Here is a 57,671-nt window from a genome sequence, read left to right as displayed (position 1 = left end):
CTGTGAACAACCGATTATTTTCCCATTAAGTAATCCATCTAAGCAGGTTGAAGCACACCCAGCTGATGTTATTAAATGGACTGAAGGTAAAGCACTTGTAGCAACGGGTAGCCCATTTGAGCCAGTAGAATTTAATGGTGAAGTGTTCCCAATTCCACAGTGTAACAACAGTTATATTTTCCCAGGTATTGGCCTAGGTGTGATTGCAGCAAAAGCAACACGCATTACCGATGCAATGCTGAGTATGTCGAGCGAAATGCTTGCTGAGTCATCACCCCGTGCAAACACCGGTAAAGGCAGCTTATTACCTGCACTGACTGAAATTGAAACGTTAAGTAAGCGTATTGCATTTGCAGTGGCTAAAAAAGCAATTGAAGAGGGCGTAGCTCTTGAGATTAGCGACGATGCACTGTGGGCTGCTATTGATAGAAATTACTGGTTACCTAAATACCGTAACTACAAACGTTGCAGCATTTAATTACGCTGAGTAACGTAAAGTAAATAAGGCTGTACATTGCGTTACAGCCAGTTACAAAAAACAGGCAATTGCCTGTTTTTTTGTGCTTGTTCATTTATTGTTAACCACGTAGGCTCTTTAATGGTGACAACAAAAATACAATGGATAATGCAATGAAAACACACATTCTTTTATTAAGTAGCGCAATTGCCTTAAGTACCTTGAGCCTTGATGCGCATGCAAACTCAACACCTAACGCTCCTCATATTTATGTTAAAGGTGAAGCAACCGTAACCACTATGCCTGACTACGTACAATTAAGCGTAGGCATTGTAGAAATAGATAAAGACCTAATTGATGCTAAAAACAAAGCCGATAAAACCATGGCTAAAGCGATCAAATTAGTAAAAGAGCTTGGCATTAAAGACGGTAATATTAATGCAGGGCATATTTCTATAAATCGCGAAAGCCAATACAACAGAAGCTCTGGCGAGCAAGAATTTAAAGGCTTTAGAGTGTCGCGCACGTTAAGCGTTAAACTCTCACAAATCGAAAAATACCCTCAGCTGTTACAAAACCTAGTAAATAACGGCATTAACCAAATAAACCAAACGCAATTTTTAGCGAGCAACTATGAAGAGCTGCACAAACAGGCGCAAAAATTGGCCATTCAAGATGCCCGTAAAGCCGCCAAAGAATTAAGTGCCGATTACGGCGTTGAGCTAAAAGGGTTATATACGGCGTCGCTAAGCCCGATGAACGTACCTGCGCAGCCTTATGCACGCTCAGAAAAAACCATGATGGTGGCAGATAACGCACCCGGTAACTTTGTTCCTGATGCGTATCATGCTGGAGAAATTAAAGTAACAGCGTCTAGCTATGCGGTTTACTTTATTGACTAGTATGTTGGCAGGTAAAACGAGCCACTAGTTTATCCCCTTGTGGCTTGCTAATGCGGGCAATCGCGTTAAGCATGTTGGTAATTTCTTGTCTGTCGTATTCGTTACTTACATGCTCGTTTATGTCATCTACAATGGCATTTAAGTAATTAAATAGGCTGTTTCGGGCTGCATCATTGCCATGCGCTACAAACAATATATTTTTAAATGCCTCTAAAACGTTCGTCATTACATACGCATCGCCTTTTGCGTAATTACGCAGTGGCGTAAAGTTATCGTGCAGTAACTCATCAAAACTGGTTTCATGTATAAAGAGTAACGGGGCGTTGTCGCTGTGTTTAAACGAATAATTTGTATCGTTAAGCGACAGGCGCTCAATTAATAAAATACTCAGCATATCTATCGATTTAACCGCTGTACCAGGGTCATTAATACCTGGGCTCATTGCTTTAACGGCAATTTCTGAAATTTGCGTTAATCCATAACGGTAATGATCGCTAATGTACTCTTCTATATAAAAAATAAAGCAGTCTAAAATTTTTGCAATAAGTTCTTCGTTGTTAGAAATGTCTTTATCGCATTTTAAAAACGGATAGCCTTTTACGGTAAAGTAACCTTGGTTTACCGAGATATACACCCGAATATTTTCCTCGGCTAATATGGCGCATAACTTATCTGTATGCACCCCTTTGTAATAACCCTCGGTAGTGCTATTAACTGAGTGCCACTGTGTAAAATCAGGAAAGTCAGTGAATGGTTTTTCTGATTGCCTGTCGACAATGGCTTTAATTTCGCGTTTAGTTTGGCTAAATAAACCGTTAAGTACATTATCTACTTGAATGGCTTTAGATATTGAATGAATAAAAAATACAAACAAGCCAAGCGATACTAAGCCAAACACCAATGACAGCAGCACCCCAAGCGATGGAATAGCGGTATCGCCACCTTCAAGCTTATTAATATTAATGAGCATAATAATTGAGTAAATTATGCTGCCTAAATAAAAGCCCAATACCATTTGATGCGACTTACGGGTAATAAGCCCAGGTACAACCCGCGGAGATAAACTGGCGCTGGCCGAATTTAAAACTACCATCACCATAGAAAAACTAAACACCGTAAGCGATATAATACTGCCTGCTAGGGTGCTTAAAATGGTGCGGGCATTTTCGGCGCTATCTACCAGCACAACAGATATAAACGCCTTGAGCTGCTCTACAGGTGCTATGTATTCAAGCGACATGGTAATTACAGCAAAAAGTAAAAAACCAACCGAAAGTACAGAAGGGTAAAAGCCAATGCTGTTGATCATTTCACGATAGCGGTCGGCTACTTTGCGAGGGACAAACATAAATTCCTTTCATTGCGTTATAAAATTCAACTAATACACACTGTAGCATAGTTACTAAGTAAACTTATGATTGTGCAAAACTATGTTATTATTGCCAAAAATAAAACAGGACAACACCGTGATAGTTTCTACGTATGCTGCGCTTTTAGCGTTTTATTATATTTACTTAAGTTTTAATGTGATCAATGTGCGCCGCAGTGAGCAAGTGTCGCTTGGCGATAACGGCAACCCTAAATTACAACGTGCTGTGCGTGCCCATGCTAATTTTATGGAATACGTACCCTTTGCGATTATTTTGCTTTTTTTAGCCGAATACCAAGGCCTTGCCAGCCATTATTGTAATATTTTAGGTGGCGCATTATTAATAGGGCGCGTTTTTCACAATTTAGGCATTGTTGAAAACAACCTTAAGTATCGCCAAATTGGTACCATTGCCACCTTTTTAGTGATGGTTATTAGTGCCTTTTTGTTGCTTGTAACACGCAATAGTTAGTAATAGATGTTATGAGTAAAATATTTATAATAGGGCTTCCGCGTACTGGCACCACCAGTGTATGCCACGCATTTTTAGAGTTTGGCATTGCCACGGCGCACACTGCGTACACCTCGTATTGTTTTGAAAACGCCACAGCCATAGCCGATACCCCTGTATTTAATGACTACCGAGCATTAGATAGCCATTACCCCGGCGCTAAATTTATATATTTAGCGCGCGAAAAAACACCCTGGATTGCCTCAATTAGGCAATTGCTGCTGCGAATGCATACTAATTTAACGCGCCCAGACGGTGGTTTTAATATTCATATAAAACGGTGTTACTTAACGACCTTTACTGACTTATCTATTGATAATATTAACCAAGATGATTATTTAACAAAGTGCTACAACACACATTTAGCCAACGCGCGTGAGTATTTTAAGCACCGCAGTAACGACTACTTAGAAATTGATATAGCAAAGCCACAAAGTTTTGCCCAGCTTACTGCTTTTTTGGGCATTAAAAGCGAGCGTACCGACTTTGAAAAAATGAACATAGGCGGCAAAGTGACCGCATGGAACGATATTAAACACCCGTTAAAAATTGACTCAACAGCAAAAGGGCGCATAGATAAGCATTTACCTTATATGCGTTAATTTTGCTCTTCGCTGCAAGATTTTTACTATTAAATACGCTAAAATCCCCGCATTATTTTTTAAGTAGTACAAAAAATGTTTGAATTAAAATACAACACCCCCTTTGAATGGACCGAAGCGGTTTTAGCCGACTTTAATACGTTTTTACAAGACCACGCTGCCGCTGAAAAAAAGGCATCGGGCATGGCTATTTCTATGCTGTCTCATTACCCAGACAAACGTAAACTGGTAAAAGCCATGACCGATTTAGCGCTTGAGGAGTTAATCCACTTTAAACAAGTGCTTAAACTGCTTATTGAACGCGATACTAATTTAGGCGATGACAAAAAAGATCCATACATAAAACAAATACGCGCTTTATTTAGACATGGCCGTGATGGATTTTTAATGGATAGATTACTGGTTGGCGGCGTTATTGAAGCCCGCGGCCACGAACGCTTTTCATTGGTTGCCCAAGCATTACCAGAAGGTAAAGAAAAAGACTTTTATGTGGCGATTGCTAAATCAGAAGAAAAACATAAAAATTTATTTGTAGAGTTAGCGTACGAATACTTTGATAAAGAAGAAGTTGATGTTCGTTTAGAAGAGCTACTAGTCGCTGAAGCTGAAATTTGTAAAAACATTCCTTTTACTGCTGCACTGCATTAATACTTTTGGCACAAAGCACTGCTTTGTGCCTTCTCTCCTAACTTCATTTGCATTTTGCAAATCAAAATACTAAAGCCGCCTGTGCTCATATCTCCAATCATCTTAATTTATTGAATTTAAAGCTAAATATTTGCTGGTCTTAAACTTGCTCTGTTAAACCAACGCATACTTGAGGACGCGCATATGTTTAAAGCCATTATTTTTATAATACTTTTATTACCATGCTGTGTATACGCCAAGCAAAGTAATTTAAATTACATAGAGAACGCCAATGGCGATAGAGTAAAAAAAGTATCCCACTTAGTTAAGTGGACCCATACTCGCTTTGTATTTAACCGCGATATAGCACGTGTTGCGCTAGGCCACGAAACCACACTCGATGTAAACGTAGTAAACGGACGCGAGCTGTTAATTTTAGCTAAAAAGTTGGGCCGCACCTCTATGATGGTGTGGTATGACGACAACACATCAGAAACATTTTTACTGGGCGTGACCGAAGACTACAGTGTGCTTGAAAATGCCCTTAACGATATTCATCCTAATTTAGCGCTCACCATCGCACCTGATAGACACGCAGTAGTACTACGCGGCGAAGTACCTACGCTTAATTATCGCCATGCAGCCCAAGAAGCGGCAAAAAATTATTTATACGCTAGTAGCTCGCAATCGGCGCAACCTGTTATTACCTCTGCGCCTAACCAAGGAATGTTTAATTCTTTAGCGCAGCGCTTACAGGGCATGGGTAATTTAAACAATGGCTTAGCACAAAGCTCAAGTAAAGTAGCGATTATTAACCTTATTAAAGTTACGCAAGCGCCAAAGCCTAAGGAAGCGCGCATAGCGCAGGTGTTAAAATCGATGGGTGCTGACAAAGTAACTGTAAAACGTATTTCGGTTGATGAGTTATCAAACGATGATAACGATGTGTTTATGCTCAGCGGCACAGTTAAAAATCAAATTGAACTGGTGCGTTTGTTAAATACCATCAATAAATTATTTGAACCAGAGCAAGCAAGCCAAGCACCCACTTCGGCACTAGATCCAAACGGGCTTATCAGTAGTGCAACGCAAAACGAAACAAGCGCTATTGAAGTACTCGCAAATGAGTCTGGCGGGTTATTAAATGACGATTCTGGCCTGACTTTAAGCAATGTAAATTCAAACGTAGCGCGGGCTACTTTGCTTTCGGTGGCTAAAGGTAAAGTGCTCTCAAGCATTGAAGTAGAAGACTTACCTCAAGTGAGGGTGTCGGTGCAGCTTTATGAAGTTAATCAGCGCCGCTTAAAGCAATGGCGTCCAGATATTAGTGTGCTTTCGAATGGGTATAACAACGAGCAAGGTTTATTTGGCCTAGAAGGCATGAATGCCCGTGAGTCTGGCTCAGCATCAATAGAAAACGCACTGCAATTAATTGGCGGACAATTAACAAATAACTTACAGATATCAACCTCGCAATTTGCCATTGATATGCTGTTTTCTTTGCTAGAGCAAGAGGGAATTTCAAGAACGCTTTCGCGACCTACACTTACCGTATTAGCAGGCGAAAGCGCGGTATTTAAAGTAGGCGGCGAAGTGCCAGTACCTACAAGCTACAGCCCATCTGGCGTTACCAGCGGGCAACAAGGTAACAGCGGTTCAGTGTTTAGTGGTACTGAGTTTAAATCGTTCGGCGTTGAGCTCAATGTTCGTGCTTTAGTGGATGACAAAGACCGCATAACCCTTGATTTAAATCCTGTTATTTCATTGCCAGACACCACACTCACAGCAGAAATAGCACAAAGCACCGGCAGCAGTTTAAACAGCAGTGCATTTAATACGCGCAGCATGCAAACTTCTACCCGTTTACAAGACGGGCAACCTTTAATTATTGGTGGCTTAATTAGTACAGATAACAACGCCAGTCACGACTTTGTACCTGATGCAATCGGCGAGAGCCTGTTAGGTAAATTAAGCGAAACAACCAGTAAAAGCGAAAACAACCGCGAGTTGATTATTGTGGTTACCCCTAATTTAGTCCGCGAGCCGGTTAATAATTTACGCGTATGGCAAACAGTTGATTTAGATAGCCAAATGGCCAGTTTTATACAGGAGCAAGGGTTATGAAAATAATATATATCGTTATTTTACTGAGTATATCGGGCTGCGCACATATAGATTATGCGCCCAGTGTAAACCCACATACTGCGCTAAGTGAAATTGTTACTAAATATGCACTAAACACCAGTGCTTTAACTTGTGAAGGGGTAAGCGCGGTTAATTGTTTAGCCTTAGTGCATGAGCTTAATCAGTTAATGCTTGAGCACCCAAACAATAAGGTTATTTTATCTGTATCAGCTTATGCGCTGTATAAAAGCGGACGAGCTAATCAGGCGCAATCGGTAATTAACAAGCTTCTTAATTTACCTAATCCGCCTTTAAACGCGCTATCTTTAGGTATTAACTTGGCTATTGAGCAAGGAAATTTAGCCAAAGCAAAACAAATTGCCCAGTACGCTATTGATGAATTTGGTACTGAGGCTTCACCGTATTTACAAATGGCGTCTATTTATTATGCGCAAGGGCATTATGTTATCGCAGCTAATTATTTAGAGCTTGCCTATAAATTTGGCACTCATAAAAGCCATTATTACTATCACAAAGGGCTAATAGCTGAGGCGACACCTGATAACGCATTGGCGTGTCATTATTATAATGAGGCAATAGGTTTTGATGCGCAGCACAGCCAAGCCACAGCGCGCTACGCGAAACTTTCGGTACTTGGAAATTGTGAAAGTTAAGGCCGCAAGGCCTTTTTATTTTATTAAACTACGCACTCCTTAGTTAAACCCGCTCATACCTAAACAATTAAAATAGCCTTACTCGGCGTTGTTTAAACCTATCTCGCTTTGCGAATAATCCCCAAATAATTGCTCGTCTCTCTTACTTTTAAAAGCTTGCCATAAATGAGTTAACACCTTGCCTTTTAATTAATCTCTGATTGCGTTTTAACGCACTTTAATAATGATTTGCAAAATGCGAATCATAACAAGGATAAGCAAAGCATATTTTAAAAAATAAAAGTAACTAACTGATTTTTATGTACTTAATAAATGGCACGGTCCTCGCTATATATAAAGTGGGCATAAGCTCTAACACATTTAAGGTGATCATTATGAAAACTATGAAAAGCAACTTAAACGGTAAAAAACAACAAGGCTTTGTACTTACTTCTGAGCTAATTATTCTTTCAACATCTATGGTGGCAGCACTTGTAATTGGTTTATCAACCTTACGCGACTCTGTAACCAGCGAGCTTGAAGATGTAGCAGAAGCAATTGGCTCGTTAGATCAAAGCTATGTATTTGATGGCATGATCAACGCCGAAGGCACTGCAGAAATTTCAGGCTCTGGCTATGTTGATGCCGTAGATGTTTACGCAGGCGATGGTAGCTCGTTTACTTTTGTTGCCTCTGACTTTAGTGAAAGTGCTGCACTTATTAATGCAACGCCAAGTGGCGATGCTGCAACACGTACAGCAGCAGGTGGTTCACAAGGTAATTAAAATTATAACTACCTAAATCACACTGCCACAACCGTGTGGCAGTGAAATTTGTCAGGAGGAAATTATGAAAAGTAAAAATAATAAAGGGGCGACTACCGCTGCACTCACCTTACTTATCACCTCTGGCATGTTGGCCTCAGCGCTTGGCATCAGACAAGTAAACGAACAAGACTTAGTTACTGCCTGGGTGGTAAATAAAAATATGTCGGCGGGGCAAGTAGTGAGTGTGCACGACATTGCCCAAAAAGATGTAAATCCCAGTAACTATGCAAATATGGCGCTAAGTATACAAAATCCCCGCGCTTTTATTGGTAAGCAATTAGCCACTAATAAAATGGGTGAACAACCACTATTTGAAACAGATTTTATGCAGGTTAAAAGCCAAAATTTATCAGAGGCGATCCCCGCAGGCAGAGTACTTTATACATTAAAATTAACCACTTTAGATATTCCATTATCGCGGGTGCACAAAGGCGACCGCTTAGATATTGTTGCTAAAACAAACCGGCTTGTAAGAACCGTTGCGCGCGATGTGCAGCTTATTGGTATTTCAAAGAGTCCTGGCAGTAAAGCGCGAAAAAATGGCGTGATGGACAGCCTAGCAAAAAAAGAGCCGGCAACCAGCGCGGGTGTGTCATTAGTGTTGGCTGTACTTCCTAAAGATGTGTATTCGTTAGCCGCAATTGATACCCAAGATAAGGTATCGATAATTGTGCACAGCGCTTATGACATTGAACAAGGTCGCTTACAAAATTTCTCCCAATTACAAACTAGCCGAACAATTCAAGTGGTTAAAGGCGTTAAAAACCAAGCTGTTTATGTAGCTAAGTGAGGCGCTATGTTTAATTTATCAAGTAAACCAGAGTCTGTAGAAACCAATTTAAATACCTTTGAATCACTTAAAAAAATTCTCCACGATGCGGTAATTGAAGAGTACGAGCAAGACCCAAGTGCTTTACTGAATGATGCGCTGCTTGAAAAAATATCTGCCCTTTGCAGCGATATTGACGAATTTGCACAATCATCATTTAACAGCCATCAACAAGCTCAAGTAGTACAAGCCGTTTACGACGAAATACAAGGTTTAGGACCAATAGCGCAATTTATGCTGGATGACCAAGTAAGCGATATTTTAATTAACGATACGCAAAATATTTGGATAGATAAGCAAGGTAAATTGCTATGTACAGCCAGTAAGTTTGACGATGAACGTCACTTACGTCGTTTTGTTGATAGATTACTTGATAGTTGCGCTCGACAAGTTAACGCTCTGACTCCCATTGTAGATGGCAAACTAAAAGATGGCAGCAGGGTACATATTGTAGTGCCACCGGCATGCACCAGTGCTGCTATTGTTTCGATTAGAAAATTTAACCACAAAAAAATTAACGATGATTTTTTAATCGACAATAAGTTTTTAAGCAAAAACTGCCTCACTTTTTTAAAAACCGCGGTGGCCTTAGGGGTTAATATTTTAGTATGTGGAAATGCCGGCGCAGGCAAAACCACCTTATTAAATGTACTGGCTAATTCAATAAATACTAACGAGCGGGTAGTAACTATAGAAGAAAGTGCAGAGCTAAATTTGCACCATAATCATGTGGTGCAATTAGAGGCGCATGACACCAACAGCGATGGCAAAGGCGCCGTTACCCTGCGTGATTTAGTAAAAGCGGCACTAAGAATGCGCGCCGATAGAATACTTGTAGGCGAAGTACGCGCAGGGGAAGTAATAGACATGCTGCAAGCCATGAATTGCGGCCACCAAGGCTCAATGACCACCGTACATGCTAATAGTGCAAGCGATGCGGTAACCCGATTATCAACGCTAGTGCAATTACATAACGCGCAGCTAAGCGACACCCACACCAGCGCATTAATTGCATCAAGCATTCAGTTAATTGTACATGTTTCTAGAAATACAAACGGTGTAAGAACCCTAAAAAGTATTGGCGAAATAAAGCGAGTAGACGCACGTGCGCAATACTCTGCGCTTTATAGCGTAAGTGATACCGAGCAAGTAAATGATAAGGCAATTAGTACCTCAAGCGTGGTGAGCTTTATGCAAAGCCAAGGTGCCAATGCAAACGAAATAAGTGCATTACTGCAACCGGCCAGGGAGCGTAATTATGAATAAGCTTGATTACTTACTGGCCATAGCAAGTGTTATGTCATTTACTTTAGCACTGAGTGTTTTTATAACACTTAAAGTAAAAACACACGCTGCAAATACTAAGCACGAGGTTGATGTACTTGAAGAAAAAGACATTATCACAGTATCACTGCGGGTACTTGGGATTAACATCAGTAATGCTTTATTTATAAGCGTTGCTTGCTCGCTTGCCACCAGTACTTGGTATGTTGCACAGTACTTTTATCCTCAAGCAACTACGAGTGCATTAATTGTTTCTTTGGTTGTATTTATAACCTGCTTTATTGTGATTATTGATTTAGCGCACTATAAATTAGCCAAGTTTGAGCACTTATTTTTAGAGTACATAGAAACCGTACAATCGTGTTTAAGTACTGGCCTTTCACTTGTTCAGGCTATGCAATTTGCCGACGAACACGCCGAGAAATACATTAAACAGCAAAGTCATTTATTACTGCAGCGCTTAAATATGGGCAGTGATATACAAAGCTCATTTGCCCCTTTAATTAAACGCTACAACTGCGAAACCGTGCGGTTATTTTCACATAGCATAATTACTCATACACAAAGCCAGTGCGATTTAACTGACATGCTTAAAAGTGTATGCAAAATGATGTCGTTAAGAACGCTAGATCGCCAGCAGCTCAAAGCTAAGCTTTCTGGTACTAAATACGCTGCGCTGTTTAGTGGCGTTTTACCCTACGCTTTAGTGCCTTTATTTAATTACACCGATCCAACCTGGTTCGATCCGCTGTTAAATAACCCCAATGGCATGGCTTTTATTACCGTTGCTGTGCTTTGCCAGTTATTTGGCTTTTTATGGCTTCGCCTAAGCTTGAGGGTAACGCTATGATAGACCTATTTTTATTTGTTGGCTTATTGGTGAGTATGGGGGCATTTATCCATATTCAAAAGCAGTCATTAAAGGCTGAGGTTCAGCAACCTATCAAAACCAATATAAATTGGTATCCATTAATTGTTATTTCAAAAAACCAATTTAGACAAGCAGGGTATCAGTTAAATAAAATTTTATTGAGCATGTACTGCTTTAAAATGGCCGCCACATTTTGTGCTTATACTGCCATAGAGATCACTGGTTATGTATTAAGTACACCGCTTGTAGCCATTATCTGTTTTATTAGCTTTTTTGCGCCTGATATGTGGTTTTTATTTAAAAAAGGCCAGCGTAAAGTACAAATAAACAATAGCTTAGAGTTTTTTTTAAGTGTGCTGTTAGTGTATATGCGCGCTGGCTTTTCGCTAGAGCGCGCATTTGCTTTAGCGGTTGATCACGGGTTAAGTAAAAAACACCCTTTATATAAAGAGCTTAAACTATTTTTGTTTGAGCTCAGTGCCGGTAAAGACCGCGAAACAGCCTTTAATTCGTTATATGACAGAACAGGGGTCTCGGGATTAAAAAAATTAGCTAATTTAATGCTTATTGGCTCTAAGCTTGGCACCCCGTTAATACAGGCGGTTGAGTCACAATTAGAAAGCTTTGCGCTTAAAAAAAATATTTTATTAGCTAAAAAAGTAAATAAAAAAGCACTGCATACCACCTTTCCCATTATCTTAATTTGTTTTCCTATGTTTTTAGTACTGGTGTTTTTTCCTGCGGCGCTGCAGGTAATGAATGTACTAAAAATGCTGGTTGAAGTGCTATAGGAGCGCTCTATGAATAAACAATACCAACAGGGCTACATACTCACTATTGAGCTGATTTTAATTATTACCATTTTAATTATTGGCTCAATTGGGGGTGTTATTTTAGTGCGCGATGCACTTATTAAGCGCTATCACACAAAGATAGATAACCAAATAACAGTGGTTGATGCTAATAACACCCCTTTAGGTATCGCCATTGGGTTTGATGAGCACCAAGCGCCTTTAATTTTTTACACAGACCGCCAAGCAAATGCAACATATCGCGCTTTAATTGGGATACGCGATGACAGGTTCACCTCACGAGAAGCGATTTATTACGATGCGCCTAATTGCCAAGGTAACCCGTGTATAAAAAGTTTAAGTGATGAGTTTTCAGATAGTTTAGGAGTTAGTAACACCGCTAATAGTGGCAATGTAAGTTATATAAATGCGCTACAACAAGGCCCTAATTATGCCATTGGCCAATTAAGTAACTCCGTAATGGGGCAATTACTAAAAAGTACAGCATTAGCGTGCCCCGCAACAGGTGACGAGATTGTATCGCGCTATATGTCTCAAAAGGTAGTTACTGGTAACCCATGCGAAAGCTTTTCAATTGCTAAACAACAAGCCGATAGTAGTTGCTTGGTTGGTGTAACTGCACTTGGTAATCCGTTATTAGGCATAGACAGTCAGCAATTATCGCAGTCGTGCAATAGTTGCCAAACAGGGTATGAGCCGCAAGGCGATATTCTTGATTTATATTTGCCACAAGTTGAAGTGTTATTAGGAACCGCGCTTGATGCACTTTCGCTGATAGGTGTAGCAAGCAGAGTAGATGTAGAGCTAGGCAGTATTTGCTGCCCACAAGGTACGCAACTAGAAGAAGATGAAAATATAGTAGAAACACTGGTATTTACTATTTTAGAAACAACTTTTGAGCTGCTAGGTATCGATTTAATAAATAACGACATAATTATTCAAACGCTGGCCCTTATTGGCATAGAGCCTGGCGTAACTTACTGCGAGGCTTCGCTCAATTTAACTTCGGCAGAGCCGGTGTTAAATGCACAAGGCGAACCTGCTTTAAATAACTTACTTCCGCCATTTAGAGTAAAACTTCCATCACATACAAGTGCTAACAGCACGCGTTGGATTTCTACACCGCCGAAAGGTGAAGGAGTGCGCCCATGAACAGTTCATATGCAAATAATATAAATGAATTTAACAACACACAAATAGATGAAATAAAACAAGAAATAACCGAAACGCTGACCCTAATGAAGCAGTTTTATGATGTTTCTATTGTTAAATTCGTTGATTATAATGCCTTGTATACGCAACAAATTATCAGCTGCGATGACCCATACAAAGCCGACAGTGAATTAAATAGCTTGGCACAAACGTGCACACAAGAAAAACTCTACATAATTGAAGACACCATATTTGACCCACTAACAAAAGGGCGCTGCCAACAGGTACGCTTTTACTCTCAATATCCCATTTATAATTTAGATAACAGCTTAATTGGCGTACTGATCATTGCCGATATTTCACCTAAAACACTTATAGGCTCTCAAAAAGAACAATTTGTATCTTTTGCGCAATTACTGCAAACCCAACTTAATAAGCATTTTACCCCAACTAAGACAATTAAACCGAGTGAGACAAAATCACTAAATCGATTTGTTCACTTATTTAGCTTAGCGCCGGTGGCCTTTTTAATTGCGTTGGTTATTTGCTCGTTCTCGGCTTTGCTTTTATATACGTTAGATAAAAAAGACAAAAAAAGTGCCTATGCCATACAAACTCAGCAGTTAAGGCAAACGCTGTTTGATGCATTAGAGCGCTTTGACAACCAAGCACTTTATATTACTCAAAAAGATAAAATTGTCGCAGGCTTTTTAAAAAGCCAACAAAGTTATACTCAGCAACAATTAAGTGATTTAGTAAAAACGCAGGTATCAAGCAGTTTAACGTATAAAGGTTTTGTTGTATTTGATAATGACTATAAACAACTTGCCATATGGTCTAAAAACAACTTTGATTTAGCAGCTTACGGCTTTACTAATTGGCTAAACGCATTTTCAATGCGAGCAAATAAACAATCAGTAGAGGTATTTACTGTTGCCGATACAGCGTTTTTAATTTCAGAAATAAACATGGGTAATAGCGCAATTTATACACTCACAGCCTTTGATTTAAGTAAGTTTTTAAATGCCATAATAGGTAAGCTAAATACGCAAAATTATAATTTATTTATATCAACCCCTCAGTTTATATTAGGAAGTAGGGGGGAGCTAAATGTTAAAACTATCCCTAACAGCATAAGCGCAGCAAGTAGTCGTTTTCCTGCTACGTGGCGCTTGCATGTGCAACCCATTAAACCGATAACGCCTGCTAATGTATCTAGGTTCGACTTATTTAAACTGGCATTAATTAGCTTAGCTATATTTGCATTTGTTTATTACTTTTTACGTTTACCAAGGCGCTTACATGACGAAATTAAACAAAAAAATACCCTTATACTTAATAGAGAATCGCTGTTTTCAAGCTCGCTTGATGCGCTGCCGCATGGCTTTGCCATTTTTAATAGTAAAGAACTTCCGGTAATAACTAATCAGGCATTTAACGAATTGTTTTCTCATGTTACTCAAAACAATAAACAATTAAGTTACAGCCAAATAATGAGTATATCTCAACAAAATAATATTATTACGCATTATCAAGAGCATAATAAATTAGCTAATGGACATAGCCAATTAATAGATATCGGCTTTAGCGATGGCCGCTGGATCACCGTTGTGCAAAGGCATACCGACTTTGGTGGCTTTGTTTGTTACTTTAGAGATGAAACACAAGCGCATCAAAAAGAGTTATTACTTGCCCAAGTAGTAGAAAAATCTAAGCAAGCTAACCAGCTAAAAGATAAATTTGTAGCACGCTTAGCAATGCAATTAAAAGCACCACTTAGTTCACTGCAATCTATAGTAGAGCTTAATTATAAAAACAGTAAAGGCAATTTTAACAATGAGTTAGAAAATGCATGTACACAGTTAAGTTGTGTTGTGCAGCAGTTAGTTAATATAAATAAAACCGATACCGGTAAATTAAAGCTTAAAATGAGCGCTATTAATTTAGCTGACTTGCTTAAAAATACGGCCGGTATTCTTAATAAAGACTCTGATGATAAAAATATAATCATTAATAACAATATGCCCATAGATAAAGGCATAAGCAGTGATGAAAAACTGATTATGCAATTAATTATTCAGCTGGCTAGTGAGCTTATAGAAAGCACACATCAAGGCAAATTGTCGTTAAATTCTGAGCTGATTAACGAGCAAGGTAAACATTATTTGTCGCTGGATTTTTCTATAAATAACTTAGCAAATCAGGGAAATTTTTATAGTCAGTTACAAATGGTAAGCAAACAACAGTCTTTTGAAAGTGATATTAATTTTGATGCTACATTAGAGCTGCGGTTTTTTCTCTCAGTTTTTAAAATGCTCGGCGGTAAAAATATTACTGTGCACGAGCGCGGTAAAACAACATCTATTAATTTATCGTTATTAGTTAACACGGTAGAATTGTTACCCGTAAGTGCAAACAAGCAAGAACCTATTACTGAAACTACAACGCATACAGAATTTAACAACACCAAATCGTTGTTATTAGTTGATGATGAACCGCTCGTAGAAATGGTTATTAAAGCCATGCTGAAAGATGAAAACGTAGCAATAGATTATGCAAGCAATGCAATAGAAGCTATGTTGATGGTGTCGCAAAATAATTACGATATTATTTTAATGGATATTGTTATGCCAGAACTCTCGGGCACTGACGCGATGCTTAAAATAAAAAAACATAACGCAGACAAGCAGACTAAAATTATTGCCCACACTTCAGATTCTGACACAAATAGTAATGCTAAGTATGTTGAGCTTGGGTTTGACGACATGCTTGAAAAACCAGTAAAGCAGCAAGTATTAATTAATAAAATTAAGCATTTGCTAAGCTAGTCCAAATTAAACAATATAAAACTGTAAAATACACAGGGCCTATTATTTTTAATAGGCCCAAACTGGCAGTAATTATTTCATGTAGCTGCTACTTTATTTCATAATTTTAAAAATGAAGGTTATTTTATAACTCTTTATTTTTTACTCTTTTCGCTTAACTCAAAATAAATCCTACTTACTATTAATAGCCACAGACCGCGTTTTAAAGCGCTCTCAGGTTTTTGTAATTATTTAAACCTCAAAAAAATTATTTAAAAAACAAGCTGGGATGATAATTGCTCATCACTATACATACACAGGTTTAGGCTAAATTTTAAATATTGATGAGGATATTAAGTATGAGTAAAACACAAACCATTACCGTAGAAGGCCACAAAATTGCGTATCAAGAAATGGGCGAGGGCACACCTCTACTATTATTACATGGTATTCCGACTAACAAATCGCTATGGCGAAATATTATGCCGACACTGAGTGAGCAACATCGTGTTATTGCACCTGATTTACTCAATTACGGTGAATCGGATATGCCAAAAAATACCGATGTATCAATTAATGCCCAATGCAAAATAATCAGTCAATTTATGGATGAGCTAGGTATTGCTAAAGCAAACGTCGCCTCTCATGATATAGGTGGCGGAATAGCACAACTCATGGCGGTAAATTACCCAGAAAAAGTAAACAGCTTAATATTAATTGATAGTGTTTGCTTTGATTCTTGGCCAATACCCGAGTTTGAACCTTTGCTTGAGCCTGGTGTAGAGCAAGAAACATCGGTTGATGAGTTTGTTGATACGCTAAATGAATTTATGCCAAAAGGTGTATACGATAAAAGCATAATGACCGATGAGCTGAAAAAACAGTATTTAAAGCAATGGAGTAATGAGCAAGGTAAAGCAGCGTTATTTAATAATATGCGCCGACTTAATAAAGAGTACACACAAGCAATTGCCGGTGAGCTTAAAAGCTTAAAGCATGAAACCCTCATTTTATGGGGTGATGAAGATAACTTTCAAAAACCTAAATATGCACCTCAGTTAGCTCAAACCTTACCAAATGCAACACTAACTTGGATAGAAAAAGCAGGGCACTGGGTTATAGATGAAAAACCAGAACGAGTAACTTCGTTAATGGGTGAATTTTTGGCTGATAAAAAGTTTTAAAACACCTTAGTTTTAAAGGCCTAGTTAGCCACTTTGGCTAACATGTATATAAAACCATGCCGTTTGAGCTGTATTAATTTTTATATAATTAGTTACTCAAACGGCTTTTTGTTTTCATCTATTTTTTAGTATTAAACCATTTAAGTATAAACCGCTATTAATAGCTCAATATTCATACATTAAAAGTATGCGTAAACGCTTTATATCAGGGTGATACGCATAGAAAACCACAAAGAGCTCAATTTAACATAATTCATGTAGGTATATAAAAACCCCTTTATTCGCTAGGTCTACAAGTGACGTTACTACGTTGAATATAAGGCGAGGGTAACTGTATGCTCGCGACTTTTATTAGTAATACCAAAAGCCTAAGACGATATTATTGTATTTATAAACAATTAGTTAGATACATATTGCTGTAATAATGTACTGCTAATTTTTACCCTCATTTAATTGAGGATAAAACAATGAAGACAATAATAAAGGCATCAATAGTACTTACAGGTTTATGTTTTGCACACAGTGCAAGTGCAGACAATTGTTTACAAGGTTGCCCAACAGGTTTAGATAATGGCAATACAATTGAGCGAAGTATTTATACTTTAAAAAATAATCGTTATACAAAGTTTGCAGATTGGGTGGCTTACCATGTTACGACTAGCACTATGAGTGGACCATCGAGAAGCAGAAGTTGGAAAGCCGATCCTGATCTATACTCACATTACACGTTAGAGCCTAGTGATTACACCGATGCATATGCAACAATAAATACCGATAGAGGCCATCAAGTTCCATTAGCATCTTTTAGTAATACGGCTGATTGGAAACTAACAAACTTACTTTCTAATATTACGCCGCAATCATCCGCATTAAATCAAGGCCCATGGGTTAGGCTTGAATATGCAGTGCGAAATCACGTAGGAAATGGAAATGATTTATATGTAGTAACAGGTCCATTATACGAATATTATTTTGCAGAGTTACCACAAGCTAACGAAGCCCATACGATTCCAAGTGGCTATTTTAAAATTGTTATGCAGCAAACTGGTAGCACAATTAAAGCATCGGCATTTATTATGGAGCAAACAGCAAATCGCAGTGATAACTTTTGTAATACCGAAGTAAGTATTGATGAAGTTGAATCGCGCTCGGGTATAAATGTAATGCCAAACTTATCGTATAACAGTGCACAAACAATTGAATCATCAGTGTATGGTTTAAGATCTGAACTAGGTTGTAACTAAGCCATATTATTTTTGCGTTAGGCCTTAGGTTTTGAAGAACTTAAATCTAAGGCTTTAAATTAAACCTGATATGAGTCGCAAAAAATCTTGTAGCAATAAGTTAGCTTTAAATAAAATGATAGAAACGAAAATTACAAAATTTGAGCCTGTTTAAAAAGGTAATTAATTTTTATAAAGGGAATATAGAGGCTGCTATATGGAATTTGTAATTGCTTGGTTTTATAAGATTGAAAGGCTACATAAATATTTGCGAAAATATCAGTGTAAAAAGTAGTGCGTTAGTTGTTGTTAAAAGTTACTGTGCATAACAATTTAAACGGTTAACTGAAAGACCAACTTTAAAACGACTATTACTCAAAACACTAAAAATAGGGGTTTATACCTAAATAATAGAAGCATAGTTACTTTGATTATGTATTAATCCACCTTATTTAACATAATATAAATTATAGGTAGTTATCTATATTATAATAAGGAGTGCGTATTACACTCCTGCTATGTCCAATACTAGACGGTATCGGACATTAGGATTATTTTTACCAAGCTATACCAAGCCTTACTTTGCTAAGTGCTTTTAGTTTATTTCTGGTCATTACGCTTTTATTATCCATTACACTCAAAACTTTACTAACTATATTACTTGCAAAGAACTTTAAGCATTGGCTACTTTAAAATTTTTACCACAGCAGTTTTTGTTTTGCTATTTTCATCAACGTTCTTTCATTGCGGCGCTCTTTTATTACAGCGCTATTTAAAACGTTTTATAAAAAGCCTAAATTTATTAAAACTTTATTGGTATTTTAAATGAGCCTGTTAGTTTTCCTTTTTGAAAAATAAAGGCTCAGTTAGTCAGTTATCATCCGTAGATTTTAAAAAGCTACCTAAAACAACCTTGGCTAATCCATACTTAAAATACGTTCTGCTGTGTATTCGTTAGTAATTAAACCGCTGATCATATTCGATCTAACTGCACCAAGTATCGCAAGTACTTTATCTTCACCGGCGGCTATAGCGTAAATTTGTTTATTACCTTCAATTTTTAATGGCGTACTGGCAACACGTTGGTTTACAGTGCAGTCAATTAATTGGCCGCGTTTGTCGTAAACCCAGCTGATCATTTCGCCCACAGCCCCTAAATTTTGTAGCTCTTTTAGCTCTTGCTCATCAACAAAGCCATCAATATGCAATGGCGATTTTTCGCCTAGGCTACCTACACCCACAAATGTTACGTCGGCTTGGGTGGCCAATTTTAAGTTACTGGTAATATTATGTTGTGAATGCAATTGCTGTTTCTCTTCAACACTTCTTGGTAATACAGGAAGCGGCATTGGGTAATGCTTTGCATTTATATGCTCGGCCATTCTAACAACTACATCATAAGGTGAAGCCGACCCGTCAAGTGCCATGTTACCAAGCATAGCCACAACTTTGTGTTGGCTACAATCTAGCGTTGGCAGTTCATCAACGCATGCACGTAATACGCGCCCAGTACCCATAGCTAAAATTTTCGGTGTTTCTGATTTTAAATGGCGTTGTATTTCAGCTGCACCGGCTTGCGCTAAACCTACTGTAGAGTTTGGTTCTGAGCCATCGCTAGGCACTACTTCACAAGAGTCTAAGCCAAAACGGCTTTTAATTTTTTCTGCTAAATCCATACATTTAGCAATAGGATGATCGAGCCTTACTTTAATAAGCCCTTGGCTTACAGATAATGCCACCATACGTTGAGCCGATTGACGAGATACATTGAGCTTTTTGGCAATTTCGTCTTGTGTTTTACCCGCAACATAATAGAGCCACCCTGCTCTAGCTGCATCATCGAGCTTACGTATTTCTGTATTTGATAGCTTTGCCACATAAACCTCTTATTTTGATAAGCCGCTTAGTTTAGCGATAAATCATTTTATAATATTTGCAAATATATCATTCATTTATAAAATGCCGAAGTGTCACATTAATTTAATAACCAATACTTTAGGTAAATTTGCTATTCCTAAAGTATTGGCCTAAAACGGCGGATTAAACTGTTGGGTTTTTAATCGTTAACCCATTTTTATCAAATCTATGTACCTTGTGCTCAGGCGCACTTAAATATATTGTATCGCCATATTGTAATGGGCAATCGCCATCTGCTTTCACCGTAACCGTGCTGCCATCGTTAATAGTTACATGTAAAAAGCTTTCAGAACCTAAATGCTCGATAACGCCCACAGTACCTTGCCAAGTTCCTGACTCAGTTGAAATTTCAAAGTGCTCAGGACGCACACCTAAACTATGCGTTTGTGCATGGCTATCGTTATCTACTTCAATAAAGTTCATTTTTGGTGAACCAATAAAGCCTGCCACAAATTTATTTACCGGGTGCTGGTACAGCTCAAGTGGCGTACCGACTTGCTCAATAATCCCCCCATTAAATACTGCAATTCTGTCTGCCATTGTCATCGCTTCAACTTGGTCATGTGTTACATAAATCATTGTTGTAGCTAAGCTTTTGTGTAGTTCAGAAATTTCTAAGCGCATATTTACACGCAGCGATGCATCTAAATTTGAAAGTGGTTCGTCAAACAAAAAAGCCGACGGTTGCCTAACAATTGCACGCCCTATTGCTACACGTTGGCGTTGCCCGCCCGATAATTGCCCTGGTTTACGGTCTAAGTAATCAGTTAAATTAAGTATTTTAGCGGCATTTGCTATTTTACTTTCTATTTCAGCAGGGCTTACTTTTGCACGTTTTAGTGGAAACGCAATATTATTGCGTACACTCATGTGCGGGTACAAAGCGTACGACTGAAATACCATAGCTAAACCACGTTTTGCCGGTGGCGTCTGTGTTGCATCTTGGCCATCAATCTCAATTGTGCCGCTGGTTGTGTCTTCCAATCCGGCAATCATACGTAGTAATGTTGATTTACCACAGCCCGATGGCCCTACAAATACAATAAATTCACCGTCTTTTATCTCTAAATCAAGCGGTTTAATTACGTTAACTTCATCAAAACTTTTGGTTACTTTTTTTAGTGTGATGCTGCCCATGTGTGTTCTCCTACTTTACTGCGCCAAAGCTTAAGCCGCGCACTAATTGTTTTTGACTAAACCAACCAAGAATTAATATTGGCACAATGGCCATGGCAGATGCTGCCGACAACTTGGCGTAAAATAACCCTTCAGGGCTTGAGTAACTGGCAATAAATGCCGTTAGTGGTGCGGCATTCGCAGCGGTTAAAATGAGTGTCCAAAATGCTTCGTTCCATGCCAAAATTACGTTTAACAGTAATGTTGAGGCTATGCCAGGTAATGCGATTGGCAGTAATACATGAAATATTTCTTCACCAATAGTTGCACCATCCATTCGTGACGCCTCTAAAATTTCACCCGGAATTTCTCTAAAGTAGGTGTATAACATCCATACCATAATCGGTAAGTTTATTAAGGTCATAACAATAACTAAGCCCAGTTTTGTATCTAATAAGGCAAAGTCTCTAAAGAGTAAATAAATAGGAATTAACACCCCTACCGGCGGGAGCATTTTTGTAGAAAGCATCCACATAAGTAGGTTTTTAGTTTTTTTCGTTTGCACAAACGCCATTGACCACGCGGCTGGTACGGCTATTAATAAGCCCAATAAACTTGAACCGAGTGATATAACCACCGAGTTCCAAAAGTGATCAAAATACGGCGAGCGGGCTAACACATCTTGATAGTTTTCCAGTGTCCAATCAAAAGCAAATAACGCTGGTGTGGCTGATATTGCTTCTGCTTCGGTTTTAAAACTGGTGATTAATGTCCATAAAATTGGGAAAAATATCATCCCACTGATGGTCCATGCTGCCAGGGTATAAATTAGTTTTGATTTTTTATTTGTTGCACTAGCCATGATTAACCCTCTAAGTTTTTACCAATAAGGCGCATTAAAAATATGGCTACAATATTGGCAATAATTACTGCAACTATGCCCCCTGCTGAGCCCCCGCCTACATCAAATTGTAATAACGATTGGGTGTAAATTAAGTAAGTAATATTGGTGGATGCATACCCAGGCCCGCCACTGGTTGTCACTAAAATTTCTGCAAAAATAGAAAGTAAAAATATAGTTTCAATTAAAATAACAGCGGTAACAGCGCGTGATAAATGCGGCAGCACGATGTAAAAAAACTTACTAAAAGGCCCTGCACCATCTAAATCGGCAGCTTCGAGTTGTTCGCGGTCAAGTGATTGAATCGCCGTGAGTAATATCAACGCAGCAAACGGTAACCACTGCCAAGAAACAATAATAATGATTGAAAACAAAGGCATTTGCGCAAAAAAGTCGATAGGTTCAAACCCGAGCCAAATTGCAAAGTGTGCAAATAATCCGTTTACAGGGTTCATAAACATGTTTTTCCACACCAAAGCCGATACGGTTGGCATAACAAAAAATGGGGCGAGAACCATAATACGAACATAGTTTCGCCCCCATATTGCTTGGTCGAGGAGAACAGCTAAACCGATACCACCACAAATTGTGATAGCTAATACACCCGTTACTAAATAAAGGGTATTAAAAAAGGATTCAACAAATGCGGGATCTGTTAAAAAAAACTCGTAGTTTAAAAAGCCTACAAATTCGCGTTCACCAGGAATAAGTAAGTTGTAATCTACAAACGAGAAATAGAGTGTCATGCACAGCGGCACTATCATCCATCCTAGTAATAAAATTACACTAGGAAATAGCATTATGCGTGCAAGCGTACGAGACTGTGTAGTTGCCATATCAGTGACCTTCAAAAAGTCAGCATTAACCTTAGCAACAACGACAAACGGCTACTAGATAACATGCTAATGCTGACGAAAAATACGAGGTAAGCGTTAAACTTACCCGCCTACTTATTTATTTTGGGTAGCGCGCTTTACGCATTGTGCGCTCAACTAGGCGTTGTGATGTGTTAAGCGCTTGCTCAACAGTCATTTGCCCAGTAAGTGCAGCGGAAAACTGCTGCCCAACAGCAGTGCCAATTCCTTGAAATTCAGGGATAGCAACAAACTGAATGCCAACATAAGGCACGGGTTTAACTGTAGGGTTTTTCGGGTCGGCCGAATTAATAGAATCAAGCGTTATTTGTGCAAACGGTGCTGCATTCATGTATTGCTCGTTTTCATAAAGTGATGCGCGAGTACCCGGCGGTACTTTTGCCCAGCCTTTGTTATCGGCGACTAATTGGCTGTACTCTTTTGATGTAGCCCAGCTAATAAATTTCATTGCAGCATCAGATTTTTTACTGCTAGAAGGAATTGCAAGTGTCCATGACCATAGCCAGTTACCACGTTTACCTAGGCCATTATCTGGTGCAAGTGCAAAGCCTACTTTATCAGCTACTTCAGAATCTTTTTTATTGGTTACAAATGCGCCAGCAACCGTTGCATCAATCCAAATACCACATTTACCCGTTTGAAATAACGCTAGGTTTTCGTTAAACCCATTCGCTGACGAACCCGCAGGTCCAGACTCTTTCATAACATCTACATAGTACTGGAGTGTGGCTTTCCACTCAGGGGTATTAAACTGTGGTTTCCAATTTTCATCAAACCAGCGAGCGCCAAACGAATTTGCCATTGAAGTAATTAAAGCAACATTTTCGCCCCAACCTGCTTTACCACGTAAGCAAAGGCCATAAACACCTTCATCTTTATTGGTCATCGCTTTTGCAGCTTTTTGAATAAAGCTCCACGTAGGCGCGTTTGGCATTTCTAGGCCGGCTTTTTCCATTAGGTCTGTACGGTACATAACCATAGAGCTTTCGCCATAAAATGGGGCCGCGTATAATTTGTTATCTATGGTTAAACCACTGCGAATAGCCGGTAGTAAGTCATCAACGTCGTAATTTTCACCTAGGTTATCAAGCTCAGTTAGCCAGTTTTGTTTACCCCAAATTGGCACTTCATATGTGCCAATTGTCATTACATCGTATTGGCCGCCTTTTGTGGCAACATCGGTTGTTACACGTTGACGTAAAATATTTTCTTCTAGTGTTACCCATTTTAATGAAATATCTGGGTTTTGTTCTTCAAAATGATTGCTAAGCTCTTTCATGGTGATCATGTCACCATTATTAACAGTGGCAATGGTTATGGTTTCTTTAGCGGCTACGTTAATAGCCATAACTGAACACGCGAGCATTAATAATTTAGTTTTCATCGGGTTAACCCTCATAAATATGTTAAATGACGCTTAAAAATAACTGTAAAGCGCCTTAGTAAATAAAGCGGTGAGTAATTTCAACGTATTTAGAGCGCTGAAATTACCTTTAAACCAAACAGTAAGTTAGTAAGCTATTTAAAATTTAACTGAGATTTCTGAGGTGAAACCGTCAAAACCACGACCAATTTGGCCGCCTGAGTTTGCGCCTTCTTCTTGGTTTACATACTCAACTTTTAAAAGTGTCGAATCTGTAAACCAGTAACCCGCGGCTACTTGTAAGCGCTCAACGGTGTTATCGTTTTGGCTGATTAAATCGGAAGTGTTTTCTGACTCTGCATAGCGCGCGGCTACGTAAAGTTTTTCAGGAATGATATATTGCTGTGCTTCAACGGCGTAATATTCTACTGAGCTTTCGCCTTTAATTACACTGTTAGAATCAAACGTGGTACCGTTTTCGTCTGCCACGCCATCTGTACCAAAGTAGGTAATACCTGCCACTGCGTTACCTGCAGAGTCTGCAAAGGTGTAATCGTCAGACGATTTACCCAACATTAAAATGATGCTGGTTTGATCTGATGGCTGATACGCTAAATTTAATTGAATGATAGACTGATCAAGCCCTGGCATAACACCTACGTGAGTATCACGTTCGCTTGAAGGAGAAGCCGAAAAGTTATAGTTTTCGCCATCACCAAAACGGTAATTTGTTGTTGTGAGTCCATCTAAGCTCGCTACGCCATTTTCAAAACGAAGTTGGTCGCCTTGGTTAGCTTGTAAGTAATTTAAGCCAACTTTAAAGCCACCTTCAAACTCTAATGTACCTTGTAAGCGGTAATTAAAGCCTCTATCTTCTTGAAATGCTTCGCCAAAGCTTGATGTAGTAATGTGACCTGCCACGTTATAAGAACGAAGCACACCACTGTCAAAAGTTTCTGTGTAGCTTAATTGTGCACCGTTTTCTGCGGTTGCGTAGTCGTTAATGCCGTTACCAATTAAGGCATTACCTTGGTTATCTGCGCCGTCTTGAAAACCTTTGAACTGAAATGGAGACGCGCCAATATTACCTAAACGAAGCGTTAAATTTTCGTTTTCGTTTGGTGTGCCGTATAAGCCAAGTAAATCAAATTCAATACCTGCAAAGTCGTTATGGAACGAAAAATCACGGTCGCCGCCGCCAAAATCGTTTGGCTCTTCGGCTATATCAATGTCGGCAGTAATGTATTCATTTATATGAAACTTAAGCATTAAGTTAGCTCTAATACGCCCAAAACCTGATGATTGTTCTTCATCTCCAGGACGAAATGCACCGTCTTTAGCTTGAATAGACTGAAAGTTTTGCATTGCTAGAAAGTTAACGTCAAGGCGGTCAAAGTAATCTGACATTTCTGCTTGTGCAGGCGCTGCCAACGCTGCTGCTACTAAAGTTAGCGCAAATTTAGCTTTCTTATTATTTAACATAATGAACTCTCTATTTAGTGTGTTGTGTATTTTCAGTGTGCAGCTAAAGCAAATGGGCATTTTATATAAATGTGTTTTTAAACTTCGCAATGGGCATTGGCTCAGCTAGTGAGCATAATCACAAATGAATAATGTAACGTCAACATCTTTTATTACAAAACATTTACATGAAATCGTATTTATAAAAATTTACATTTATAAACAAGGGTTTAATAGTTTTGAATTCCAAAATAAAATTGCCAGTTATGACTAAAGTCTTATTTAAAATGTTCTGTAGAGGGCTATTGAAGAGCGTTATTTAACATTTATTAACCAATTAAATGGTGTGGGCGTTTAATTAATACGGCAGGTTTAGGCGCGTAAAAGCGCTAATTGGTTGTTTTTTGATTTACTTTCTTGAGCTTATACAGTGCTTAGCATAAAATTAAATTACTTTAGATGTATAAAAAATAGAAGTAATTAACATATGGAATTTGTGCGCCCGCTTGAGCCTATACTTATTATTGATGACGTTAAGGAAATACGTGACTACCTAAACCAAATATTAACGGAGCTAGGCTTTGAAGATATTTTAGAAAGCAACGATTACCTTTCTGCAAAACCCCTTCTTGATAAAAAATCACCCAATGTCATATTTTTGGATGTGGACTTACCTGATTCTGAAAGCTCTGATATTCTAGAACATATTAATGATAGCTACCCTCACGCTCACGTTGTTATGTGCTCAGGTCATAACACTCTTGAAAACGTGCAAAACACATGGGAATTAGGCGCTAAAGGCTTTATAGAAAAACCTTTTAACGCTAAAAAAGTTAATTCTGTTATGAAGCGCCTCGAACTAAGCGAATAAAATAAGGTCAGTATGCAAAGCACTGTTACGGCAATTATCGACGATTTATCGAGTGTTATTTTTGGAAAAAAACAACAAATAAAACTAGCACTCACCTGCTTATTCAGTGAAGGACATTTACTGATAGAAGATTTACCCGGTATGGGCAAAACTACGCTCTCACATGCACTTGCTGCTGTGCTTGGGCTGTCGTATCAGCGTATACAATTTACAAGCGATCTTTTACCTGCCGATATTTTAGGAACTAATGTATTTAACGCTAATGAGCACACGTTTACATTTCATAAAGGGCCGATTTTTAGCCAAGTTGTATTAGCAGATGAAATAAACCGCGCGGGCCCTAAAACGCAAAGTGCATTGCTTGAGGCAATGGAAGAGCAGCAAGTTACAGTAGATGGTACTAAGTACACATTACCAAATCCTTTTTTTGTAATTGCCACGCAAAACCCGCTTTTTCAGTCGGGTACTTACCCACTTCCAGAATCGCAGTTAGATCGATTTTTAATGCGCATAAGTTTGGGTTTTCCTCCTAAAGAGGCTGAAAAACAACTTATTTTAAACATTAAACCGCGAGACTACAGCCAATTACCACAAAGAATAGACGCTAAGCAGCTACAACAAATTCAAACCTTAATTAACCAAATTGTGATAAGTAGCCCTGTAATCGATTACATTATTGAATTAGTAACGCATACTCGTCAAAGCGCTGCATTTGCAGGCTCGCTCTCTCCTCGGGCAAGTATGGCGCTTGCCAAAGCGGCTAAGTCGTGGGCATTTATTGAAGGGCGAGAGTTTGTAACCCCTGACGATGTACAAGCTGTATTTGCAAGTGTGTGCCAACACCGCTTAGGACTGCATAACGAGTCAGGAGAAGCGCAAGTAAATGAAATCTTAAAAACCGTTGCTGTGCCAGTTTAACGTGTTATTTAAAAAAAAAGCCAAAAAGGTCGGTATATTAGGCGCATTAAAAAAGCGTTTACTTAATAAACTACTTAAAAACAAGCATTCAAAGCAATCCATTACGCTGGCTCATAACAATATTTATGTAGTGCCCTCGCAGCTCGGCTTTTACTTTATTATTGTGGCTATTTTAAATTTTGTTATGGGCATTAATTATCAAAATAACTTAATTTTGGTGATGGCTTATTTAATGTTTGTGGTGATGATTATTGCCGTACTGCTTGGTTATACAAATGCCAGAGGGCTAAAAGTTGAATATATAAAAAGTTTTGCCAGCTTCTCACCAAATAAAGGCTCGGTTAAATTTATTTTAAAAGCCCCTACACTTACGCAATCAGTATCGCTTAGCTACTCGAGTGACCCTGAATACGCAAAGCACTTAGCGCAAGTTACGCCCAAAGACAGCGCTTTAATTATTAACCTACCTTATAATGCCCGCGGTAAATATACCCTTGAACGTTTTAAAATACACAGTAATTACCCATTTGGGCTGGTAAGCGTGTGGAGTTATATACAACCCAATGACTCTGTTTACGTTTACCCTGTGCCAGAGCATGTATTAAACGACACTTACAACAGTACGTTTGAACACACAACGCAAACAGGCAGTATTAAAGAGCCCGGCAGCGAAGAGTTTGATGAGCTAATTACGCATTTACCAGAAATGGGATTGCAGCGAATTTCATGGAAACATTACGCTAAATCACAGCAGTTACTCGTAAAAGAATTTATAGATTATAAAAAGTCCGATATTGTTTTTGATTTTAATCTGCTAACGGGTAACACCGAGCAACGCTTGAGTCAGCTTTGCTTTTTAGTGTGTAATGCATGCGAAAACAACACACCGTTTACACTGATTTTGCCCTCAGCAAATTACAAAGCAACTAACAACGCGCACGATAAATCACAGTGTTTAGCACTTCTGAGCGAATACGGCGGAGCAACTAATGGCTGAGCTATTAAATTACCGGGCAATTAATTTAGCAATGAGCTTTATATACGCCTGCTTATTTGCGTTTTATTTATCGCATATGCCCATACTGTTTATTGGGGTTTTATCGCTTTTATGCCTTTGGAACGTGTACTTAACACTGACTAACAACCCTAAACCTAACGCGTGGCTTGCAAATATTTTGGCTGGATTAGCTTTAATATTAATGATTTACACCATAGGTATAGGCGATACTGTCATATTGTTTGTTGCTATGTTATTGCTCTCTAGTATTTTTAAATTACTGCAGGCTAAAACAAAAAAACATTACCATATTATTGTCACACTCACGTTTTTTTCTATTTCATCGGCGTATTTGTTTAACCAAAGCATAATAACCACCTTAACCATGAGCGCCCTATTTTTACTCAACTTTGCTGTATTGAGCTTAATTGAATCTTCTCATAGTTTAAAATTAGCCTCTAAACAAAGTGCTAAGCTGTTATTTATTGCTTTGCCTTTAGCAATATTTTTGCTGTTGTTTTTACCTAAAATGCCCGCTTTTTGGCAGTTACCTGGGCCAAAGCTTGCTAAAACAGGGCTCTCTGAACAGGTTGACCCGTTTGATATTGCAAAGCTGTCTAATTCTGATGAACTGGTTTTTAGAGCGCGTTTTAATAACAACACGCCCGCCTCGCCTTATTATTGGCGAGCACTTGTACACGATACTTTTGATGGTAAAGCGTGGAAAACATCTGATTTATTAAAATATAATAATCAAAGTGCTGATCCCAAAAAACAAATTGCAGTACAAAATACCTACACTATTATTGCCGAGCCTGCTAATCAAAAATGGTTATATGGGCTTGATTACGCAACCAGTAACAATAAAAATGTTGAAAGTAATGCGCTGGGGCTACTTCGAAAAAAACAATATCAAGCTAAAAGCTTGCAGTATCAGGTATCAAGTGCAGCACTGAGTACAGAGCAACTTTCAAATTGGCAAACCGCTTATTACACACGCTTAAATAACCAAACAAACCAACAAGCATCCAAGCTTGCTGCCAAACTTAAACAATCAACAACCTCGCAAAGTGACTTCTATAATGCATTGCTTAGCTACTTTGCTAAACAAGAATTTAGTTACACGTTAACCCCTGAGCCAATGACCGGTGACAGCACTATTGATCAATTTTTATTTGATAAAAAGCGCGGCTTTTGCGGCCATTACGCCAGTGCAGCAGCGTATATTTTTAGAAGCGCCGGTATTCCCGCACGCTTGGCCAGCGGTTATTTAGGTGGTGAAAAAAACCAAACAAATAATTATTTATCGGTTCGTCAATACGATGCCCACGCTTGGGTTGAAGTGTATATTAATAATCAGTGGCAAATTTTTGATGCCACTGCGGTGGTCGCCCCCGAGCGGTTAAATGGTTCACTTTCGCAAAACGAAGAACTCAATGATGAATTTAAAAGTAATCTCGATTTTGGCTTAGTGAGTTTAAGTAACTTTGCAGCCGTTAATTGGTTAAGGCTCAAACTAGAAACCCTTGATTACCAATGGACTAGCTGGGTACTTGGCTTTGACGAAGAAAAGCAAAGCAACTTTTTAAAATCACTTTTTGGTAGTAAACATCTTTGGCTGGTACCTTTAGCGGTTATTTTAGGACTTGCTTTTAGCTTTGCTGCTTACTTTATTTATTTAAATTGGCCACGCAATAAAAGTAAACGCCCGCCGTTAGTTTCAGAATTTGAGGCAATTAAGCGCTGGGCAGATAAAAACCACATAGCAGCGCCTAGTCACTATTCACCAAATCAGCAGTTAATATACTTTGCTGAGCAAAGCCCTGATGCTGCGGAACCTTTAAGCGAATTTAGCTATTTATTTAACCAAGTGCGCTACGCTAAAAAACCTTTTACTAAAGAACGTAAAAATCAGGCTAAAGATCTGATAAAATTAATTAAATCTTCAAAATAGAGAAAACTATGAATGCGGTTGTTATAGGCGTTATTTTAATGCTTGGGCTCTCCTTAGCCCGTGTAAATGTCATTGTAGCTATGATAATTAGTGCACTTGTAGCTGGTTTAACAGCGGGTTTAGGGATAAAAGAAAGTGTTGATGCATTTAATTCTGGCTTGTCGGCCGGCGCTGAAATTGCACTAAGTTACGCAATGTTAGGTGCCTTTGCAGTGGCTATTTCAAAATCGGGATTAACCCGTATCCTCGCCGAAAAGCTATTAAACAAAGTGAATGCACAAGGTGCTGGCAGCGAAACCTTTTTAAGCTATTTTATTTTATTAATTATATTAGGCTGCGCTATTTCTTCTCAAAATTTAGTGCCTGTGCACATAGCCTTTATACCTATTTTAATCCCCCCTTTGCTGGTTGTGTTTAATCAACTACGTTTAGACCGCCGCGCTATTGCTTGTATATTAACGTTTGGTTTAGCTACCTCTTACATGGTATTGCCTTATGGATTTGGTGGCATTTACTTATACTCTATTTTGCATAAAAACTTAGTTGATAACGGTCTAGAGATAGTTAACACACAAGTGCCTATGGCAATGATTATTCCAGCCTGCGGTATGTTGGTTGGGTTAATTATTGCGGTGTTTATAAGTTACGCAAAGCGCCGTGACTACCAAGCGCAACCGTTAACAACACAAAGCAAAGCTAGCGACATTGAGAAACCAAAAAAAGTGATGATCGTGGGTTTGTTTGCTGTGCTTTCATCCTTGGTTGCTCAAAACCTAAGTGGCTCTATGATATTAGGCGGCCTTGTTGGCGTAATGATATTTAGTGTATTTGGTGTTGTTAAGTGGGAAGAAAACGGCGACGTATTTAGTAAAGGCGTCGCCATGATGGCAATGATTGGCTTTATTATGATTTCGGCTCAAGGATTTGCCTCAGTAATGAAAGCAACCGGTGATGTAGCAAGTTTAGTTCACAGTGGCGCGGCGTTATTTGATGGCAATAAGCCCCTCGCTGCGGGCTCTATTTTATTGGTGGGATTATTGATAACAATGGGTATTGGTAGTTCGTTTTCTACAGTGCCAATTATAGCTACCTTATTTGTTCCTTTATGTTTAGATTTAGGTTTCTCGGTTATGGCGACCGCGGCTTTAGTTGGTACAGCGGGTGCATTAGGTGATGCGGGCTCTCCTGCCTCTGACTCTACACTTGGGCCAACCTCGGGTTTAAATGCCGATGGTCAACATGACCATATACGAGATTCCGTGATCCCCACCTTTATACATTTTAATATTCCATTACTTATATTTGGTTGGATTGCGGCTATGGTGCTTTAGCACCTCTGCACTTATAGTGTGTATAATTCATTATTTTTAAGGCATGTATTTCATGCCTTTTTTATACCTACCTCTTTGCTGACTTAATCTATATATTTTTATAGCTGCTAAGATTGCTTTTACAATTAACTAGTATGATGTGTTCTTTTCCTGTAATTAAATAAGCACCTAATAAAGATGCTTATTTAAAGGCTGCTTGCCTTAATATTTATTTATTCAAAACCGTAAATCATTTTATCGCATACCACCGGTGTCGGTCTGTGGTCATCATCTACGGCTACAAAGGTAAAGCTGCCTGAAATAGCCGAGTGCTTATCATCTTTATGCATGGTCTCTAAACAAATATCCACATCCACTTTAAGTGATGTATTACCCACATGCACAACTTTAGCAATTAACTCAGCAAAAGTACCCGCTGGAATAGCCTCTTTAAAATCAACTCTATCAGATGAAATAGTCACTAACGGCTTTCGGCAAAAACGAGTGGCGGCAATAAAAGCAACCTCGTCCATCCATGCTAACGCATCGCCACCAAATAATGTGTTGTGATGATTAGTGCGCCCAGGAAACACCGTTTTAGTAACCGAGGTCGTTGAGTCTTCAATACGCTTTGCAATAATTGCATCGCGGTTAATGTCTGTCATAGTATCTACTTTTTATTAGCAAGCTTATCTTGCATCAATAATGCTGGGTCTAGGCGCTCGCCTTCCCAGTTAAAACGCCAATCAAGGTGTGGGCCTGTTACACGCCCTGTTGCACCTATCTCGGCAACTTTGTCGCCTTGGCTTATTGTATCGCCTACTTTTACATCTAATTTGCTTAAATGAATATATGTCGAGGTAACGCCATGGCCGTGGTCAATAATAAGCGTACCTCCAGAGTAGTATAAATCGGGATCAGCAAACACCACGGTGCCACTAATCGGAGCATAAACAGGCGAGCCGGTTTTATTGGCAATATCTAAACCAAAATGTGGGCGTCGCGGTTCGCCGTTAAAATAACGTTGGCTACCATAAACACCCGATATACGTCCTTGTGCAGGCTTTAATACCGGGTCTAAAAAGTACTGTAAATCAGAGTTAACTGCGCGCGCATTACGTATTGCTTGTGCCTCACGGCTAATACGTGCGCTTACTTCTTTAGGGGGCGACACATACTTTTTAGCCACACCGGTAATTTTATCAATTTTATAATCACGTTTAGTGATCATTAAATCTTGCGTGTGTGTTTTACCGTTATTATCTACCCACGTAAGGGCGTGTTTTGCTTTCGCGTCGCGACCAAAGCCAAACACAAAATCGCCAGAGTCTGATAACTTTAATGTTTTACCATCTAGCGATACCGACTTTACATTTTCAAGCTTGCCAGTCACTAAGCCGCCCTGCGTTAGGTGCCCTTTTAGCTCAAGCGCTAATGCACTAAAGCTAGTTGTGGTTACAAGCGCTGTGGCTAAAAGAGTTTTAAGCATAACTAATCGATCCCTTTCCTACGCCTTCATATGCGGTAATTTTTACGTCTTTGTCTGGGTATTCTGCCTTAACTTGCTCAGCAAGGTGTTGAGCAATACATTCAACCGTTGTATCAACAGGTAAAATGTCACAGCGTGACTCGCTAATCGCCATTTCAAAGTAACCTTGAGCAGCGGTGTAAGCAAAACACACATCATCGTTTTTAGCGCTTATGTGTTTTAATTCGCTTGCAGCGATTTGGTCTTCACGCGTGGCTAAGTAAATATCTTGCCATTTTTCTGCCCATTGCTTTTGTAAGCGTGGCATAGACATACCATCTAAACTAATACCAATTTGCGAGCGATGGCCATGAATAATACGCTGACAGTTACCATCGTGCTTTTTAAGGCCATGGCTGTAATGATAATAAAAACTTTGGCTGTGCTCTGGTTTAAGCGACAACTCAATTTTTTCAATGTTTCCTGGCAGTTTTGGTAAAATAGTGTCGATTAAAAATTCAGTCACTGATTCAACGCTAATTTCTGGTGCATCTATCATGCAATAAGCTTGATGCGGAGCACTCATGGCTAAATGGTGGTTATCACCAAATGTGCAATCGAGCGTTTTGTGCGAATCAAATTCTTGTACTGTGCCATTTAAACCTTTAGCAATTGCTAGTTTGTGGTCTAAACAGTCGTCAATTATGCCTTTAATTTGCTTTTTAACTAAGCCAAAGTCTAACACCATAGACTCTTCATTTAGCTTGCCATGCAACGTTAAGTCAACAATCCAGCTCTCGCCAACGGCGCCGCGTTTGTTACATAAGTAAGAAAAATCAATCACTGTTAGTGAGTTAACAAAAAGGATCATAAACTTCCTTTAAACTGGTTATAAGTCAGGGGTAATTATAATGATTTCTGATTGTAATTGCGCGGTTTTATAGTGCAAAAAGCAATCGCCACTACTGATTGGCGATAAATCACGCAAAAAAGTGTTTTTTTCAACTGCTCCGAGTTGTTTAGCGTACAAGTGTACGCTAAAGTACTTGGCAATTTCTAAGCGAAGATAAGTGTTATGGAACCTAAAAATAGCTATACAAAAGAAGATTTGATCCTATGTGGTCAAGGTGAAATGTTTGGTGAAGGTAACTGCCGTTTACCAAGCGACAACATGTTAATGATGGACCGTATTACTTCAATCACTGCTGATGGCGGCGAGCACGGTAAAGGCCAAATTGTAGCTGAGCTTGATATTGACCCAAGCCTATGGTTTTTCGATTGCCATTTTAAAGGCGACCCAGTTATGCCAGGTTGTTTAGGGCTAGATGCTATGTGGCAACTCGTTGGCTTTTTCTTAGGCTGGTCTGGTGGCCCTGGTTTAGGCCGTGCTTTAGGCGTGGGTGAAGTTAAATTTACCGGTCAAATTTTACCTACAGCTAAAAAAGTAACGTACCGCCTTGATATGAAACGTGTAATTAAGCGTAAATTATTTATGGGTATGGCTGATGGCACAGTTGAAGTAGATGGCCGCGTAATTTACGAAGCAAAAGATTTAAAAGTGGGCTTATTTCAAGACACAAGCGCATTCTAAAATTAGTAATGAATGTATGCAAAAAGGCCTCCAGTTGGAGGCCTTTTTACGTTAATTCTTATCTGATGAATTAGGTTTTATACATGTTTCGGTTTTCAATTGCTTCACGCCAACCGCCTAACCATTCTGACTTAGGATCGATTTGCTGATAAGGGCATAGCTCTTTTGAGCGCCCGGCTAAACCTGCTTTAAAACCTTGAGAATGAGCTCTTTCTAAACGATCTCTTTTTTGTCTCTTCATCGGTAATATCCTCACCTTTTTTAATTATAAATTTTGTAGCATTAGTGAAATCTACATTTAATGAATAGTTAATAAAAATGTTAAATTCAAATAGCAAAATTAATTAATTTGTTTGACATTAACTAACATGCTGATGCAAAAATAATTTAACATTAATAAAAACACAGTGGTCGCACCACTTCATTTCTTACTGCTTCTTTAATTTACAATACGGCTATCTAACCGCTTAAATGCACTTATGTGCTAAGGCGTGTTCTACTTTGCTGATTTAAATATCTCCATTAAAGCGATTAAATAACTGCTTAATAAAAGCACCTAATGGGCAGCATATAGTTGGTATTTATGGTGCATTACCGCCTTGTTTAAATTCCAAACTCCACTGCAAATTTAACCAGCAAAAATCAACACGACCTATTTATCCGACACACCTTTTTTGGCTAAGTTCCAAACAAAAATGTAATCATGACGATTTTATTGCAATTTGCCCTTTTGTTTAAAAAACAGCTTTAGCGATTTATTTTTAAACAATTGGTATTTATGCTTGATTAATTAAAGTCGATCGGTCTAATATGGGTTAACTTTAAAAAAAAGGCTATTAGGGGTTACTTATAATGAATACTGCTCAAGCACCTGCACGGCGCGGAAGACCCCCTAAAATACCTCGCGAAAACGCCGATACCAAAGCGCACCTTATTAGGGTTGGCCTAGAAACCTTAACTGAATTTGGTTTTAGCGCAACTGGCCTTGATACCATTTTAAAAAAAGCCGGCGTGCCTAAAGGCTCGTTTTATCATTACTTTAAAAGTAAAGAAGCGTTTGGTATTGCCTTAGTAAATGCCTACGATGACTACTTTATTACTAAACTTAAAAAATATTTAACCGATAGCAATACCCCACCCCTGGAGCGCTTAATTCACTTTACGCAAAGTGCCATTATGGGCATGCAAAAATACCAGTACAAACGCGGTTGTTTGGTAGGCAATTTAAATCAAGAGCTCAACCATTTAAGTGATGAATTTAAAATCCGCCTACTACAAAGCTACGTAGCATGGCAGCAGCAAGTGGAGCAGTGTTTAAATGAAGCACAGCAACAAGGCACGATTGCTAAAACTGTTGATACGCAGCTTATGAGTGAATATTTTTGGATTGGCTGGGAAGGCGCCGTTATGCGCGCTAAACTTACCCAATCAAGTAAACCCCTTACGTTGTATACAGAAATGTTTTTACGCGCATTACTTACCTAGTGCGCATTTTATTTAGCCATTAAAAACCGATCGGTCTAAAAGGATATGTTATGAGTAACTCAGTTAAAGCTATTGTAATTACGAAAGACGAAAACTACGCTGCGGCGCTTAGTGAAGTGCAGCAAAGTGACCTACCAGATCAAAACGTGCAACTTGATGTACTTTACAGCACGCTCAATTACAAAGATGGGCTAGCCATTACTGGTAAAGGCCCTGTTGTGCGCAGTTTTCCTATGGTGCCAGGCATCGATTTAGTGGGCAAAGTAAGTGAAACAAGTACGGATGAATTTACTGTTGGCGATAATGTAATTTTAAATGGCTTTGGTGTGGGCGAAAAACACTGGGGGGGCCTTGCACAAAAGGCATCGCTTAATAGTGATTGGTTAATCCCCCTCCCTGCAGCGCTTTCGCCAAAACAAGCAATGCAAATTGGTACCGCGGGCTACACTGCAATGCTGAGTGTTATTGCCCTTGAAAAACAAGGCATCACTCCAAGTGATGGCGAAATATTAGTGACCGGTGCAAACGGCGGTGTTGGCAGCTTTGCCATTTATTTATTAAATCAGCTGGGCTATAACGTAACCGCTGCAACAGGTAGAATGGAGCAAAGCGATTACTTAAAAGAGCTAGGTGCGTCACAAATTATTAGCCGCGATGAGCTTTCAAACCCAGGTAAGCCACTTCAAAAAGAGCGCTTTGCAGGTGCTGTAGATTCGGTAGGCAGCCACACGCTTGCTAATATTTGTGCATCGCTTAAATACGGTGGTGTGGTTACTGCGTGTGGTTTAGCCCAAGGCATGGATTTACCCGCATCAGTAGCGCCCTTTATTTTACGTGGTGTATCTTTAATTGGTATAGACAGCGTTATGCGCCCTAAAAAAGACAGAGTAGAAGCATGGGACAGACTAGCAAGCTTAGTTAAAGCCGATTACCTTGATAAAATATCAACCGAAATTACACTTGAACAAGTAATCGAAAATGCCGAGCAACTTATGGAAGGTAAAATTCGCGGCCGCGTAGTTGTTAATTGCCAAAGTTAAGCAATTTTATCTATTAAAGCCTCGTTATTAAATTTATAATGGCATTTGTATTTTTATTAATGAGGCAACACCTATGAGCAACCAAGATCTTTACAGTAATAACCCACTGCAAGGCGTAAAATTAGAGCAAGTGGTTGAAGAACTGGTTGAGCAATATGGGTGGGAGCTACTACACGCTTATTTGCAATTAAACTGTTTTAAAAACAATCCTGATGTAAAATCGGCGGTTAAGTTTTTACGTAAAACACAATGGGCACAAGAAAAGGTAGATAACTTTTACCTATACCGCCTTAAAAACTTACCTAAGCCCGACGATGTGCAATACGAGTTACCACCACGAGATAGAGTTATTCCTGCGGATCATAAACCGGGGGAGCCGTGCGAATTAAGTTTTAGTGATGCAAAGCGAATTATGGAAAAAAAGGCCACTAAACAACGCGCAAGGGCACGAAAACAACGCTCAAATGCAACTAACCCGTGGGGTAACTAAGTTAACCTCAACTCTGGATAATAAATCTATCTCTAGCAGCTATTTTCAGCGCTAACAGCGTTGAATTTACTTGCAATAGGCTAGCTATTGACGCGTAAATTCGCCTTGTTTTCACCGAAAACCGCTGGCTAGAGAATTAAGCTTAAAGATCATCATGATAAATTATGTTGGTCTATCTCTTAACCAGAGTTCAGGTTAAGTTATATTTTTAAAGCCAATGTATATTGGCTTTTTTTAGCTCTGCAATTTTAGGACTTAGTAACCTCGTTTACGCCAAAAATCATTAACAGAGCCTTGCTCTTCAAGTGCAACGTTAAATGTTTTATCGGCAATAATTTTATTATTTAGGGTGAGTGTCATTCGCCAATCACCTAATTTATTTTCAATAGGCTCCCACAGCGTATCACCTAAATAAAATTGCCAGTCGTTCTCTTTAATGTATTCAACGCCTTCAAAGGGCGGCATTATTTCGCCATTACTGTCTGGAATATCGGGGTGATAGATGCAAAAGTGAAGTTTTTCGCCTTTTGCTTTTTTGATATTAATTATTAAACCAAATTCAACATCAAGCTTGGCAATTACATTGGTTGTAAACTGCTCAATTTGAGGCAATGCTTTACATTTGCTATCCCAGGTAGAATAAATCCCACAACTTTGAATCGACACCTCAGGTTTTGATTTTGCCATTACACCATTCTTTACTTCAGGCTGTTAATGCACTGATTTTATAATACATGCAGCTTAAGTAAAATCACCTGATTAACAAACATACTCAATGTTGATTTATTTTTGCACATCGCTTGCACATTTAAGATCAAAAATAGCGTCAATTAGTACTTAATTGGCTGTGTATGATGAATCACTCTCTCTGTAATAAAGTTAAACTATTAAAAATATTGTTATTAAGCGCGGCAATTTCTTCTCTTGTTGCATGTGGCAGTGATGAGCAAAACCTAACAACCGCCACTGATGAAAGTACAAGTTCAAGCAGTGACAGTACAACAGCAACAAGTGGCACCAGCTCAACCGAGCAAGTGCTATGTGAATACAGTTACAATGAATATAACGACTCAACATCAGTGCAAACCACCAGCTCTGCTGATTGGGCATGCACAGGTACAACACGCGATGTAGTCGCTAATGGCATTCCCGATCATGATGTGGGCACGTTTCCTAACCCCGACAATCCAAACACCATTTCTGAGCAAACAGTGAGTGAGAGCTTTACGTTAACGCCTATACAAAGCGATACCGCAACCTTAATGGGCGGCAGTTGTGATGACTCTGGCGATAATTGCTCGCTTGGCGATAACAGTGGCAACTGGAGTATTGAAGCACTAAGCCAAGATACCTTTAGTTTTGGTACTGACGATAACAACGCACACGTACAGCCCGATGGCACATATCATTATCATGGCATGCCGGAGGGATTTATCTCCCTTAGAGGCGGCAACAGCTCAACAATGACTCTAATTGCATGGGCGGCTGATGGGTTTCCTATTTATGCGCGCTATGGCTATAGCACCGCGGATGATGCAAGTTCGTCACTTAAAGTGATGACAGGTAGCTACCAACATATTAGTACTGTAAGCGATAACCGCCCTTCTACCGATATTTATCCACTGGGAACTTTTGCACAAGATTGGGAGTATGTAGCTGGCTCTGGCGATTTAGATGAGTGTAACGGGCGCTTTGGGGTTACTCCTGAATTTCCACAAGGCATATACCATTACTATGCAACCGATACTTATCCGTTTTTTCAACGCTGTGTTAAAGGCGAGCTATAAATTTACTTATAGGCAAAGTGAGCATGATGAAATTACATAAAAAAGCACTGGTTGCGCTTATTTTAGTGGCCAACATTGTTATAGCACCGGTTGTTTATGCACATTTAATGGTGGCTCAACACGGAACATTAAACGTGATTGATAACCATGCCTTTATTGTGCTCTCGCTGCCTATTTCTGCATTTAATAACCTTGATGATGATTTAAATAAAAAAGTATCTATGGATGAATTTAACGCCCATAAAAAGCAAATCAGCAAAACCATAATGCGAGGGGTTTATTTAAACGATCATCATTATAAGTTTTCTTTAGAGGGCTTATTACTAAACCCTGAAGTGTCGCATACTGATACTAATAACATTGAGTACATAACGATTACGGGCCGATATACAGTGCCCGATATAAGCGCACAGCTAAAATTAAACGTTAGGTTATTTAGTCAAAATTCTGATTTAAATAAGTACCACATTACCGCCACTAACAAACAGCAAAAAATGACTCATCAGTTTGCTTTAACACCGCGTACGCCCTTTAGCACACTATTTGAACAACGGAGGAAATAATTAAATTTCCCATTGTTTGTCCCTGAAAAATAATGTTATATTTAAAAAAATAAAGGAAATATTGATAAGGATTATCGTGACCAGCCTAGCAGAATTACAAAACTCTCCAGAAAAAATTATTGAACGATTACAACACAATGACACTGAATCAGTGCATTATGAAATTACTGTATATGATAAGTTTGGTTTTCATGCATCGGGTATATTTAAATCATTCGACGAAAATACTAACACTATTTCAATATTAATTGATAAAGACATTTTATTCTTTAACATGCATTTTCTTGCGCACATTTTAGTTCATGACGCTAATAAGCACTCTAATTTTTTATCAGGTAAGTCGCTTTTAAAAATAAATAGTGATTATTCAACCATCAATTTAGACGAAAAAATTGATTTATTGGTCCAAATGCTTAATAAAAACTATGATCTATTTTCTCAATTTATAATAGATGAGCAATTAGAATTAAGTAAACTTGAAATAGAGAGGATTTCAATTCTAATAGACCACCTTTCTAATAACATCACTAATTTAGCTAAGGATGATTTTTCTTTATTACAGCTAAAAAAAATTAATGCTATTCATATTAAAAACAACAGCGATATTAAATTTAGTATGAGAGAATCAAATTCAAAAATTTTTATAACCTTTAGTTATAAAGAAGATTTACCCATCGGTATAAATAACTTAATCGAGAAAGGTTTTAATAAAATTTTATAACCTTTAATATGTTAATCTTGTCAAATATAAAGGAATGACAATGGGACTTAAAGAAAAAAGAGCAGCTAGAGACTTTCAAGAAAATCGTTTAGATTCTCTAAAAAAACAAATTTTCAAAGCTGCAAAGTTTGAGTTTGAAATTGAAGTAAATTGGGACACAATTGCTATAGATGACTATGCACATTTATTCGATCAAACTTGGCCTCTAGTTTACTTTGAACCAACAATCAAAGCTTTTAAAGAATTGTGTTCTGATGACTTATCTCAAGAAGCTATCCAGGAAGATTTGAAAAAAGTAATCATCCAAAACTTTGGTAACGTTCATAACGCAAACCATTTTGCTACATATAGTAAAGGTGTTCTAACACTAAACCATTCACCTATAATGAACGCAGAAAACCAAGTTGAAGATCGCGCAGAATCAATTCAAAATGCAATTGAAAAAGAGCTATAATTTTTAGTTGCCCTTATAAAGGAAGCTATGCTTCCTTTATATTAGCGTACTAATAATTTTGGATTTTTAGGAAAGAAATTCTCTGGTTGCTTTTCGCAAAGCGAAAATTCGCGAGTGTTTTTATAAGGAAGCTTCATAAATCCTGCTACCCCCACATCAGTAATGTTAACTGCATACTGCATTAATTTATTAAGTAACCGTTTAAACTCTACTTCTTTGCTTTCATCGAGTAAGCGATAGTAATGGTGTATTTTCATTCTATCTGGCAGGGCTTCAAATATAATACAGCCAGTATGATGAATTTGGTTTAGCTCAAACACGCATCTAATCACTTTTTTAGGAAGTTGCAGCTGCTCATCAGGATCTTTACCATCTTCAAAGTAAGAATGTGGACGTGCAATTTCGTTTGCCTTCATACTAACAACTTCATAATCAAGCTCAGGGAGGTTATCAAACTTAAACGCTCCGGTTCCATCTCGCTCTAACTGAATAGTTTTACGCGCATCAAATAAACAACACTTAAATAAACCTTTTTGACTTATTGCTTGTGCAAGCATCACGGTATTATTAATGGCATCGGTAAAGGCTGTTTTTAAACTTTCATCATGCATAATAAGCGATGACTCAACAAACAACGACTCATCTTTCCAATGAAAGCTCAATCCACCCACTACCGGGTATTTAGCTAGGCGGCTGATAGAGGCCAAAAAGGCTTTTTCGGTATCGCCGGTATCAAACAAAAACTCTTTATAGTAGCGATCTAATTGAGCATCGTTTACATCAAGCAATTGTTGATTATGATCGGCTTGTCGTAAAAACTGTTTTCGCGAGCTATATACTACGGTGTCGGGCTTATCGCCTTTACCAAACCAATACGGAATAGCAGGACGAGGCTCCGCTTTTTTAAGCTCAGGTAAATACGCCTTAGCCATTTTGGTAATGTTACGCATAAAGTAATCGCCAGCGCCATCACGTATGGTTTTATTTTTAGACAGCATGCCATCAATTACATTGGCAAGCTCTTTGGGTAAGCCAAGCGAGCTTGCAGGAATGGCTTGCGCGCCAAAACGACACGACTGAGCGGAGGCAAGTGCATATAAGGTAGAAGCCACACCTTGTTCATCAAAGCGTGGCGATGACTGCTCACCGGACATTTGCGCATCACCTATAAAATACACATCGCCCATTCTGGCATTAGTAGTGCTTAAATCTCCCGACATTAAATCCATAAAATTACTGGCTATAGGCTCCCCCTTACTATCAACCTGTGCGTAAACAGAGCTTCCCCAATCAACTAAAGACAGGGCATCGCTTTGCTCATCCCATACTAAGTTAGAAGGTTTAATATCGCCATGCACTATAGGTTGAGGGGTTAAACCATTTTTATGATTACGCAGGTCAATTAATACATTACGCAGCCGCACCGCTAATTGCATAATATGGGCGGCACTAAAACGCCCTTTTTTTAGCGATACTTTTTCAAGGTCTTCTCCAATGGCACGGGCCATCATTAAAATACCTTGCTTTTTTATACGCTCAAAAGCATAAAAGGTAGGCACTAGCGGGTTATTAATTTGCGAGAGCATATACGCTTCGTCTTCTAGGCGGTCGCGCACGCTTTGGGCAAGCGTAATACGCGAGAACTTAAACACCCAAGGTAAGGCATTTTCGTCATTTCCAGCAAACACAAAGCCAAACGCCCCTGAGCCAATCATCTCTACATTTTTATACCCAAGCGCACTCAGTTGTTTAATACAAATATTAAGCCATTGACGGTGTTTTTTGGCATCTCTATGTGACAGCAAATAAACAGATTGCTCTTCGTTAATATAAAAATTGCGAATTTCTTTGGCTTTCAATACAGGCTCTTTGTTTTATAGGTTAAATAGTGAGTTAGCCACATGATTATTAGTGTTATATAGGCAGATTACAATACTCACCAGGTAGTTTTTACTCATACCTAAAAAGCTCACTAGCTTAGTGTTTAATATGCGCTATTACACTTTGCTAACAAATGTTGCATCCAATCGATTAGCTAAGCCGTATTTAAACTATCTGCTTATTTTAGATAGTAAATACATAGGGATTTTAGCGATGAAGAGATTAGCTTTACTTACACTCAGCACGTTATTTAGCATTAGCAGCTACGCTAATATAGAGACCCTTACTGTTTATGGGCATAGAGATGGTTTAATTGGCGAGTCTATCAGTGCCTCAAGCGGTATCATTGGTCAAGGAGAAATACAGCAGCGGCCCATGCTCAGAAGCGCAGAAATGTTAGAGCTTATTCCAGGCATGGCAGTTACACAACACAGTGGCTCGGGTAAGGCTAATCAATACTTTATTAGAGGCTTTAATTTAGATCATGGCACCGACTTTGCCACCAGCATTGAGGGCATGCCCATAAATATGCGAAGCCATGGACACGGGCAAGGTTATACCGATCTTAATTTTATTATTCCAGAAGCTATTTCAACTATAAATTACCAAAAAGGATCATACAGCGCTACACAAGGGGACTTTTCAAGTGCTGGGAGTGCGCAATTTAATTTAGCTAATAACTTAAAGCACAAGCAAATAGAGCTAAGCATTGGTGAAGATAACTATAAACGTGCAGTAGTGCTTAGTGCGGTTGATGTATCTAATGCCAAGTTAATTGCAGCAGCTGAGTGGCAAGGCTACGATGGCCCATGGGATGATATAAACGAAAACGTAAATAAAAAAAATGCCCTACTTCGTTATGTTGGCAAAGCTTTAAATGGAGATTTATCTATTACAGCAATGGCCTACGACAATACATGGCAATCAGCCGATCAAATTCCACAGCGCGCAGTGTCACAAAATATAACGTCACCCTTAGGGTCGCTTGATACCACCCTTGGGGGTAGCTCGAGCCGTTATAGCTTATCAAGCGTTTGGCAAGGCAAGCATATAAAAACCAGTATTTATGCCATAGATTACGATTTAACGCTGTTTTCTAACTTTAGCTATTTTTTAAACGACCCTATAAATGGCGATCAGTTTAACCAACAAGATAGCCGCACTATTTATGGTGGTGAGCTAAGTTATCAATTTGACTCCCTTTCTACAGGTTTAAATATGCAGCACACTGCAGGGCTTGAGGTTAGCCATGACGATATAGACAATGTAGGACTTTATAACACTAAAGCGCGAGAGAGACTCAATACAATAAGACAAGATGCCATTAAACAAACAAGCTATTCGAGTTATTGGCAAACAAAAATACTTTTCACACCTAAATTAGAGGCAACAGCAGGCGTACGGTACGACTATTTTGATACCGATGTTAGCAGTATTACACGGGTAAACTCGGGCAAAGCAAACGATGATTTAGTAAGCTTTAAAGGCAGTTTAAATTATAAATTTACCGATTTGGTAGTCGTTTATGCAAACTGGGGGCAGTCTTTTCATTCAAACGATGCCCGCGGCACTACCATTAATATTGACCCTGTTAGCCAACAAAATGCCGAAAAAGTAGATTTACTGGTAAAAAGTGAAGGTGCTGAATTAGGCCTGCGTTTTACCGATGATCAAAACGTTAATTTATCCGCCGCTTTATGGTGGCTTACACTCGACTCAGAGCTTTTATTTGTAGGTGATGCGGGTAATACAGAGCCCAGTGATGCATCAAAACGTTATGGTCTAGAGCTAAGTGCGTATTATTGGATTAATGAACGCTTTAGCCTAGACATGGAAGCCTCGTTTACTCATTCAAGATTAAATATAAACTCTGACAAAAACTTTATAGAAGGCGCAGTACCTGTTGTTGCAAGTGCTGGTTTAAATTGGCATATAAGTCAAATGTGGCAATCATCATTTAGAGTACGCCACATAGGTAAACGTACGCTTTCTGACTCTGGTGATATTCGATCTGAACCATTAACGGTAGTTAATAGTGCTATTAGCTATAAACAAACTCACTGGAAAGTCGATTTTGAACTACTGAATTTATTTGATAGTACCGATCACGATATAGAATACTACTACGCTTCGCGCTTACCGGGCGAGCCTGCACAAGGTGTAGAAGATAACCACTTTCATCCTATTGAGCCTCGCACAGCCCGCTTATCAATTAGCTTATTGTTTTAATCGAGCAAAATACTGTATATAAAAACAGTACGCATATAAAAGCGCACCTTAATACATTTTTTAAGGTGCATTTCGCTGAGATGGCGCTGTTTTAAAACTTTTTAACATAGCGTGGGGATCTACGTTTTTACTATGTTGGCTGCTCGCCTGTGCCCACCACATCAGTTGGCTAAAAGTACGCGAATAATAATTAAACCACGATTTTTCTTCTTCACCCTCTTGCATTGAACCGTCGCTATTTAGCACCTCTTGTGCCTTTGGTATATGAACCATTGCAGAGACTGGCAAACACCCAAGTTCAGATAAAAAAGTACGTAAACTAATTGCCGCACGTAATCCTCCCCATTGCCCTGCCGAATAGGTGACAATAGCGCTTGGCTTATACGAGAACAACGAGCTGCCAAAATGGTTTAGCAAATCAGCTAATGCCGGGCTCATACTATGATTGTATTCTGGGCTTACCATTATATAGCCATCTGCTTGGGTAATTTTATCTGCTAAGGCTGTTAAATGTGCTGGAGCTTGGCTTTTTGCATAGGCAAAATGAGGTTTAAATACATCCTCTGAAGGAAAGTCGAGCGCGTCTATAAGTTCAAACTCGTGCTCGCTGTAGCGCTGGTTTAAACATTGAAGGCATGACTCAGCCACTCGCTCTCCTAATCGTGCTGGCTTAGGGGGTGTGCTATCTCTAACGGTGCCTAAAAAAACTAAAAATTTCATAAAAGCCTCCTTAATTGAGTGTTGTACCCACTATACCTTAAACCTAAAACATATTAAAAATGCGAGACTTTTATTTGTTTGCACAATTTTTAGCACTCTAAACAAAAATTAATAAGGGTGGCACCCATCACTTACGCTTTAATGCTAACGCCAAGCCTACCCTCAATTAAATTGATAACTAACACCAAACCCTGCCCAAAATAAGGAGCGTAAATGTTCATCATCGCTATAGTGTGCAGCATCTTTGTTTATTGCAACGCTGTAACTGGCATAGCTAGATAGCATGACATTATTTAATAGTTGATAAGATAAATTAGCAGCAAGTTTTACGTTATTAAGGCCATTGTGGCCATCGCTTACATAACCACTATTAAAACCCGCCGCAGTTTGCAGCTCCAATCGCATTAAATCACTAAATGCATACTCTTTTGTAATTGCCAGCTCTATAAAAGAGCCACTGAGCGATAACGAGTGGTAAATACTCGCCATTGCATGTATATCCCAATCATATGAATAGCTTATATCGAGGCTAAGCTCATTATCATGGGAATTTACTCCTTCCTCACGTGCTTTTATATGGTTGTAACCTGCATACAAAGTTAGGTGCTCTGCAAGCTCAGTTGAATAAATCGCATTTAAATTTAGCTCATCGTAGTCATTATCAGTGCCTGTTGCTAACCAGGGAATAAACGTAAAGTGATTGTAATTTATTTCGCCCGCAATAGACGCCAAGGCGCTACCAGGCAAGTTATCGCGCCCTTCTGTCACATAATGGCTTTCCCATAAAGGATGAATATGAATATTTAATTTTTCATCTGCGTGGTCAGTGTGTGCAACGCTTTTTATATTACCCCCTACACCTACCTCAAGCTCGTGTAGCGATTCATTCGCAGCGCTTTTACTCGTACCTAAAGCCAGCGACATAATGCAGATTAAGTGAGAGATTTTTAAATTAGTTTTCATTAAAAGGTCCAAAACCAAAAAGTTGCGCATAATAGTGCTATTTAACGAAGCTCAGCAATAAAAAGATGCCTTTTTAAACAATTTATTTAAAAAATGGCTCACATCATTAAAAAACTAAGTAACTTGCTCATTTTACAATCTATAAGGTAGGATAAAAATGAGAAACCAACAACGCACATGGCTGATTTATAAATATAACTCGCGCATATTGTGCAATTAACAAGCAGGTAAGCGTTTGGCTCTTTAAATCTATATATAAGTTGGTATCCTACGCGGCTTTTTGATAGTCATATTAAAATAATTACCCAGAGTGTAAGGTTAATTAGCCAAGGTGGGGCTCTCGCTGCATGGCACGTAAAGTGGCAGCAATCTAGGTTCAACGTAATAAAACGTTGTTCTAAATTTAAAAGCAAATATTAAGGTAACAGTATGCGATTTGGCCCAGGATTACTTGTAACAGCCGCATTTATTGGCCCCGGAACAATCACAACGGCAAGTGTTGCCGGTGCAAACTTTGGGTTTGCATTAATTTGGACATTACTTTTTTCGGTTATTGCCACTATTTTGTTGCAGTCTATGGCTGCTCGATTAGGAGTAGCAACAGGGCAAGATTTAGCACAAGCGTTACGTGCACACATTAAAACCCCTTATCTTAAAGCGCTTGCTAGTTTTTTAGTAATAAGTGCTATTGGTGTGGGTAGCGCTGCATATGAAGCCGGAAACCTCAGTGGTGCAAGTATGGGGTTGGTTGGTATTTTCCCAGGGGTAAGTGCACAAATATGGACGCCGTTAATTGCCATATGTAGCGCTATTCTTTTATACAGTGGTAAGCACAAAGTGGTAGAAAATGCATTAATACTGCTGGTGATCCTTATGAGCCTGGTATTTATATCTACCCTAATTATGGCTGCGCCACCAATGGCTAAAGTCCTCGCTGGGTTTATACCTACAATGCCAAGTGGCTCAATTACAACGGTATTGGCCCTCATTGGCACAACCATTGTACCGTATAACTTATTTTTGCACTCTGGTGTTTTAGCAGCGCAAGATCATTCTAAAAGTGATAAAGACACTGTTATTAAACAAACTAACTTAGATACAGGTTTATCAATTACGCTAGGTGGGGTGATCACCCTGGCCATTTTATCAACCGCGTCTGTTGCGTTTTATGGCACCGATGCCGGTAAAATTAGTGCAGCAAATATGGCTGTGCAACTTGAGCCATTACTTGGCGAAGCAGCGCATTACTTTTTTGCTATTGGTTTATTTGCCGCAGGATTAACCAGCGCAATAACAGCCCCATTAGCAGGCGCGTATGCGGTATGTGGCATGCTTGGTTGGTCAAGCGAAATGAGTAACACCCGTTTTAAAACAGTCGCCATTACTATTTTAGCTTTTGGTGCATTTGTGGCCTCACTGGGGCTTGACCCTGTTGCGGTAATTATATTTGCACAGGCTGCAAATGGATTACTACTGCCCATAATTACCGCATATTTGGTGTGGTTAGTGAATCAAAAATCAGTCATGGGAAAATACACCAACTCAACACTTTTAAATGTAGTTATATTACCCGTGCTACTACTCATTTTTTCGTTAAGTTGTTACAAACTATCAGGGTTAATTTTTTAAAACCAATTAACGTTTAACCATGGGCATGCCCATGGTTGAACATACAACCTGTGCTGCCTTGGCTGCTTTCAACTTGAATGGTGGCGTGTTCAATGTCAAAGTGGTCATGTAAATGGTGCTGTACTTCAATTAAAAAGTCGTTATTTAATGCGTTGTTGTCCGTTACTAAGTGAACAATAAGCGCAGACTCTGTGGTACTTAGTGGCCACACATGTAGCCCATGCACACCTGTTACATGCTCAATGCTTAAAAAATACTGCTTTAGTTTTTCTATACTAATATTTTTGGGTACGGCGTCTGTGGCGTAATTAAGCGAGTCTTTAAATAATCCCCACGTGCCAATAAACACAATCACGACAATACTCAAACTTACAACAGGGTCTACCCACTGCCAGTTTTTAAATAAAATAACAATGCCGGCAATTACCACACCTAAAGACACCGCTGCATCGGCCGCCATATGTAAAAAGGCACCTCTAATATTTAAATCGTGCTTTTGCCCCTGCACAAACAACAACGCAGTTAAGGTGTTAATTACCACACCAATAAGCGAAACCACTATAACCGTCATGCCTGTAACCGGCTGAGGGTTTTCAAAACGCTCTATGGCATGCCAAGCTATGCTAGCAAGGGCAGCCATAAGTAAAACAGAGCTCATTAATGACGCTAACACCGTTGATTTTTTATAGCCAAAGGTGCGCTTGTCGGTAGCGGCTTTACTTGCCAAAACATTTGCCCCCCACGCAAGTAATAAACTAACCACGTCGCTTAGGTTATGCCCTGCATCGGCTAAAAGCGCGAGGGAGTTGGCAAAAAAACCGTACCCTGCTTCTATCACGACAAATATAAGATTGAGTAAAACGCCTATAGCAAACGCGCGATTATAGTGACTAATATGATGGCTGTGATCGTGACTCATGTTGCTCCTTACATAGTAAATAACTTGATTAACCTGAGCTGTGAAAAATCTATTTTTAGCGCTCACTCTTTTTAATTTATAAGGTTAATGAGGTATGTGTTCGGAAAAGTTTAAGTGTACCTAATAAATAAAACAGCCCATAAATACTGCATACAATTGAGCTTACAATCCAAAATACAATTGAGTTGTGATGAATTAACTGACTGGTTGTTACAAAAGGAGCTATTAACCCTGCTATCCCCCTTAGTAAATAAACACCTGTTATTAATACCAAAGCCGTTTTTAAAAAAGGCAGCTTTAAAATAACACCTGCGCCAGAGAGCGCATACATGCCCCATATAGCAAGTATGGCTGATATAATTAAAGTAACAAAGGTAGGATACGTACTTCCCTGCTCAGCCAACTGCGCCATGTGTTCGCCAGCACCAAAAAAGCGATACCAATCAGGGCCGCCAAAAATACAGGCAATATGTAAAAGTGACGCTATAAAACTTAAAACCCCCGCTATAACCAATAGCTTATTAAACTTCATATACTTATAAACCTAAGTTATTGGCTTATGTAAGCAACAAAACCAATTAACGCTGCGTAATAGCTAAAGCCAAGTAAACATATTAGGTAAACGTTTTTAGCTTTATTTGCCTTAAAGCTCACATAATCTTTAATGTCAGCTTTAAACTTACCAAAGGTGAATACGTTTAAAATTGCACAGCCGGTAGAGTACAAAATAAACCCTAAAATGGTTTCTATCATTAGCCACATAACAATATCTAAAGCAATGCTCATAACACTCATCCATTAAGTAATGTAAAAACAGCGTATCAAATCTATAGTTGATTATCAGCGTATTTATAGCGTTAAGGTGTAACAATAAATTTCGTAAGCCCTATTAATTGTCCCGACTCAGTTACCACTTTTACTTGCCACTTACCTTTTGCATCATGCGGAAAATTTACTTTATGAGTCCATGCTCTGTAGCCTTGTTTTCGCCCGCCATTAATATTGAGCGTAATTCTGTCGACCTCTTTTTTATTGTGTATCCATACATGAAATATTTTTTCGTTTAGGCCTCTTGGCGCTTTTACTGCGGTCCATGTGTATAACCCTTCATGATGAAGTGTATATAAATCAAGAGTATCAATGCTACCTAGCGGTTTTTATGCTCAACATCTACTTTATGTGCCAAGGTAATATCGGTTAAACGCAGGGCTGCTGGCGGTACAAAGCTGCGAAGCTGCCAAACCCCGGCGCTTATTACGCATAAAATTAAAACTAAAATAGGAAAACGCCACCAGCGCGCATCAGGCATTAAGTTTGTTAAGCTAGGTAAAGTAATAAGCACTGAGGTTATAAGCGCAATTGCTAAGCTTTGGCTCGTAGTTAGGTTTAATAAAATAGGTAACGTAACAAGCAAAACCACAAATAATGCAAAGTTATGAAATACTGTAAACAGCGTACGGTTTTTAGCTAACTTTTTATAGTAAAATGGATCTATTACCGATATAAAGGCACATATAATAATCAGCGATGTAAAGAGTGCTTGTGGGTGATCCCACTGGGTAGCCGCTAAAAAAAACGGTAACGCAAAAAATAAGCTTTCTTGTTGCACCATTTGCAGTGCAAAGCGCATTACATTGGGAGATACGGCTACCCCAAAGCGCTCTTGTACTTTATCGCGTAGCCAATTGTCGATAATCAACCAAAACCAGCTCACCAGTAAAACAATGGCAATAACCTGCGAGAACGACTCTTTTCTATCGACCATTACATAGCTTGCAACACCTGAGCAAAACGCCAATACAGCCAATAGCCCTGGTCGCTTTTGCATTGCCACTATAAATTGAGTAATGAGATTTTTTAGTTTGTTCATTTATTTTAGTGTCCGTACATAATGTACTTTATTATTATCAAGTTAGTTAAGCCAGTGTAACTAAGCGTAGATGAACAACACATAGATGCCTGCAGGTATTATTTTCGTTGTTGCATTAAAAACCACTCCCTTTTAACCGCTTTTTTAATTAATAAGTGCCTATAACTCGCCGTAAAACTACAGTAATTTTTAAAACTGTAACTTTAAGCGTTAATTAAAATAAGGGTTACAGCCGTGCCTGAATTTTATTAATGCGCAACGTGAAATTACCACAACAAACATTTCTAGACGTCTGAACACCTATAAATTATACGCTGCACTATTTTTTTACATGCCCAAACACAGGTATATGTTCTCTCAGTAACACATTTAATTTATATAAATGAATCAAACTCATGTTTTATGTGAAATTAAACCGTTTTTATTAAAGTACCAATCAACGTATAAATTATCCATCGGCCAGCGCTTATAAGCATTAAGCCTGTTTATTACAAAACCACCCTTTGAGCACGCTAAAGGCTCAGGTTTTAAATATACAATATGGATAGAGTCACCATGAGTAAAAACATTACATTTAATATTAAAAGTCAGCGCCTTGATGAAAACTACCAACCCGCTGAAAACACCCGTATAACCACTAATTTTGCAAACTTAGCACGAGGCGAACACCGCCAACAAAACTTAAGAAAAGCGCTAAATATGATCAACAACCGCTTTAACACTCTTGCTAATTGGGATAACCCAACCGCTGAGCGCTACAGTGTAGAGCTTGAGATTATTTCTGTAGATATTGGTTTAGATGAAAACAGCCAAAGCTTTCCTTCTATAGAAATATTAAAAACGAATATTATTGATACCAAAACAAACAAGCGCATAGAAGGTATTGTTGGTAATAACTTTTCATCGTACGTTCGCGACTACGACTTTAGCGTGTTACTTCAGCAACATAATAAAAATAAACCACAATTTAGTATTCCCGATAATTTTGGTGAGCTGCATGGTAAGTTATTTCAATCGTTTGTAAGCTCCAACACCTATAAGCAACACTTTAAAAAGCCACCGGTAATATGCCTCAGTGTGTCAGATAACAAAACCTATCATCGCACTGCCAACCAGCACCCTATTTTAGGTATTGAATATCAACCAAACGAGTCTTCGTTAACAGAGCAATACTTTAAAAAAATGGGCCTACAGGTGCGTTACTTTATGCCTGCAAATAGTGCCGCACCTTTTGCCTTGTTTTTCTTTGGTGACTTACTAAACGATTACACCAACCTTGAGCTAATAAGCACCATTAGCACAATGGAAACCTTTCAAAAAATTTATCGCCCAGAAATTTATAACGCCAATGCCAAAGCGGGTAACGTCTTTAAGCCTAATTTAAAAAATGCCGACCACTCACTCACGCAAATTATTTACGACAGAGATGAGCGCAGTAAATTAGCCGCAGAGCAAGGCAAGTTTGCTGAAGAGCATTTTATAAAACCGTATAAATCAGTGCTTGAGCAATTTACATCAGCAAACGTCTAACCTTATTTTAATAAAGGGTCACTCTTATTATGAAAACATTATTACCTACATCTACAGCAGGCAGTTTACCAAAGCCCTTATGGCTTGCAGAGCCAGAAACCCTTTGGTCGCCGTGGAAGCTTCAAAACAACGAACTTATTGAAGGCAAAAATGACGCCCTGCGCATTGCACTTCACTCACAACAACTCGCTGGTATTGACATAGTGAGCGATGGCGAGCAAACACGCCAACATTTTGTAACTACATTTATAGAGCACCTAAACGGTGTTGATTTTGAAAAACGAAAAACGGTAAAAATACGCGACCGTTACGATGCAAATGTACCAAGCGTAGTGGGCCCTGTTAGCCGCCAAAAACCTGTATTTGTAGAAGACGCTAAGTTTTTGCGCTCGCAAACTAACCAACCTATAAAGTGGGCACTACCCGGCCCAATGACCATGATAGATACACTTTATGACGACCACTACAAAAGCCGTGAAAAACTAGCCTGGGAATTTGCCAAAATACTCAACCAAGAGGCCAAAGAACTAGAAGCCGCAGGCGTAGATATTATCCAATTTGATGAGCCCGCGTTTAATGTATTTTTTGATGAAGTAAACGATTGGGGCATTGCCTGTTTAGAACGCGCAATTGAAGGGTTAAAATGCGAAACTGCTGTGCATATTTGTTATGGCTACGGCATTAAAGCCAACACCGATTGGAAAAAAACACTTGGCAATGAATGGCGCCAGTACGAAGAAGCTTTTCCTAAATTACAGCAATCAAATATTGATATTATCTCACTTGAGTGTCACAACTCACACGTACCTATGGACTTACTTGAACTGATCAGAGGTAAAAAAGTAATGGTAGGCGCTATTGATGTTGCCACCAATGAAATAGAAACACCCGAAGAAGTAGCCGCTACTTTACGCAAAGCCCTACAGTTTGTAGATGCCGACAAACTCTACCCCTGCACAAACTGCGGCATGGCCCCGCTTTCGCGCGAAGTTGCAAACGCTAAGCTTAATGCCCTAAGTAAAGGCGCGGAAATAGTAAGAAAAGAGCTATTAGCGCAGTAGTAAATTTAGTTATAGCGCATTATTAAATTTTATAAATAATGCGCTTAACTCATATTTATAAAAAACAGCATTAATTACTAAAAATCACTTCTAACTATTTAATAAAACAAAATATAATATAAAGAGCTACACCATCGAAAAGCCCACTACTACATCATTTCAAATTTCTACACTTGAATTACAAATAATCATACTGTAATACTTAGTATGTAACATTAAGTCTCTACTTTAAGCAGTACAAAGTAAGTATATTTTTACATAAAACATGATTAAAGGACTAGTTATGATGAATAATATTAAAAATCTAAAAAAAATTAAAACTAGAATACATCATAAGTACGCAAAAACTTTAAACACGTTAAATACTGAAAAAGATCTTAAAAAATTAATTGATAGTAAGGATGTCATTTCTTTTGATATTTTTGACACTGTTATTGTTCGAAAAATACTTAGCCCCAGTGATATATTTAGGATAGTTGAAAGCATATATAGAAAAAAATATGGAGAGCTTAGTTTTAACTTCTCAGAAATAAGAAGTAAAGCTGAATCAAAAGCGAAAATAAAACTAGATAAAATTTGTATAGGATTATCTGAAATATACGAATATATTAGGTCTTCTTATGACTTAGATATAGAAACGATCAACAAGCTAAAGTTATTAGAAATAGATATTGAGCTAAAGCTATGTACGAAAAATGAATATATATTCTCATTCTATCAGTACTGCATTGAATGTAATAAACAAATAATTTTCACTTCTGACATGTACCTTCCCGAGACCGTTATAGGTGAAATCCTTCATAAAAACGGCTACACAAAATACCACTCACTCTTTGTTTCATCTGTTATAGGTAAGTCAAAGTCACAAGGTACAATATACCCTCATATCATCAACTTTCTCTCCTGTAGAGCATCTCAGATTCTACATATTGGAGATTACTTCTATGCAGATGTAATAAACGCTTCTAAATTTGGTATAACTCCATATTTTTATCAAAAAACTAGCGAATTGGGCTTTAAAAAAAATGAGTTTAACATTCTAAGGAAACTCTATGATAAAGAATTATCAATTTCCGATTCGATTTACTTTGCAACCATATTCAATAAACACTTTACACATAGAGCGACTAAAAAAGAAATTACCTCGTATGAGTTTGGTTACATATATTGCGGGATACTCTATTTAGGTTACATAAAATGGTTAACGAAGCAAGTTAATGAACAGGGTATTAAAAAGGTCTTTTTTCTCGCTCGTGATGGTTACATGATGCATAAAATATATAATATGATTAATAAATCAAGCAATGTGCCCCCGAGTGAATATATGTATGCCTCACGTAGAGCAATTAACATACCGACTATACAGGATAGTTTAGATTCATTTTCGATGAATATACTTTGTAATTTTATTCCTAATTTAAATGTAGAAGACTACCTTAATAGAGTTCATCTTAACGCTGACAGACATATAGAGAAAATACAACGTGCTGGATTTATAGATAAAAAGCATATAATTAAAACTGAAGATGACAAAGTAAAGTTAGCTACACTTTTTCAAAGTTTATCAGCTGAAGTGTGTAAAAACACCGCCATCGAAAGAGATGTTTTAGTAAAGTATTTAGACAAAATAGGTTTTACTAAAACTGAAAAAATAGCCATTGTCGATATAGGGTGGCGAGGAACAACTCAACACTCGTTAGAGAAGTTAATGTCCTTCATGGATAAGTCACCAGAAATAGTGGGGTATTACTTAGGAACATTTAGCAAAGCGAAAGAGTTTGTTGATAAAGGTCTAGCCATGTCTGGCTATAGCTGCAATTTATCTCTTCCAAAGTGGAATTATGATGTTTTGAATAACTGCGTAGAGATGTTTGAGTTTATTTTTTCTGCGCCACACGGTTCAGTTATTAACTTTGAAGAGAATAATGGAGCCATCAAACCTGTATTCGAAAGCGCAAATATATCAGCCAAAAAATCTCAGATGATAAGTGAGCTACAAAAAGGGGCTGAGGACTTTGTAAGAGATTTTACAGAGGTTGAAGCAGCCACTATTGAGGTTGATATTGATGCAAAGTCGGCTTTAAGTCCAATTTCAAGACTATTAAACTCCCCTACTTATAACGAAGCGGTGTATTTTGGTAACCTAACACATACTGAATACATAGGAACAAAAAATTATGATAGATACTTTGCTAAAGTAACTGAGCCTTGGTGGGCCCTTCTTAACCCAATAAAAACAAGAAAAATATATTACTCGACAGTTTGGAAAGCCGGACTCAAAAAAAGATATTTGAGGCTTTAGCGAAATAAACGAGTTTATTGAGAGCGTACAGAATTCTGTGTAAGACTAACCTATGACGCTTTCTTGCTTCTTTTAACACCTTGACTCAAATAAGCCAACTGCAGCAGCGCCATTTATTTCATGTATTTATAGCCGTTCATCTAAAACTATAAAAATAGCATGAGTATGCTAAAGATTATTAAATTTGACACCCACTATAAATCAGTATTAATTTTGAAACCACTATAAATCAGCGAACTGAACTATGTCACTAAACATTCTCCTCGGGTGCCGAATTAATTTTTTATTACTTGGTCACTTTTATTTCATCCAATAAATAAGTCAGTGGCATTCTCAAACCTGAATTACACGCATGAAAATAACTGCAAGATTGCAGTTTTAATTTTTACTGAGTAATTTTTAATTTATGCGAGTAGCTTTTCGCAATTGCTAATATTTGAACGCCGTTTGCGCTTTAAATTTTCACAGTAAGTTGCTTGTGAAGTGGGCCTCCCTACTGCACCATGAAATACGCGCGTAAATAGTGTGGTAAGTTTTAACCAGTTTTCTGGCGATATATTAAGCCTTTCTAACAAAGGAATGGTCATATTATTTATATGCCCAAGCTTATCCTCTCGCATTATTCGCCCTGTTAGCTCAACGAGTTCAAGGTACGATTTAAGCTCAAACGGCAGCCCTTTAGGCATAATCTGACGTGGCATACCTGCAAAACGTAGTAACTGCTTAGGTTGTTTACCTTCTGCCGCGCATGTTAAGCGATTTTGTACACTGGTATGGTCTGATTCTTCTGGTTTGTTAGCCATTTTAGCTCTAATGGGATTTAAATCGACATAGGCCATACAGGCTGCAAGTGCTGCTTCATCAAGAAGTGCTTGAGATTTGAATCTACCTTCCCAGAAACGCCCTGTGCAGTTATCTTCTTTGTTTGCTCTGCGAGCAATGTTTTCATTTAACAACCGCATAAACCAGCTGATACTTGATAGGCGCTCTCGGTATTGCTTTACTGTTTGATTAAAAAAGATAAGTTCAACTTTACTTAGCTTTTCACCCT

At 38.6% G+C, this 57,671-nt stretch carries 53 protein-coding genes and 1 pseudogene (1 of these 54 running past the window's edge); 34 read left to right on the top strand and 20 right to left on the bottom strand.

Features of this window, described 5'->3' with window-relative positions; translation table 11 throughout:
- Positions 1–478, top strand: partial view of an NAD-dependent malic enzyme gene (locus tag PSH50_RS00270; protein ID WP_004586602.1) — the final stretch only. It extends 1,217 nt beyond the left edge of the window; only the last 478 of its 1,695 coding nucleotides appear in the window; the start codon falls outside the window, past its left edge; the stop codon is at positions 476–478.
- A gap of 152 nt (positions 479–630) precedes the next feature.
- Positions 631–1,359, top strand: coding sequence for an SIMPL domain-containing protein (locus PSH50_RS00265; RefSeq protein ID WP_273609206.1), 729 nt, complete (start codon positions 631–633; stop codon positions 1,357–1,359).
- On the opposite strand, the gene PSH50_RS00260 is transcribed toward PSH50_RS00265, so the two are convergent.
- The gene (locus PSH50_RS00260) at positions 1,349–2,707 is read right to left on the bottom strand and encodes a DUF2254 domain-containing protein (RefSeq protein WP_004586600.1); all 1,359 of its coding nucleotides are present in this window, start codon (positions 2,705–2,707) and stop codon (positions 1,349–1,351) included. The genes PSH50_RS00265 and PSH50_RS00260 overlap by 11 nt on opposite strands.
- 118 nt (positions 2,708–2,825) lie before the next feature.
- On the opposite strand from PSH50_RS00260, the gene PSH50_RS00255 reads away from it, so the two are divergent.
- The 14 genes from PSH50_RS00255 to PSH50_RS00190 all read left to right on the top strand — a co-directional run bounded on the left by PSH50_RS00255 (position 2,826) and on the right by PSH50_RS00190 (position 18,255).
- The gene (locus tag PSH50_RS00255; RefSeq protein WP_273587261.1) at positions 2,826–3,200 is read left to right on the top strand and encodes an MAPEG family protein; all 375 of its coding nucleotides are present in this window, start codon (positions 2,826–2,828) and stop codon (positions 3,198–3,200) included.
- A gap of 11 nt (positions 3,201–3,211) precedes the next feature.
- Positions 3,212–3,841 (top strand): sulfotransferase, encoded by a 630-nt coding sequence (locus PSH50_RS00250; protein WP_054982513.1) that lies wholly within the window; start codon positions 3,212–3,214, stop codon positions 3,839–3,841.
- Between the two features lie 75 nt (positions 3,842–3,916).
- On the top strand, positions 3,917–4,489 hold the full coding sequence (locus PSH50_RS00245; RefSeq protein ID WP_024033616.1) for a tRNA-(ms[2]io[6]A)-hydroxylase: 573 nt from the start codon (positions 3,917–3,919) through the stop codon (positions 4,487–4,489).
- Between the two features lie 183 nt (positions 4,490–4,672).
- On the top strand, positions 4,673–6,592 hold the full coding sequence (locus PSH50_RS00240; RefSeq protein WP_273587260.1) for a pilus assembly protein N-terminal domain-containing protein: 1,920 nt from the start codon (positions 4,673–4,675) through the stop codon (positions 6,590–6,592).
- On the top strand, positions 6,589–7,266 hold the full coding sequence (locus PSH50_RS00235; protein ID WP_273587259.1) for a lipopolysaccharide assembly protein LapB: 678 nt from the start codon (positions 6,589–6,591) through the stop codon (positions 7,264–7,266). The genes PSH50_RS00240 and PSH50_RS00235 overlap by 4 nt, the downstream gene beginning before the upstream one ends.
- A gap of 374 nt (positions 7,267–7,640) precedes the next feature.
- Positions 7,641–8,030, top strand: coding sequence for a hypothetical protein (locus PSH50_RS00230; RefSeq protein WP_024033620.1), 390 nt, complete (start codon positions 7,641–7,643; stop codon positions 8,028–8,030).
- Between the two features lie 64 nt (positions 8,031–8,094).
- Entirely contained in the window at positions 8,095–8,862 is a 768-nt protein-coding gene (locus tag PSH50_RS00225; RefSeq protein WP_273587258.1) for a hypothetical protein, read from the top strand.
- Between the two features lie 6 nt (positions 8,863–8,868).
- Positions 8,869–10,167, top strand: coding sequence for a CpaF family protein (locus PSH50_RS00220; RefSeq protein ID WP_273587257.1), 1,299 nt, complete (start codon positions 8,869–8,871; stop codon positions 10,165–10,167).
- Positions 10,160–11,035, top strand: a complete 876-nt coding sequence (locus tag PSH50_RS00215) for a type II secretion system F family protein (protein ID WP_273609205.1) — start codon at positions 10,160–10,162, stop codon at positions 11,033–11,035. Before PSH50_RS00220 ends, PSH50_RS00215 begins: the two co-directional genes overlap by 8 nt.
- Complete coding sequence (locus tag PSH50_RS00210) at positions 11,032–11,847, top strand: type II secretion system F family protein (protein ID WP_054982507.1); 816 nt, start codon at positions 11,032–11,034, stop codon at positions 11,845–11,847. The genes PSH50_RS00215 and PSH50_RS00210 overlap by 4 nt, the downstream gene beginning before the upstream one ends.
- 9 nt (positions 11,848–11,856) lie before the next feature.
- Positions 11,857–13,020 (top strand): hypothetical protein, encoded by a 1,164-nt coding sequence (locus PSH50_RS00205; protein WP_273587255.1) that lies wholly within the window; start codon positions 11,857–11,859, stop codon positions 13,018–13,020.
- The gene (locus PSH50_RS00200) at positions 13,017–15,848 is read left to right on the top strand and encodes a response regulator (protein ID WP_273609204.1); all 2,832 of its coding nucleotides are present in this window, start codon (positions 13,017–13,019) and stop codon (positions 15,846–15,848) included. Before PSH50_RS00205 ends, PSH50_RS00200 begins: the two co-directional genes overlap by 4 nt.
- Before the next feature lie 338 nt (positions 15,849–16,186).
- Positions 16,187–17,011, top strand: a complete 825-nt coding sequence (locus PSH50_RS00195) for an alpha/beta fold hydrolase (RefSeq protein WP_248530881.1) — start codon at positions 16,187–16,189, stop codon at positions 17,009–17,011.
- A 467-nt stretch (positions 17,012–17,478) separates the two neighbouring features.
- Complete coding sequence (locus tag PSH50_RS00190; RefSeq protein ID WP_273587253.1) at positions 17,479–18,255, top strand: DNA/RNA non-specific endonuclease; 777 nt, start codon at positions 17,479–17,481, stop codon at positions 18,253–18,255.
- Positions 18,256–19,151: 896 nt separating this feature from the next.
- Here PSH50_RS00190 and PSH50_RS00185 read toward each other — a convergent pair.
- The 6 genes from PSH50_RS00185 to PSH50_RS00160 all read right to left on the bottom strand — a co-directional run bounded on the left by PSH50_RS00185 (position 19,152) and on the right by PSH50_RS00160 (position 25,888).
- Positions 19,152–20,111 carry a sugar-binding transcriptional regulator gene (locus tag PSH50_RS00185; protein ID WP_248461469.1) on the bottom strand — a complete coding sequence of 320 codons (960 nt, stop codon included), beginning with the start codon at positions 20,109–20,111 and terminating at the stop codon, positions 19,152–19,154.
- A 163-nt stretch (positions 20,112–20,274) separates the two neighbouring features.
- A complete protein-coding gene (locus PSH50_RS00180) occupies positions 20,275–21,288 on the bottom strand; it encodes an ABC transporter ATP-binding protein (protein WP_029772719.1) in 1,014 nt (337 codons plus the stop codon).
- A gap of 10 nt (positions 21,289–21,298) precedes the next feature.
- Positions 21,299–22,129 (bottom strand): carbohydrate ABC transporter permease, encoded by an 831-nt coding sequence (locus PSH50_RS00175; protein WP_273609203.1) that lies wholly within the window; start codon positions 22,127–22,129, stop codon positions 21,299–21,301.
- 2 nt (positions 22,130–22,131) lie between these two features.
- Positions 22,132–23,004, bottom strand: coding sequence for a carbohydrate ABC transporter permease (locus tag PSH50_RS00170; protein WP_024033631.1), 873 nt, complete (start codon positions 23,002–23,004; stop codon positions 22,132–22,134).
- A gap of 118 nt (positions 23,005–23,122) precedes the next feature.
- On the bottom strand, positions 23,123–24,427 hold the full coding sequence (locus PSH50_RS00165) for a sugar ABC transporter substrate-binding protein (RefSeq protein ID WP_029772292.1): 1,305 nt from the start codon (positions 24,425–24,427) through the stop codon (positions 23,123–23,125).
- 138 nt (positions 24,428–24,565) lie between these two features.
- Complete coding sequence (locus tag PSH50_RS00160; protein ID WP_029772291.1) at positions 24,566–25,888, bottom strand: hypothetical protein; 1,323 nt, start codon at positions 25,886–25,888, stop codon at positions 24,566–24,568.
- A gap of 466 nt (positions 25,889–26,354) precedes the next feature.
- On the opposite strand from PSH50_RS00160, the gene PSH50_RS00155 reads away from it, so the two are divergent.
- The 5 genes from PSH50_RS00155 to PSH50_RS00135 are packed head-to-tail and all read left to right on the top strand — an operon-like array spanning position 26,355 to position 31,938.
- Complete coding sequence (locus tag PSH50_RS00155) at positions 26,355–26,738, top strand: response regulator (RefSeq protein ID WP_029772290.1); 384 nt, start codon at positions 26,355–26,357, stop codon at positions 26,736–26,738.
- Between the two features lie 12 nt (positions 26,739–26,750).
- Complete coding sequence (locus PSH50_RS00150) at positions 26,751–27,656, top strand: MoxR family ATPase (RefSeq protein WP_273609202.1); 906 nt, start codon at positions 26,751–26,753, stop codon at positions 27,654–27,656.
- Position 27,657: 1 nt separating this feature from the next.
- A complete protein-coding gene (locus PSH50_RS00145) occupies positions 27,658–28,653 on the top strand; it encodes a DUF58 domain-containing protein (RefSeq protein WP_248461465.1) in 996 nt (331 codons plus the stop codon).
- The gene (locus PSH50_RS00140; protein WP_273609201.1) at positions 28,646–30,607 is read left to right on the top strand and encodes a DUF3488 and transglutaminase-like domain-containing protein; all 1,962 of its coding nucleotides are present in this window, start codon (positions 28,646–28,648) and stop codon (positions 30,605–30,607) included. Before PSH50_RS00145 ends, PSH50_RS00140 begins: the two co-directional genes overlap by 8 nt.
- A gap of 8 nt (positions 30,608–30,615) precedes the next feature.
- Positions 30,616–31,938: a Na+/H+ antiporter family protein gene (locus PSH50_RS00135; protein ID WP_273587248.1), complete on the top strand. Its 1,323-nt coding sequence runs from the start codon at positions 30,616–30,618 to the stop codon at positions 31,936–31,938.
- 212 nt (positions 31,939–32,150) lie between these two features.
- Here the strand turns inward: PSH50_RS00135 and PSH50_RS00130 are convergent, their stop codons facing one another.
- Genes PSH50_RS00130 through PSH50_RS00120 form a run of 3 tightly spaced genes read right to left on the bottom strand, consistent with a single transcriptional unit; the run spans position 32,151 to position 34,256 of the window.
- Positions 32,151–32,582 carry an acyl-CoA thioesterase gene (locus tag PSH50_RS00130; RefSeq protein WP_029772286.1) on the bottom strand — a complete coding sequence of 144 codons (432 nt, stop codon included), beginning with the start codon at positions 32,580–32,582 and terminating at the stop codon, positions 32,151–32,153.
- 5 nt (positions 32,583–32,587) lie between these two features.
- Positions 32,588–33,406 carry a M23 family metallopeptidase gene (locus tag PSH50_RS00125; RefSeq protein WP_273587247.1) on the bottom strand — a complete coding sequence of 273 codons (819 nt, stop codon included), beginning with the start codon at positions 33,404–33,406 and terminating at the stop codon, positions 32,588–32,590.
- A complete protein-coding gene (locus tag PSH50_RS00120; RefSeq protein ID WP_024033642.1) occupies positions 33,399–34,256 on the bottom strand; it encodes a 6-carboxytetrahydropterin synthase in 858 nt (285 codons plus the stop codon). The genes PSH50_RS00125 and PSH50_RS00120 overlap by 8 nt, the downstream gene beginning before the upstream one ends.
- Before the next feature lie 204 nt (positions 34,257–34,460).
- Here PSH50_RS00120 and fabA point away from each other — a divergent pair, with 204 nt between their 5' ends.
- A complete protein-coding gene (fabA, locus tag PSH50_RS00115; protein ID WP_004586523.1) occupies positions 34,461–34,976 on the top strand; it encodes a bifunctional 3-hydroxydecanoyl-ACP dehydratase/trans-2-decenoyl-ACP isomerase in 516 nt (171 codons plus the stop codon).
- Between the two features lie 70 nt (positions 34,977–35,046).
- Here the strand turns inward: fabA and rmf are convergent, their stop codons facing one another.
- Positions 35,047–35,217, bottom strand: a complete 171-nt coding sequence (rmf, locus tag PSH50_RS00110; protein WP_004586522.1) for a ribosome modulation factor — start codon at positions 35,215–35,217, stop codon at positions 35,047–35,049.
- Positions 35,218–35,828: 611 nt separating this feature from the next.
- On the opposite strand from rmf, the gene PSH50_RS00105 reads away from it, so the two are divergent.
- The 3 genes from PSH50_RS00105 to PSH50_RS00095 all read left to right on the top strand — a co-directional run bounded on the left by PSH50_RS00105 (position 35,829) and on the right by PSH50_RS00095 (position 37,991).
- Positions 35,829–36,461, top strand: coding sequence for a TetR/AcrR family transcriptional regulator (locus PSH50_RS00105; RefSeq protein ID WP_273587245.1), 633 nt, complete (start codon positions 35,829–35,831; stop codon positions 36,459–36,461).
- A 50-nt stretch (positions 36,462–36,511) separates the two neighbouring features.
- Positions 36,512–37,501 carry an MDR family oxidoreductase gene (locus PSH50_RS00100; protein ID WP_273587244.1) on the top strand — a complete coding sequence of 330 codons (990 nt, stop codon included), beginning with the start codon at positions 36,512–36,514 and terminating at the stop codon, positions 37,499–37,501.
- A 73-nt stretch (positions 37,502–37,574) separates the two neighbouring features.
- Positions 37,575–37,991: a VF530 family DNA-binding protein gene (locus PSH50_RS00095; RefSeq protein ID WP_004586518.1), complete on the top strand. Its 417-nt coding sequence runs from the start codon at positions 37,575–37,577 to the stop codon at positions 37,989–37,991.
- Positions 37,992–38,246: 255 nt separating this feature from the next.
- On the opposite strand, the gene PSH50_RS00090 is transcribed toward PSH50_RS00095, so the two are convergent.
- Positions 38,247–38,678, bottom strand: coding sequence for a DUF3859 domain-containing protein (locus PSH50_RS00090; protein WP_273587243.1), 432 nt, complete (start codon positions 38,676–38,678; stop codon positions 38,247–38,249).
- Between the two features lie 164 nt (positions 38,679–38,842).
- Here PSH50_RS00090 and PSH50_RS00085 point away from each other — a divergent pair, with 164 nt between their 5' ends.
- The 4 genes from PSH50_RS00085 (at position 38,843) to PSH50_RS00070 (ending at position 41,516) form a co-directional block, all read left to right on the top strand.
- Positions 38,843–39,778, top strand: coding sequence for a YHYH protein (locus tag PSH50_RS00085; RefSeq protein WP_273587242.1), 936 nt, complete (start codon positions 38,843–38,845; stop codon positions 39,776–39,778).
- Positions 39,779–39,801: 23 nt separating this feature from the next.
- Complete coding sequence (locus tag PSH50_RS00080; RefSeq protein ID WP_273587241.1) at positions 39,802–40,341, top strand: hypothetical protein; 540 nt, start codon at positions 39,802–39,804, stop codon at positions 40,339–40,341.
- Positions 40,342–40,417: 76 nt separating this feature from the next.
- Positions 40,418–41,062 (top strand): hypothetical protein, encoded by a 645-nt coding sequence (locus PSH50_RS00075; protein WP_273587240.1) that lies wholly within the window; start codon positions 40,418–40,420, stop codon positions 41,060–41,062.
- A gap of 40 nt (positions 41,063–41,102) precedes the next feature.
- Positions 41,103–41,516: a hypothetical protein gene (locus PSH50_RS00070; protein WP_273587239.1), complete on the top strand. Its 414-nt coding sequence runs from the start codon at positions 41,103–41,105 to the stop codon at positions 41,514–41,516.
- A gap of 41 nt (positions 41,517–41,557) precedes the next feature.
- On the opposite strand, the gene PSH50_RS00065 is transcribed toward PSH50_RS00070, so the two are convergent.
- Positions 41,558–43,375 carry a serine/threonine protein kinase gene (locus tag PSH50_RS00065; RefSeq protein WP_273587238.1) on the bottom strand — a complete coding sequence of 606 codons (1,818 nt, stop codon included), beginning with the start codon at positions 43,373–43,375 and terminating at the stop codon, positions 41,558–41,560.
- A 235-nt stretch (positions 43,376–43,610) separates the two neighbouring features.
- Between PSH50_RS00065 and PSH50_RS00060 the strand changes: the two genes are divergently transcribed.
- On the top strand, positions 43,611–45,626 hold the full coding sequence (locus PSH50_RS00060; RefSeq protein ID WP_273587237.1) for a TonB-dependent receptor: 2,016 nt from the start codon (positions 43,611–43,613) through the stop codon (positions 45,624–45,626).
- A 60-nt stretch (positions 45,627–45,686) separates the two neighbouring features.
- On the opposite strand, the gene PSH50_RS00055 is transcribed toward PSH50_RS00060, so the two are convergent.
- Positions 45,687–46,346, bottom strand: a complete 660-nt coding sequence (locus tag PSH50_RS00055; protein WP_273587236.1) for an NADPH-dependent FMN reductase — start codon at positions 46,344–46,346, stop codon at positions 45,687–45,689.
- Between the two features lie 162 nt (positions 46,347–46,508).
- A complete protein-coding gene (locus tag PSH50_RS00050) occupies positions 46,509–47,309 on the bottom strand; it encodes a hypothetical protein (protein ID WP_273587235.1) in 801 nt (266 codons plus the stop codon).
- A 429-nt stretch (positions 47,310–47,738) separates the two neighbouring features.
- Here PSH50_RS00050 and PSH50_RS00045 point away from each other — a divergent pair, with 429 nt between their 5' ends.
- Entirely contained in the window at positions 47,739–48,938 is a 1,200-nt protein-coding gene (locus PSH50_RS00045) for an Nramp family divalent metal transporter (RefSeq protein WP_256844952.1), read from the top strand.
- A gap of 13 nt (positions 48,939–48,951) precedes the next feature.
- On the opposite strand, the gene PSH50_RS00040 is transcribed toward PSH50_RS00045, so the two are convergent.
- From PSH50_RS00040 to PSH50_RS00025, 4 genes and pseudogenes are all read right to left on the bottom strand, one after another.
- The gene (locus tag PSH50_RS00040) at positions 48,952–49,857 is read right to left on the bottom strand and encodes a cation diffusion facilitator family transporter (RefSeq protein WP_121637463.1); all 906 of its coding nucleotides are present in this window, start codon (positions 49,855–49,857) and stop codon (positions 48,952–48,954) included.
- Positions 49,858–49,933: 76 nt separating this feature from the next.
- Positions 49,934–50,389 (bottom strand): hypothetical protein, encoded by a 456-nt coding sequence (locus tag PSH50_RS00035; protein WP_055253537.1) that lies wholly within the window; start codon positions 50,387–50,389, stop codon positions 49,934–49,936.
- Positions 50,390–50,406: 17 nt separating this feature from the next.
- Positions 50,407–50,643 carry a hypothetical protein gene (locus PSH50_RS00030; RefSeq protein ID WP_273587234.1) on the bottom strand — a complete coding sequence of 79 codons (237 nt, stop codon included), beginning with the start codon at positions 50,641–50,643 and terminating at the stop codon, positions 50,407–50,409.
- 71 nt (positions 50,644–50,714) lie between these two features.
- Positions 50,715–51,727, bottom strand: a pseudogene (locus PSH50_RS00025) (DUF5924 family protein).
- Between the two features lie 555 nt (positions 51,728–52,282).
- Between PSH50_RS00025 and PSH50_RS00020 the strand changes: the two are divergent.
- From PSH50_RS00020 to PSH50_RS00010, 3 genes are all read left to right on the top strand, one after another.
- The gene (locus PSH50_RS00020) at positions 52,283–53,257 is read left to right on the top strand and encodes a DUF1852 domain-containing protein (RefSeq protein WP_273587232.1); all 975 of its coding nucleotides are present in this window, start codon (positions 52,283–52,285) and stop codon (positions 53,255–53,257) included.
- A 29-nt stretch (positions 53,258–53,286) separates the two neighbouring features.
- Positions 53,287–54,318: a methionine synthase gene (locus PSH50_RS00015; RefSeq protein ID WP_273587231.1), complete on the top strand. Its 1,032-nt coding sequence runs from the start codon at positions 53,287–53,289 to the stop codon at positions 54,316–54,318.
- Positions 54,319–54,601: 283 nt separating this feature from the next.
- Positions 54,602–56,620, top strand: coding sequence for a hypothetical protein (locus PSH50_RS00010; RefSeq protein WP_273587230.1), 2,019 nt, complete (start codon positions 54,602–54,604; stop codon positions 56,618–56,620).
- 404 nt (positions 56,621–57,024) lie between these two features.
- Here the strand turns inward: PSH50_RS00010 and PSH50_RS00005 are convergent.
- A partial coding sequence (locus PSH50_RS00005; protein ID WP_273609200.1) for a transposase occupies positions 57,025–57,671 on the bottom strand: 647 nt, incomplete at its 5' end.

Source organism: Pseudoalteromonas sp. Angola-7 (assembly GCF_028599255.1).
GTDB classification, from domain to species: Bacteria; Pseudomonadota; Gammaproteobacteria; order Enterobacterales; family Alteromonadaceae; genus Pseudoalteromonas; species Pseudoalteromonas atlantica.
The sequence above is the reverse complement of the archived record's forward strand: the minus strand, read 5'-3'. Positions and strand labels throughout refer to the sequence as shown.

What these genes read in the sequence shown, in the direction of transcription:
- PSH50_RS00265 (WP_273609206.1), top strand. Translation starts at nt 631, where the DNA reads ATGAAAACACACATTCTTTTATTAAGTAGCGCAATTGCCTTAAGTACC.
- PSH50_RS00260 (WP_004586600.1), bottom strand. Translation starts at nt 2,707, where the DNA reads ATGTTTGTCCCTCGCAAAGTAGCCGACCGCTATCGTGAAATGATCAAC.
- PSH50_RS00250 (WP_054982513.1), top strand. Translation starts at nt 3,212, where the DNA reads ATGAGTAAAATATTTATAATAGGGCTTCCGCGTACTGGCACCACCAGT.
- PSH50_RS00245 (WP_024033616.1), top strand. Translation starts at nt 3,917, where the DNA reads ATGTTTGAATTAAAATACAACACCCCCTTTGAATGGACCGAAGCGGTT.
- PSH50_RS00240 (WP_273587260.1), top strand. Translation starts at nt 4,673, where the DNA reads ATGTTTAAAGCCATTATTTTTATAATACTTTTATTACCATGCTGTGTA.
- PSH50_RS00235 (WP_273587259.1), top strand. Translation starts at nt 6,589, where the DNA reads ATGAAAATAATATATATCGTTATTTTACTGAGTATATCGGGCTGCGCA.
- PSH50_RS00230 (WP_024033620.1), top strand. Translation starts at nt 7,641, where the DNA reads ATGAAAACTATGAAAAGCAACTTAAACGGTAAAAAACAACAAGGCTTT.
- PSH50_RS00225 (WP_273587258.1), top strand. Translation starts at nt 8,095, where the DNA reads ATGAAAAGTAAAAATAATAAAGGGGCGACTACCGCTGCACTCACCTTA.
- PSH50_RS00220 (WP_273587257.1), top strand. Translation starts at nt 8,869, where the DNA reads ATGTTTAATTTATCAAGTAAACCAGAGTCTGTAGAAACCAATTTAAAT.
- PSH50_RS00215 (WP_273609205.1), top strand. Translation starts at nt 10,160, where the DNA reads ATGAATAAGCTTGATTACTTACTGGCCATAGCAAGTGTTATGTCATTT.
- PSH50_RS00210 (WP_054982507.1), top strand. Translation starts at nt 11,032, where the DNA reads ATGATAGACCTATTTTTATTTGTTGGCTTATTGGTGAGTATGGGGGCA.
- PSH50_RS00205 (WP_273587255.1), top strand. Translation starts at nt 11,857, where the DNA reads ATGAATAAACAATACCAACAGGGCTACATACTCACTATTGAGCTGATT.
- PSH50_RS00200 (WP_273609204.1), top strand. Translation starts at nt 13,017, where the DNA reads ATGAACAGTTCATATGCAAATAATATAAATGAATTTAACAACACACAA.
- PSH50_RS00195 (WP_248530881.1), top strand. Translation starts at nt 16,187, where the DNA reads ATGAGTAAAACACAAACCATTACCGTAGAAGGCCACAAAATTGCGTAT.
- PSH50_RS00190 (WP_273587253.1), top strand. Translation starts at nt 17,479, where the DNA reads ATGAAGACAATAATAAAGGCATCAATAGTACTTACAGGTTTATGTTTT.
- PSH50_RS00180 (WP_029772719.1), bottom strand. Translation starts at nt 21,288, where the DNA reads ATGGGCAGCATCACACTAAAAAAAGTAACCAAAAGTTTTGATGAAGTT.
- PSH50_RS00175 (WP_273609203.1), bottom strand. Translation starts at nt 22,129, where the DNA reads ATGGCTAGTGCAACAAATAAAAAATCAAAACTAATTTATACCCTGGCA.
- PSH50_RS00170 (WP_024033631.1), bottom strand. Translation starts at nt 23,004, where the DNA reads ATGGCAACTACACAGTCTCGTACGCTTGCACGCATAATGCTATTTCCT.
- PSH50_RS00165 (WP_029772292.1), bottom strand. Translation starts at nt 24,427, where the DNA reads ATGAAAACTAAATTATTAATGCTCGCGTGTTCAGTTATGGCTATTAAC.
- PSH50_RS00160 (WP_029772291.1), bottom strand. Translation starts at nt 25,888, where the DNA reads ATGTTAAATAATAAGAAAGCTAAATTTGCGCTAACTTTAGTAGCAGCA.
- PSH50_RS00155 (WP_029772290.1), top strand. Translation starts at nt 26,355, where the DNA reads ATGGAATTTGTGCGCCCGCTTGAGCCTATACTTATTATTGATGACGTT.
- PSH50_RS00150 (WP_273609202.1), top strand. Translation starts at nt 26,751, where the DNA reads ATGCAAAGCACTGTTACGGCAATTATCGACGATTTATCGAGTGTTATT.
- PSH50_RS00140 (WP_273609201.1), top strand. Translation starts at nt 28,646, where the DNA reads ATGGCTGAGCTATTAAATTACCGGGCAATTAATTTAGCAATGAGCTTT.
- PSH50_RS00135 (WP_273587248.1), top strand. Translation starts at nt 30,616, where the DNA reads ATGAATGCGGTTGTTATAGGCGTTATTTTAATGCTTGGGCTCTCCTTA.
- PSH50_RS00130 (WP_029772286.1), bottom strand. Translation starts at nt 32,582, where the DNA reads ATGACAGACATTAACCGCGATGCAATTATTGCAAAGCGTATTGAAGAC.
- PSH50_RS00125 (WP_273587247.1), bottom strand. Translation starts at nt 33,406, where the DNA reads ATGCTTAAAACTCTTTTAGCCACAGCGCTTGTAACCACAACTAGCTTT.
- PSH50_RS00120 (WP_024033642.1), bottom strand. Translation starts at nt 34,256, where the DNA reads ATGATCCTTTTTGTTAACTCACTAACAGTGATTGATTTTTCTTACTTA.
- fabA (WP_004586523.1), top strand. Translation starts at nt 34,461, where the DNA reads ATGGAACCTAAAAATAGCTATACAAAAGAAGATTTGATCCTATGTGGT.
- rmf (WP_004586522.1), bottom strand. Translation starts at nt 35,217, where the DNA reads ATGAAGAGACAAAAAAGAGATCGTTTAGAAAGAGCTCATTCTCAAGGT.
- PSH50_RS00105 (WP_273587245.1), top strand. Translation starts at nt 35,829, where the DNA reads ATGAATACTGCTCAAGCACCTGCACGGCGCGGAAGACCCCCTAAAATA.
- PSH50_RS00100 (WP_273587244.1), top strand. Translation starts at nt 36,512, where the DNA reads ATGAGTAACTCAGTTAAAGCTATTGTAATTACGAAAGACGAAAACTAC.
- PSH50_RS00095 (WP_004586518.1), top strand. Translation starts at nt 37,575, where the DNA reads ATGAGCAACCAAGATCTTTACAGTAATAACCCACTGCAAGGCGTAAAA.
- PSH50_RS00090 (WP_273587243.1), bottom strand. Translation starts at nt 38,678, where the DNA reads ATGGCAAAATCAAAACCTGAGGTGTCGATTCAAAGTTGTGGGATTTAT.
- PSH50_RS00085 (WP_273587242.1), top strand. Translation starts at nt 38,843, where the DNA reads ATGATGAATCACTCTCTCTGTAATAAAGTTAAACTATTAAAAATATTG.
- PSH50_RS00080 (WP_273587241.1), top strand. Translation starts at nt 39,802, where the DNA reads ATGATGAAATTACATAAAAAAGCACTGGTTGCGCTTATTTTAGTGGCC.
- PSH50_RS00070 (WP_273587239.1), top strand. Translation starts at nt 41,103, where the DNA reads ATGGGACTTAAAGAAAAAAGAGCAGCTAGAGACTTTCAAGAAAATCGT.
- PSH50_RS00060 (WP_273587237.1), top strand. Translation starts at nt 43,611, where the DNA reads ATGAAGAGATTAGCTTTACTTACACTCAGCACGTTATTTAGCATTAGC.
- PSH50_RS00055 (WP_273587236.1), bottom strand. Translation starts at nt 46,346, where the DNA reads ATGAAATTTTTAGTTTTTTTAGGCACCGTTAGAGATAGCACACCCCCT.
- PSH50_RS00050 (WP_273587235.1), bottom strand. Translation starts at nt 47,309, where the DNA reads ATGAAAACTAATTTAAAAATCTCTCACTTAATCTGCATTATGTCGCTG.
- PSH50_RS00045 (WP_256844952.1), top strand. Translation starts at nt 47,739, where the DNA reads ATGCGATTTGGCCCAGGATTACTTGTAACAGCCGCATTTATTGGCCCC.
- PSH50_RS00040 (WP_121637463.1), bottom strand. Translation starts at nt 49,857, where the DNA reads ATGAGTCACGATCACAGCCATCATATTAGTCACTATAATCGCGCGTTT.
- PSH50_RS00035 (WP_055253537.1), bottom strand. Translation starts at nt 50,389, where the DNA reads ATGAAGTTTAATAAGCTATTGGTTATAGCGGGGGTTTTAAGTTTTATA.
- PSH50_RS00030 (WP_273587234.1), bottom strand. Translation starts at nt 50,643, where the DNA reads ATGAGCATTGCTTTAGATATTGTTATGTGGCTAATGATAGAAACCATT.
- PSH50_RS00020 (WP_273587232.1), top strand. Translation starts at nt 52,283, where the DNA reads ATGAGTAAAAACATTACATTTAATATTAAAAGTCAGCGCCTTGATGAA.
- PSH50_RS00015 (WP_273587231.1), top strand. Translation starts at nt 53,287, where the DNA reads ATGAAAACATTATTACCTACATCTACAGCAGGCAGTTTACCAAAGCCC.
- PSH50_RS00010 (WP_273587230.1), top strand. Translation starts at nt 54,602, where the DNA reads ATGATGAATAATATTAAAAATCTAAAAAAAATTAAAACTAGAATACAT.